Origin of the sequence: Acinetobacter sp. YH01008, from assembly GCF_013420435.1 — a bacterium.
Classification (GTDB): domain Bacteria; phylum Pseudomonadota; class Gammaproteobacteria; order Pseudomonadales; family Moraxellaceae; genus Acinetobacter; species Acinetobacter pseudolwoffii.
On record NZ_VOYD01000011.1, the window covers coordinates 1 to 57,671 of the forward strand.

Annotated in this window: 53 protein-coding genes and 3 pseudogenes (1 of these 56 running past the window's edge); 17 read left to right on the plus strand and 39 right to left on the minus strand. The window is 45.1% G+C overall.

Annotation, left to right across the window (positions count from 1 at the left end):
• The 5 genes from FTT75_RS07930 to FTT75_RS07950 form a co-directional block, all read right to left on the minus strand.
• On the minus strand, window positions 1-241 hold a 241-nt coding region (locus tag FTT75_RS07930), incomplete at its 3' end, for a GTP-binding protein (protein WP_257220114.1).
• Window positions 242-333: 92 nt separating this feature from the next.
• Window positions 334-2,469 (minus strand): elongation factor G, encoded by a 2,136-nt coding sequence (fusA, locus tag FTT75_RS07935; RefSeq protein ID WP_074384132.1) that lies wholly within the window; start codon window positions 2,467-2,469, stop codon window positions 334-336.
• A 128-nt stretch (window positions 2,470-2,597) separates the two neighbouring features.
• Window positions 2,598-3,068: a 30S ribosomal protein S7 gene (rpsG, locus tag FTT75_RS07940; protein ID WP_004279240.1), complete on the minus strand. Its 471-nt coding sequence runs from the start codon at window positions 3,066-3,068 to the stop codon at window positions 2,598-2,600.
• 178 nt (window positions 3,069-3,246) lie between these two features.
• Window positions 3,247-3,621: a 30S ribosomal protein S12 gene (gene rpsL / locus FTT75_RS07945; RefSeq protein ID WP_002050319.1), complete on the minus strand. Its 375-nt coding sequence runs from the start codon at window positions 3,619-3,621 to the stop codon at window positions 3,247-3,249.
• Window positions 3,622-3,775: 154 nt separating this feature from the next.
• Window positions 3,776-5,278 carry an EcsC family protein gene (locus FTT75_RS07950; RefSeq protein WP_100534694.1) on the minus strand — a complete coding sequence of 501 codons (1,503 nt, stop codon included), beginning with the start codon at window positions 5,276-5,278 and terminating at the stop codon, window positions 3,776-3,778.
• Between the two features lie 275 nt (window positions 5,279-5,553).
• On the opposite strand from FTT75_RS07950, the gene FTT75_RS07955 reads away from it, so the two are divergent.
• The 4 genes from FTT75_RS07955 (at window position 5,554) to FTT75_RS07970 (ending at window position 8,732) form a co-directional block, all read left to right on the plus strand.
• Window positions 5,554-6,783 (plus strand): beta-ketoacyl synthase N-terminal-like domain-containing protein, encoded by a 1,230-nt coding sequence (locus tag FTT75_RS07955; protein WP_005096011.1) that lies wholly within the window; start codon window positions 5,554-5,556, stop codon window positions 6,781-6,783.
• A gap of 23 nt (window positions 6,784-6,806) precedes the next feature.
• A complete protein-coding gene (locus FTT75_RS07960; protein ID WP_074384131.1) occupies window positions 6,807-7,259 on the plus strand; it encodes a CopD family protein in 453 nt (150 codons plus the stop codon).
• 349 nt (window positions 7,260-7,608) lie between these two features.
• A complete protein-coding gene (locus tag FTT75_RS07965) occupies window positions 7,609-8,328 on the plus strand; it encodes a hypothetical protein (protein WP_180186211.1) in 720 nt (239 codons plus the stop codon).
• A gap of 83 nt (window positions 8,329-8,411) precedes the next feature.
• Window positions 8,412-8,732: a hypothetical protein gene (locus FTT75_RS07970; RefSeq protein WP_180186212.1), complete on the plus strand. Its 321-nt coding sequence runs from the start codon at window positions 8,412-8,414 to the stop codon at window positions 8,730-8,732.
• 111 nt (window positions 8,733-8,843) lie between these two features.
• Here the strand turns inward: FTT75_RS07970 and FTT75_RS07975 are convergent, their stop codons facing one another.
• The 4 genes from FTT75_RS07975 to FTT75_RS07990 all read right to left on the minus strand — a co-directional run bounded on the left by FTT75_RS07975 (window position 8,844) and on the right by FTT75_RS07990 (window position 13,238).
• Window positions 8,844-10,283 (minus strand): amino acid permease, encoded by a 1,440-nt coding sequence (locus FTT75_RS07975; protein ID WP_180186213.1) that lies wholly within the window; start codon window positions 10,281-10,283, stop codon window positions 8,844-8,846.
• A 151-nt stretch (window positions 10,284-10,434) separates the two neighbouring features.
• Window positions 10,435-10,797, minus strand: coding sequence for a RidA family protein (locus FTT75_RS07980; RefSeq protein ID WP_005172374.1), 363 nt, complete (start codon window positions 10,795-10,797; stop codon window positions 10,435-10,437).
• A gap of 45 nt (window positions 10,798-10,842) precedes the next feature.
• Window positions 10,843-11,955 carry an alanine racemase gene (alr, locus tag FTT75_RS07985; protein WP_180186214.1) on the minus strand — a complete coding sequence of 371 codons (1,113 nt, stop codon included), beginning with the start codon at window positions 11,953-11,955 and terminating at the stop codon, window positions 10,843-10,845.
• Between the two features lie 23 nt (window positions 11,956-11,978).
• The gene (locus tag FTT75_RS07990; RefSeq protein ID WP_074384128.1) at window positions 11,979-13,238 is read right to left on the minus strand and encodes a D-amino acid dehydrogenase; all 1,260 of its coding nucleotides are present in this window, start codon (window positions 13,236-13,238) and stop codon (window positions 11,979-11,981) included.
• A 138-nt stretch (window positions 13,239-13,376) separates the two neighbouring features.
• On the opposite strand from FTT75_RS07990, the gene FTT75_RS07995 reads away from it, so the two are divergent.
• The gene (locus tag FTT75_RS07995) at window positions 13,377-13,844 is read left to right on the plus strand and encodes an Lrp/AsnC ligand binding domain-containing protein (protein WP_005095994.1); all 468 of its coding nucleotides are present in this window, start codon (window positions 13,377-13,379) and stop codon (window positions 13,842-13,844) included.
• A 110-nt stretch (window positions 13,845-13,954) separates the two neighbouring features.
• On the opposite strand, the gene lysM is transcribed toward FTT75_RS07995, so the two are convergent.
• The 6 genes from lysM to FTT75_RS08025 all read right to left on the minus strand — a co-directional run bounded on the left by lysM (window position 13,955) and on the right by FTT75_RS08025 (window position 17,715).
• A complete protein-coding gene (gene lysM / locus FTT75_RS08000) occupies window positions 13,955-14,452 on the minus strand; it encodes a peptidoglycan-binding protein LysM (RefSeq protein ID WP_005095992.1) in 498 nt (165 codons plus the stop codon).
• A 185-nt stretch (window positions 14,453-14,637) separates the two neighbouring features.
• Window positions 14,638-14,874: an acyl carrier protein gene (gene acpP, locus FTT75_RS08005; RefSeq protein ID WP_004646101.1), complete on the minus strand. Its 237-nt coding sequence runs from the start codon at window positions 14,872-14,874 to the stop codon at window positions 14,638-14,640.
• Between the two features lie 83 nt (window positions 14,875-14,957).
• Complete coding sequence (gene fabG, locus FTT75_RS08010) at window positions 14,958-15,692, minus strand: 3-oxoacyl-ACP reductase FabG (RefSeq protein WP_005095990.1); 735 nt, start codon at window positions 15,690-15,692, stop codon at window positions 14,958-14,960.
• The gene (fabD, locus tag FTT75_RS08015) at window positions 15,689-16,675 is read right to left on the minus strand and encodes an ACP S-malonyltransferase (RefSeq protein WP_180186215.1); all 987 of its coding nucleotides are present in this window, start codon (window positions 16,673-16,675) and stop codon (window positions 15,689-15,691) included. Before fabD ends, fabG begins: the two co-directional genes overlap by 4 nt.
• A 222-nt stretch (window positions 16,676-16,897) precedes the next feature.
• On the minus strand, window positions 16,898-17,080 hold the full coding sequence (rpmF, locus tag FTT75_RS08020; protein ID WP_004279227.1) for a 50S ribosomal protein L32: 183 nt from the start codon (window positions 17,078-17,080) through the stop codon (window positions 16,898-16,900).
• 77 nt (window positions 17,081-17,157) lie between these two features.
• Window positions 17,158-17,715: a DUF177 domain-containing protein gene (locus FTT75_RS08025; RefSeq protein ID WP_074384127.1), complete on the minus strand. Its 558-nt coding sequence runs from the start codon at window positions 17,713-17,715 to the stop codon at window positions 17,158-17,160.
• A gap of 97 nt (window positions 17,716-17,812) precedes the next feature.
• On the opposite strand from FTT75_RS08025, the gene FTT75_RS08030 reads away from it, so the two are divergent.
• The 6 genes from FTT75_RS08030 to rluB all read left to right on the plus strand — a co-directional run bounded on the left by FTT75_RS08030 (window position 17,813) and on the right by rluB (window position 22,356).
• Entirely contained in the window at window positions 17,813-18,475 is a 663-nt protein-coding gene (locus FTT75_RS08030) for an elongation factor P hydroxylase (protein ID WP_005095983.1), read from the plus strand.
• An 87-nt stretch (window positions 18,476-18,562) separates the two neighbouring features.
• Window positions 18,563-19,180 (plus strand): L-threonylcarbamoyladenylate synthase, encoded by a 618-nt coding sequence (locus tag FTT75_RS08035; RefSeq protein WP_005095982.1) that lies wholly within the window; start codon window positions 18,563-18,565, stop codon window positions 19,178-19,180.
• A 54-nt stretch (window positions 19,181-19,234) separates the two neighbouring features.
• Window positions 19,235-19,519 carry a hypothetical protein gene (locus FTT75_RS08040; protein WP_180186216.1) on the plus strand — a complete coding sequence of 95 codons (285 nt, stop codon included), beginning with the start codon at window positions 19,235-19,237 and terminating at the stop codon, window positions 19,517-19,519.
• A gap of 322 nt (window positions 19,520-19,841) precedes the next feature.
• The gene (locus FTT75_RS08045) at window positions 19,842-20,636 is read left to right on the plus strand and encodes a ScpA family protein (protein WP_180000227.1); all 795 of its coding nucleotides are present in this window, start codon (window positions 19,842-19,844) and stop codon (window positions 20,634-20,636) included.
• Complete coding sequence (gene scpB, locus FTT75_RS08050) at window positions 20,633-21,223, plus strand: SMC-Scp complex subunit ScpB (protein ID WP_180001052.1); 591 nt, start codon at window positions 20,633-20,635, stop codon at window positions 21,221-21,223. Before FTT75_RS08045 ends, scpB begins: the two co-directional genes overlap by 4 nt.
• A gap of 41 nt (window positions 21,224-21,264) precedes the next feature.
• Window positions 21,265-22,356, plus strand: a complete 1,092-nt coding sequence (gene rluB, locus FTT75_RS08055) for a 23S rRNA pseudouridine(2605) synthase RluB (protein ID WP_074384125.1) — start codon at window positions 21,265-21,267, stop codon at window positions 22,354-22,356.
• A 54-nt stretch (window positions 22,357-22,410) separates the two neighbouring features.
• Here rluB and FTT75_RS08060 read toward each other — a convergent pair whose 3' ends face one another.
• From FTT75_RS08060 to bfr, 7 genes are all read right to left on the minus strand, one after another.
• Window positions 22,411-24,147 (minus strand): ABC transporter ATP-binding protein, encoded by a 1,737-nt coding sequence (locus FTT75_RS08060; protein WP_180000226.1) that lies wholly within the window; start codon window positions 24,145-24,147, stop codon window positions 22,411-22,413.
• Between the two features lie 10 nt (window positions 24,148-24,157).
• Window positions 24,158-25,309, minus strand: a complete 1,152-nt coding sequence (locus FTT75_RS08065; protein ID WP_005172399.1) for an ABC transporter permease — start codon at window positions 25,307-25,309, stop codon at window positions 24,158-24,160.
• Window positions 25,310-25,316: 7 nt separating this feature from the next.
• Window positions 25,317-26,255: an ABC transporter permease gene (locus FTT75_RS08070; protein ID WP_005172401.1), complete on the minus strand. Its 939-nt coding sequence runs from the start codon at window positions 26,253-26,255 to the stop codon at window positions 25,317-25,319.
• Between the two features lie 12 nt (window positions 26,256-26,267).
• A complete protein-coding gene (locus FTT75_RS08075) occupies window positions 26,268-28,274 on the minus strand; it encodes a M3 family metallopeptidase (RefSeq protein WP_180186217.1) in 2,007 nt (668 codons plus the stop codon).
• 19 nt (window positions 28,275-28,293) lie between these two features.
• The gene (locus tag FTT75_RS08080) at window positions 28,294-30,099 is read right to left on the minus strand and encodes an ABC transporter substrate-binding protein (protein ID WP_005172406.1); all 1,806 of its coding nucleotides are present in this window, start codon (window positions 30,097-30,099) and stop codon (window positions 28,294-28,296) included.
• 22 nt (window positions 30,100-30,121) lie between these two features.
• A complete protein-coding gene (locus tag FTT75_RS08085; protein ID WP_180186218.1) occupies window positions 30,122-31,879 on the minus strand; it encodes an ABC transporter substrate-binding protein in 1,758 nt (585 codons plus the stop codon).
• 517 nt (window positions 31,880-32,396) lie between these two features.
• The gene (gene bfr / locus FTT75_RS08090) at window positions 32,397-32,861 is read right to left on the minus strand and encodes a bacterioferritin (protein WP_005095949.1); all 465 of its coding nucleotides are present in this window, start codon (window positions 32,859-32,861) and stop codon (window positions 32,397-32,399) included.
• 342 nt (window positions 32,862-33,203) lie between these two features.
• Here bfr and FTT75_RS08095 point away from each other — a divergent pair, with 342 nt between their 5' ends.
• Window positions 33,204-34,271 carry an aldehyde reductase gene (locus tag FTT75_RS08095; protein WP_100355521.1) on the plus strand — a complete coding sequence of 356 codons (1,068 nt, stop codon included), beginning with the start codon at window positions 33,204-33,206 and terminating at the stop codon, window positions 34,269-34,271.
• A gap of 121 nt (window positions 34,272-34,392) precedes the next feature.
• On the opposite strand, the gene rlmF is transcribed toward FTT75_RS08095, so the two are convergent.
• The 6 genes from rlmF to FTT75_RS08125 form a co-directional block, all read right to left on the minus strand.
• Window positions 34,393-35,367: a 23S rRNA (adenine(1618)-N(6))-methyltransferase RlmF gene (gene rlmF / locus FTT75_RS08100; RefSeq protein WP_180186219.1), complete on the minus strand. Its 975-nt coding sequence runs from the start codon at window positions 35,365-35,367 to the stop codon at window positions 34,393-34,395.
• A 226-nt stretch (window positions 35,368-35,593) separates the two neighbouring features.
• Window positions 35,594-37,633 carry an NAD-dependent DNA ligase LigA gene (gene ligA, locus FTT75_RS08105; protein WP_180076408.1) on the minus strand — a complete coding sequence of 680 codons (2,040 nt, stop codon included), beginning with the start codon at window positions 37,631-37,633 and terminating at the stop codon, window positions 35,594-35,596.
• A 108-nt stretch (window positions 37,634-37,741) separates the two neighbouring features.
• Window positions 37,742-38,734 (minus strand): cell division protein ZipA C-terminal FtsZ-binding domain-containing protein, encoded by a 993-nt coding sequence (locus tag FTT75_RS08110; RefSeq protein ID WP_180186220.1) that lies wholly within the window; start codon window positions 38,732-38,734, stop codon window positions 37,742-37,744.
• Between the two features lies 1 nt (window position 38,735).
• Entirely contained in the window at window positions 38,736-42,188 is a 3,453-nt protein-coding gene (gene smc / locus FTT75_RS08115) for a chromosome segregation protein SMC (protein ID WP_180076420.1), read from the minus strand.
• 11 nt (window positions 42,189-42,199) lie between these two features.
• A complete protein-coding gene (locus tag FTT75_RS08120) occupies window positions 42,200-42,895 on the minus strand; it encodes a GntR family transcriptional regulator (RefSeq protein WP_074384116.1) in 696 nt (231 codons plus the stop codon).
• Window positions 42,896-43,095: 200 nt separating this feature from the next.
• Window positions 43,096-43,899, minus strand: coding sequence for a sulfite exporter TauE/SafE family protein (locus tag FTT75_RS08125; RefSeq protein ID WP_180186221.1), 804 nt, complete (start codon window positions 43,897-43,899; stop codon window positions 43,096-43,098).
• A gap of 27 nt (window positions 43,900-43,926) precedes the next feature.
• On the opposite strand from FTT75_RS08125, the gene FTT75_RS08130 reads away from it, so the two are divergent.
• Window positions 43,927-44,682 (plus strand): biotin--[acetyl-CoA-carboxylase] ligase, encoded by a 756-nt coding sequence (locus tag FTT75_RS08130; RefSeq protein ID WP_180186222.1) that lies wholly within the window; start codon window positions 43,927-43,929, stop codon window positions 44,680-44,682.
• A 13-nt stretch (window positions 44,683-44,695) separates the two neighbouring features.
• On the plus strand, window positions 44,696-45,439 hold the full coding sequence (locus FTT75_RS08135) for a type III pantothenate kinase (protein WP_180186223.1): 744 nt from the start codon (window positions 44,696-44,698) through the stop codon (window positions 45,437-45,439).
• Here FTT75_RS08135 and FTT75_RS08140 read toward each other — a convergent pair.
• From FTT75_RS08140 to ffh, 3 genes and pseudogenes are all read right to left on the minus strand, one after another.
• Window positions 45,390-45,994, minus strand: a pseudogene (locus tag FTT75_RS08140) (RBBP9/YdeN family alpha/beta hydrolase). The gene FTT75_RS08135 and the pseudogene FTT75_RS08140 overlap by 50 nt on opposite strands.
• Window positions 45,995-46,131: 137 nt before the next feature.
• The gene (locus FTT75_RS08145; RefSeq protein WP_005095930.1) at window positions 46,132-46,704 is read right to left on the minus strand and encodes an alpha/beta hydrolase; all 573 of its coding nucleotides are present in this window, start codon (window positions 46,702-46,704) and stop codon (window positions 46,132-46,134) included.
• A 150-nt stretch (window positions 46,705-46,854) separates the two neighbouring features.
• Window positions 46,855-48,261, minus strand: coding sequence for a signal recognition particle protein (gene ffh, locus FTT75_RS08150; RefSeq protein ID WP_005095929.1), 1,407 nt, complete (start codon window positions 48,259-48,261; stop codon window positions 46,855-46,857).
• A gap of 138 nt (window positions 48,262-48,399) precedes the next feature.
• Between ffh and FTT75_RS08155 the strand changes: the two genes are divergently transcribed.
• Window positions 48,400-49,209 carry an inner membrane protein YpjD gene (locus tag FTT75_RS08155; RefSeq protein ID WP_180186224.1) on the plus strand — a complete coding sequence of 270 codons (810 nt, stop codon included), beginning with the start codon at window positions 48,400-48,402 and terminating at the stop codon, window positions 49,207-49,209.
• Window positions 49,210-49,269: 60 nt separating this feature from the next.
• Here the strand turns inward: FTT75_RS08155 and FTT75_RS08160 are convergent.
• Window positions 49,270-49,536, minus strand: a pseudogene (locus FTT75_RS08160) (class I SAM-dependent methyltransferase); the annotation flags it as partial.
• Here FTT75_RS08160 and FTT75_RS08165 point away from each other — a divergent pair.
• A pseudogene (locus FTT75_RS08165) lies at window positions 49,525-49,917 on the plus strand (inner membrane protein YpjD); the annotation flags it as partial. The pseudogenes FTT75_RS08160 and FTT75_RS08165 overlap by 12 nt on opposite strands.
• Window positions 49,918-50,019: 102 nt before the next feature.
• On the plus strand, window positions 50,020-50,496 hold the full coding sequence (locus FTT75_RS08170) for a hypothetical protein (RefSeq protein ID WP_180076419.1): 477 nt from the start codon (window positions 50,020-50,022) through the stop codon (window positions 50,494-50,496).
• A 55-nt stretch (window positions 50,497-50,551) separates the two neighbouring features.
• Here FTT75_RS08170 and FTT75_RS08175 read toward each other — a convergent pair whose 3' ends face one another.
• From FTT75_RS08175 to FTT75_RS08205, 7 genes are all read right to left on the minus strand, one after another.
• Entirely contained in the window at window positions 50,552-51,151 is a 600-nt protein-coding gene (locus FTT75_RS08175; RefSeq protein ID WP_180076402.1) for a DapH/DapD/GlmU-related protein, read from the minus strand.
• Window positions 51,152-51,182: 31 nt separating this feature from the next.
• Window positions 51,183-52,121, minus strand: a complete 939-nt coding sequence (paaX, locus tag FTT75_RS08180; RefSeq protein ID WP_005095916.1) for a phenylacetic acid degradation operon negative regulatory protein PaaX — start codon at window positions 52,119-52,121, stop codon at window positions 51,183-51,185.
• A gap of 63 nt (window positions 52,122-52,184) precedes the next feature.
• Entirely contained in the window at window positions 52,185-53,477 is a 1,293-nt protein-coding gene (gene paaK, locus FTT75_RS08185; RefSeq protein ID WP_100357361.1) for a phenylacetate--CoA ligase PaaK, read from the minus strand.
• A 60-nt stretch (window positions 53,478-53,537) separates the two neighbouring features.
• Complete coding sequence (pcaF, locus tag FTT75_RS08190) at window positions 53,538-54,749, minus strand: 3-oxoadipyl-CoA thiolase (RefSeq protein ID WP_180186225.1); 1,212 nt, start codon at window positions 54,747-54,749, stop codon at window positions 53,538-53,540.
• Window positions 54,750-54,760: 11 nt separating this feature from the next.
• Window positions 54,761-56,314 (minus strand): 3-hydroxyacyl-CoA dehydrogenase, encoded by a 1,554-nt coding sequence (locus FTT75_RS08195; protein WP_180186226.1) that lies wholly within the window; start codon window positions 56,312-56,314, stop codon window positions 54,761-54,763.
• Between the two features lie 3 nt (window positions 56,315-56,317).
• Window positions 56,318-57,109, minus strand: coding sequence for a 2-(1,2-epoxy-1,2-dihydrophenyl)acetyl-CoA isomerase PaaG (gene paaG / locus FTT75_RS08200; RefSeq protein ID WP_180186227.1), 792 nt, complete (start codon window positions 57,107-57,109; stop codon window positions 56,318-56,320).
• Window positions 57,109-57,671, minus strand: partial view of an enoyl-CoA hydratase-related protein gene (locus FTT75_RS08205; protein ID WP_180001076.1) — the 3' portion only. The gene runs 208 nt beyond the window's last position; only the last 563 of its 771 coding nucleotides appear in the window; its start codon lies off the right edge, out of view; it ends in the stop codon at window positions 57,109-57,111. Before FTT75_RS08205 ends, paaG begins: the two co-directional genes overlap by 1 nt.

Genomic DNA, 57,671 nt, shown 5'->3' on the forward strand with positions numbered 1-57,671 from the left:
CTACGTGAGCGTAGTGACGAGTTGGAGAATCGTATTCTACGTGTGAAGTATTAATTGTAATACCACGTGCTTTTTCTTCTGGTGCAGAGTCGATTGCAGCGTAATCACGCGCTTCGCCACCGAATTTCTTCGCACATACAGTTGCAATCGCAGCTGTTAAAGTTGTTTTACCATGGTCGACGTGACCAATTGTGCCCACGTTAACGTGTGGCTTATTACGTTCAAACTTAGCCTTAGCCATGAGATCTTCCTTTTTAAACTACTCATGCAGGATCACTGCATGAGCACTTGGGTTTAACTATGAATTAGTTTGGGCTTATAGTAATCGAAAGATTACTCGTCGTCACCTTTTTTACCGCCAGACTGGAACTTAGAAATGATGCCTTCAGCCACGTTACGTGGAGTTTCAGCATATTTAGCAAATTCCATAGAGTAAGTCGCACGACCTTGAGACATAGAACGCATATGAGTTGCGTAACCAAACATCTCAGCCAATGGAACTTCAGCACGAATGGCTTTAGTACCACCAGGAAGATCGTCCATACCTTGAACCATACCACGACGACGGTTTAAGTCACCCATGATATCGCCCATGTAGTCTTCTGGAGTTTCTACTTCAACTTTCATGATTGGTTCAAGCAAGATTGGATCTGCTTTCATGAAACCATCACGGAATGCGTAAGAACCTGCCATTTTGAACGATAATTCGTCAGAATCGACATCATGGTAAGAACCGTCGAACAATGTCGCTTTGATGCCCACTACTGGATAACCAGCAAGTACACCATTCTTCATACGTTCTTGGATACCCTTGTCAACCGCGCCGAAGAATTCTTTAGGTACTACACCACCTACAACTTCTTCAACAAATTCGTAGTCTTTACCAGCGTCTTCAGCAAGCGGTTCTAGACGTACGTATACGTGACCGAACTTACCTTTACCACCAGTTTGACGTACGAATTTACCTTCTTGTTCAACTGACTTTTTGATCGTTTCACGGTAAGAAACCATTGGTTTACCAATGTTGGCTTCAACACCGAATTCACGCTTCATACGGTCAACAATGATGTCAAGGTGAAGTTCACCCATACCAGCAATAATGGTTTGACCTGATTCTTCATCAGTACGTACGCGGAATGATGGATCTTCTTTCGCCAAACGACCTAAAGCAACTGACATTTTTTCTTGGTCAGCTTTAGTTTTAGGCTCAACTGCAAGTGCAATTACTGGCTCAGGGAATTCCATACGCTCTAGTGTAATTACGTGGTTTTCATCACATAATGTATCACCAGTCGTTGTGTCTTTAAGACCTACACATGCCGCGATGTCGCCCGCACGAATTTCTTCGATATCTTTACGGTCATTCGCATGCATCTGTACGATACGGCCAACACGCTCACGCTTCATTTTTACTGGGTTATAACACGGGCTACCCGCTTTAAGAACACCTGAGTAAACACGAACGAAAGTCAAGTTACCTACGAATTTGTCATTCATAATTTTGAATGCAAGTGCAGAGAACGGAGCTTCGTCAGACGCTTCACGAGAACCTTCAGATTCGTCTTTGTCGTCAAGGATACCCTTGATCGCTTCAACGTCAGTCGGTGCTGGCAAGAATTCAATTACAGCATCCAACATACGTTGAACACCTTTGTTTTTGAATGCCGAACCACAAAGCATCGGTTGAATTTCGTTTGCCAATGTACGCTTACGGATACCAGCAACGATTTCTTCTTTAGTTAGCTCTTCGCCTTCTAGGTACTTGTCCATGAGTTCTTCTGATGCTTCCGCAGCAGCTTCAACCATGTTAGTACGCCATTCTTCAGCAGTAGCAACTAAGTCAGCAGGGATGTCGCCATATTCGAATTGCATACCTTGAGATGCTTCATCCCAAATGATTGCTTTCATTTCGATCAGGTCAATAACACCCTGGAAGTTTTCTTCTGCGCCGATTGGAACAACGATTGGCACTGGATTACCGCCAAGACGTGTTTTAACTTGTTCAACTGCGCGGAAGAAGTTCGCGCCAGTACGGTCCATTTTGTTAACGAACGCAATACGTGGAACTTTATATTTATTTGCTTGACGCCATACCGTTTCTGACTGAGGCTGAACACCACCTACAGCACAGTAAACCATGCACGCACCGTCAAGAACACGCATAGAACGCTCAACTTCAATCGTGAAGTCAACGTGTCCCGGGGTGTCAATTACGTTAATACGGTGTTGTTCGAACTGGTTCGCCATACCTTTCCAGAAGCATGTTACAGCTGCTGAGGTAATGGTAATACCGCGTTCTTGCTCTTGTTCCATCCAGTCCGTAGTTGCCGAACCTTCGTGAGTTTCACCAAGTTTATGGCTCTCACCTGTGTAGAACAAAATACGTTCAGAAGTGGTTGTCTTACCTGCGTCAATGTGCGCAGAAATACCAATGTTACGGTAACGAGAAATTGGGGTTTGACGTGCCATGATTTCTAGCATTCCTAAATTTTGTTGTTTAAAACAGGACGCTTTAAGCTGCATAGCAACTTAAAGCGCTTTGGTGACAAAACCATGACGGTTTTAGCACTTTCCTGAATAGGGCCTGTTTTATCTGCTTAGAAACGGTAGTGAGAGAATGCTTTGTTGGCTTCAGCCATACGGTGCACATCTTCACGTTTCTTAACCGCAGCGCCTTTGCCTTCAGATGCATCAAGCAACTCGCCAGCAAGACGTAAAGCCATAGTTTTTTCAGAACGCTTAGCAGCAGCATCTACTAACCAACGCATAGCTAGGGCAGTACGACGGGATGGGCGTACTTCCATAGGTACTTGGTATGTAGCACCACCAACACGGCGTGCTTTTACTTCGACCATAGGACGAACTTTTTCAAGAGTAGTCTCGAAAAATTCAACTGGGTCTACTTTAGATTTTTCTTGAACGCGGTCTAAAGCACCGTAAACGATACTTTCAGCAATAGATTTTTTACCATCTTGCATTACGTGGTTCATGAATTTAGCGATTGTTTGGCTGCTGAACTTAGGATCCGGAAGGATTTCACGAGCAGCGACTACGCGACGTCTTGGCATTTTAAACTACCTATAAAGATGACACTTCAGGTTTATCCAGCATGAGCACAAAGTGTCATGTGCATTCGCTGGCCTTACTACACGTCGCTTGAATTTCACAAAATTAAATGCAGAAATCAGACAAGCGAGACGATAAAGGATTGCGGTTCTACGTTCTTAAAATTTAATTCTCGACGAATTATTTCTTAGGACGTTTAGTACCGTATTTAGAACGAGACTGGTTACGATCTTTAACACCAGCACAGTCTAAAGAACCACGAACGGTATGGTAACGTACACCTGGTAAGTCTTTAACACGACCACCACGGATAAGAACAACACTGTGCTCTTGCAGGTTATGGCCTTCACCACCGATGTAGCTAGAAACTTCAAAACCTGAAGTTAAGCGAACACGGCAAACTTTACGCATTGCTGAGTTAGGTTTTTTAGGTGTAGTTGTGTAAACACGTGTACAAACACCACGGCGCTGTGGACAAGCCTTCAACGCAGGAACTTTAGATTTTTCAACTAAAGTCGTACGACCCTTACGGATCAACTGATTTGTTGTTGCCATTTGGCAATTCTCCCGTTAATAAAAAGCCCCAAAAACATACTGCTTTTTGAGGGCATGCAATTGTAATTCAAGATGTAAAATTGGTCAACCTGCTCAGGTCGACCAAATATAATAACAACTATACGCTATGCTGCTATTTTCTCTCAGAATTCATTTACTTTTTCGGATTCTTCGCAGTTTTTTTTGTAACATCTTGAGCTTTAGATGTTGTTGAGGCTGTTTCAGATGCAGAATCAGGATCCTCCTGCCCCTCTAGCCCCTCATTTTCCACGGTCTCCGATTCATTTTCAGCAGTATTATCTGCTTGTATCTCTGCTTCCACGTCAGGATCAAAAGAAGTTTTGGTTAAAGCAGGCTGTTGCGATTGTTTATCTGCCACAGGTTCAACCAATTCATCACTGAGGGCATCTAGACCTTCACTGACTTTTTCATCTTTTTTCACTTCAGCTTCTTCAGAACTGAGATCATTCTTTTCTTTCTTAACCAGTTTGACCTGAGTAATTGTATCATTGCCTTCAATTGCAATATCCTGATCCAGAATTGGCTCGTCTTTTGGCGCCTCGATCGACTGAGATGAACTGTCTAATAATTTAGGTGCAGCCTGTTGCAATAAATTGACTGCTTTTTCATAGGCCGCATAGGGAGACAATTGCGAATCTTGATGCTGAATCAGATATTGTCGAGCATGTGAGAAAGCTTCTTGAGCTTTCTGATTTACATCATCAACAAAACGGTGACTATAAACTGCTCCGATTCCAGCACTTGCCAATGGTGTCAATTTCGTTAATTTTTCTAAAATAGAAATTTTTGGCAGATTGTTCACCCATTCCCATTTCGCCTCGCCTTCATGGTTGTTTAACCATTGCTTTATGGCAGTCATATCATTATCAGAACCTAGCATGGTCTGAAGCTGGGAAATATCGTGGGTTTTAATTGTATTACTCAGCGCTTTTAAGCCCAATAATAAGGTCTGCTTTTCAGCAATCAGGCCAAGGTCTAGCTGTCTAAAAATATGTTGTACGATTTCCTGATCATCTTCTTTGCTCAGGTCAAAACCATAAGAGCGACCGACCTGATAAATGGTACGTAGCGCCATTAACAAAGAAGCCGGAATATCAATCGCTGTACCAAGCACCCCAGAAGCACCGCTGATTGCACCCTGTACCGTTGCAATCCATTTGTTTTGCTCACCCAAAGCCTGTGAAATTCGTTTAGAACGATTGACATCCTGAGTCAACTCTTCCAAGTCTTTTGCTCCCGCTTCATTCAGAATGGCATCGACCGAACTGCTCTGGTTACTAAACTGGTTAAGGCGGTCATAAAAATAGTCTGATACTTTCTCCGTCAGTTCAGGAGAAACAAAATGTGCCACGTTATTGACGGTATTAAAACGGTGTCCTAGAAGTTGGCGAGATACATTTGGCAGATGTTCACGAAGCATTTGCTGTGGATTATCATATTTTTTAGCCGAAAAAACGCTTTTTGTCTTCGCCGAACCGTCAATCACCTGACCGGAATTTGACGGCTTAAGTGCTTTCGTCACCGAGTCTGGTGCAACATGATTCAATAAATCCAATCCGGTTGAACTGAACTTTTTCGCCACTCCAAAGGCATTCGAAATCAGACCATTAGATTGTTTATTATTAGCATTTACCATTTTTTACCTCAGCATTCACGTGCTTGTATTTGATATAAATACTAGGTGTAGTCAGCATTTATCTCAACTTTATTCTGTGTCATTTAGTAAAATCCCTACATGCCGACTCACAAACCCAACCGACTGTCACACGGCATAACATTTGCCATAAGATTTCAAAAGTCTTTCTGCTATCATGTTCTCCATCATGAAATAAGGCTAGAGGCCGGATTTGGCGATTTTATATAGCCCATTTTCTGCCACTGGACGTAGAGCTAAACTATAAGGATCTGTAGATGAAACGTGTTGTCATCACTGGCATGGGTATTAACTCGTGTATTGGTAATACATTAGAGGATGTAAACCATTCTTTACAAAATGGGATTTCAGGAACACGTTTTAATCCGACTTATGCTGAACTCAATTTCAAAAGCCATGTGAGTGCTGCGGCCGAACAGGATTTCGACGGTATTGACCGTAAACTCAAACGCTTTATGGGCGTATGCGCAATGTATGCCTACAATTCGGCACTTGCTGCAGTTGAACATGCCGGTTTAAAACAAGAAGATCTGGCAAATAATCCACGCTATGGTATTGCCGGTGGTTCAGGTGGTGGTTCAACTGCCTCAGTGGTTGAAATGAAAGAACTTCTAGATACCAAAGGTGCGCGTAAAATTGGCCCTTTCTTTGTACCACGCAATATGACCAACACCATTACTGCAAACGTCGGTGTCGCTTTTAAACTGCAAGGTGTAGCACATACCATTACCAGTGCATGTGCAACCTCTGCCGATGCCATTGGTTATGCTTATAACCTGATCCAACTGGGCAAACAAGATTTGATGCTGGCTGGTGGCGGTGAAGAAGATCACTGGTCACAAAGCTTATTGTTTGATGCGATGGGTGCGCTTTGCTCTAAATACAACGACACGCCTGAAACTGCATCTCGTCCGTACTCTGCTGACCGTGACGGCTTCGTGATTGCCGGTGGTGGCGGTTTTGTGGTGCTTGAGTCACTTGAGCATGCACAAGCACGTGGTGCAAACATCTTGGCTGAAGTGGTGGGCTATGCGGCCAACTCGGATGGTGCAGATATGGTTGCACCAAGTGGCGAAGGGGCTACACGCTGTATCCTGATGGCACTTGAAGAAGCCAAACAACATGGTGTTGAATCGATTGATTATGTGAATACTCATGGTACATCTACACCTGCTGGTGACGTGACCGAGCTTCAAGCGATGGCACGTGCATTTGGTGAAGATAAAGTTCCACCACTGAGCTCAACCAAGTCTATGACTGGTCACAGCCTGGGTGCTGCTGGCGTTCAGGAAGCAATTTACTCGATCCTGATGATGCAAAATGACTTTATTGCTCCAAACATTAACGTGACCGAGCTGGATGAAGGCGCAAAACCATTTGATATCGTGCTTGAAAAACGTGACGCAAAATTGAATACTGTGATGAGTAACAGTTTCGGTTTCGGCGGCGTAAATGCTTGTCTCATCTTCAAAAAATGGGAAGGCTAAGCCGCCCATTTTAGGGTGACTTGATGGATGCTCCTTCTGATGCTTTCCTTTGGGTAAAAGCATTACATATTATTGCTGTGGTGTGCTGGTTCGCTGCGTTGTTCTACTTGCCACGGCTGTATGTTTACCATGCCATGAGCGAAGATGCCGTAAGCCACGCGCGTTTTCAGGTGATGGAACGTAAGCTGTATCGTGGCATCATGTGGCCTGCCATGCTGGCCACCCTCATTACAGCGCACTTTCTGGTCGATTGGGGTGATGCAACACGTCACTATCATGAAGCTGTATGGTTTTACCTGAAAGTGGGTCTGGTGGGTTTATTGGTGATTTATCATCTGGTATGTGGCTATTACCGCAAAAAACTGATGGAAAATGCCCATTACAAGTCACACAAGTTTTGGCGTTATTTTAATGAGATGCCAACCCTGATCTTATTTGCAGTGGTGATTTTAGTCGTAGTTAAACCTACTTTCTAATTCACCCACGCAATCAAAAAAATCCCCGATCAGTCGGGGATTTTTTATGTCTGAATATTTAAATCTGCACACAGCTGTCCATTTTAAGATTCAATTCAGAAAGTTTGTGTCTTGGAAATGACTGCACTATACATAACTCTTCCTCTTTTTGAGAAAATTACCTGTATTTTGAAAACTTGATTACTTTATTTTTATTCAATTTTTAATATAATATCTTAAAAATCAAAATACTATAAAAATGAAATCAGACTCATGTACACAATAAAAAAAGAGTAATCTGGATATTTCTGAACGGATTCTTTCCTTTAGCTAACACAAAAACAAGATCATGAAAAATAAAAGGTCAATTATGCAGAACTTTCCATCCGCAGAAATTAAAACAGCCTCAACACCTGAAGCTCAAAAATTATATTCAGATGCTGTGAAAAACTTTAAAAAATTGCATGGCCCAAAGCTTAAGCTTCATCAAAAAATAAAAGCTCGCTTTCATTGGATTTTTGCTATTGGCGCGATTTATCTTGTATGGAATTCTAATAATCCACAACTAACTATTTCTGTACTTTTTCTTGGGCTGTTTACATTAAATGAAATAGAGGGTTTGTATCTATGGCTATATGCTCGAAAAACACGAAAACAATATTCCGACCAATACCTCAAGACATTTGGCAAGATCACCAAAGTTTCAAAATATGATCCCAAATTAAAGCAGCTTAATATTGAACTTAAATTTTATGATTTAAAAAATGAAACCCATAAAAAGACTTTTAATATTCGCTATCCCGATTTCTTAATTTTACAACCCATAGAAGTTAAACCTGAACAACTTGTAGGTCAATCAGTTGAAGTGTGCCTTACACCTGATTTAGCTCTTATTTTACAAATACGTGCTTATCATCCCAACCCTGACGAATTGCCAATTTTCACCCATAATTCCACAAACACCCACTGTGGCAACGGCATGAAAATTATCTACTGCACCCAAGTTATTTTTATCCAGAATCCATGTTATCGATTCATTTTATCCGCAATGAATACGCTGGAAATTTTCAGCTTGTCTTTCAAGATTTGAATCAGGATTTTAGTGTTAGCACAGCATCACCAAGTTTAGAGCAGATCGAAAATTATATTTTTGCCTCATATTCGGATTTTTTTATGAAGCATGATGCCTTACAGCCCGCTTATAGTGAATACCGACAACTTAAGTTTAGCAATGAGCCAATAAAAATCGAATTGTGGAAAAATCAGACTAAACCAATGTCAAATCAGGAAATTCAAGTCGTTGTAAAACAAAAAAAGAAACGTGTATTGGTATGGATAATCCCGTGTTTGCTCATCATCCTTTTATCATCTTTGTTTGTTTCGCCAGTAGCAAGGGTTGCATTATTTATTCTATGTATTTATACCTGTTTAATTTATTTCGAATATACATCCAATCAAAGTAAATTTTATCAGCGCTGTGTTCCTCAACTTTAATTATCTGAATGATGATTTGGCTTTTTTAGAAAATAGAGGAAGGATGATTCACAAATTATTCTGCTTACAATAAAAAAATCCCCGATCAGGCGGGGATTTTTTTGAGCTATTTCATTGTGTTTCTAATGCCGCTTTTCTCGCGGCTGCGACACGCGGCCGATACAGTACATAATAAGTTACTGCCAAAACAATCAACCATAATGGACTGATTTTTAATGCATTGAATGTATCTGGCTCCAAACTTAAAATGACCAGAGCGAAAGCCAGAAAAGTTAGTACGATATAGCTCATCCATACCCCGCCCGGCATTTTAAAGGTGGAGTTGGCATGCTGTTCAGGGCGTAATTTACGGTAGCGTAGATAACACACCATAATTAAGCTCCAAATACTAATAAACAAAATCACGCACAGCGACGTCGCTAAAGTAAAAGCTTCCAGGGTATTGGGCACAAAGTACTGCAAAGCTGCACCAGCCATAATAAAGGCACATGAGAACATTAAACCCTTGGCTGGTACAGAACGTTTCGATAGATGCGCCAAAGCGGCAGGTGCCTGTTGACCACGCGCCAATCCGAAAAGCATACGACTGGTGGAGAATACACCACTATTCATGGAAGACATGACGGATGACAAAACCACCAGATTCATGATGATCGCCGCCGCACCAATACCGGCATGCATGAATAAGCTGACAAAAGGACTTTGATCCGCAGGAATTTTAGCCCATGGAGTCACTGACATCACTACAAACAATGACAACACATAGAACAAGATAATACGCGTCGGAATCGCATTGACGGCTTTAGGTAAATTTTTCTCAGGATCTTTGGTTTCAGCTGCCATCGTACCGAGCAATTCCACACCGACAAAGGCGAATAAGGCAATCTGGAAGCCTGCCAGGAAGCCATCCGCACCTTTGGGAAACATACCACCCGACCAGACATGGCTAAAGCTTGCAGTACTGCCATCTGGTGCTTGAAACTGGTTCAACACCATAAAGCCGCCAATAAAGATCAGGCCTAAAATGGCTAAAATCTTAATCAGGGCAAACCAGAATTCAATTTCACCAAACAGTTTGACCGTCAGCAAGTTCAAACCCAGAACCAGCAATACACAGCCGACACTGATCAATGCCTGCCCGATGGGGGTAAAGGCCACACCCTCAGGCAACCAGAAACTCAGATAATTAATAATCGCTGCTAAATCGGCAATCCCGACCAGAACCCAACCAAGCCAATAAGACCAGCCAATATAATAGGCCGCGCCCGGACCAATCAGGTCGCGTGCCATATCAATAAATGATTTGTAATGTAAATTAGCCAACAATATCTCACCCAATGCGCGCATCAGGAAGAAAAACATAAAGCCAATAATCATATAAATAAATAAAATTGAAGGGCCGGCCAAAGAGATAGTTTTACCCGATCCCATAAATAAACCGGTACCAATTGCACCACCAATGGCAATTAACTGCAGATGCCGATTGGATAGCTTGCGTTGTAGCTCATGTTGCGACGGCGCTGCGTCATCTTTAGCGGATGTTGTATTCATGTTTAGTTCCTTTTTCGCATCAGACCCTTGCCCATCTGATCGGATTTCTTCCTGAAATCCTGAATGCAGATGAAGTTCCATTTAAAAAGCTAAATGACCGGAGCTGATGTCCTTACAAAATTGAGTTGGGAGATATAAAAATCAAAACAACTCAAGCCTGTGCTGCAATCACTGCAATTTCAATCAGCCAGTCAGGATTGACCAGATCTGCCTGAATGGTGGCACGTGCCGGAGTTCCCTGTCCTTGCAACCAGTGAATCCAGATCTGGTTCACGGTTTGAAAATCTTCCAGATTTTTCACAAATAGTTGTGCCGACAGCAGTCGGCTTTTGTCTGTTCCTGCCAGCTTGAGCAGCTGATCAATTTTCGTCAACACTTCCTGCGTTTGACCGCTAATATCCTGACGGGTGCTATCCGGCACCTGCCCTGATACATACACGGTCTGGTTGTGAATGGTGACAGCACTCATGACCTGATTGCTGTTAATACGCTGGATATCGGTGTGTTCCATCATCATATGTCCTCTCAATTTCTTCCGTTATTTGGTCAATATTTAGTTTTAGCTTTCAATCCAAACCGGTACACGAGCCGTAATCGCACACATCAATTCATAGCCTACGGTTCCTGAACCGGCCGCGACCTCATCAATTGATAAAATTTCACCTTGCGAAGATTTCCCCCAAAGCACCACTTCACTCCCCACAGTCGCCTGAGGGACAGCGGTCAGATCGACGGTAAGCATATCCATACTGACCCGACCAAGAACTTGAGTCTGCACTGAATCCACCAGAACTGGTGTACCTGTTGCTGAAATGCGCTGATACCCATCGGCATATCCACATGCCACTACACCAATGCGCATCGCCTGCTCCGCAACGAAGTTAGAACCATAACCCACACTTTCATCAGCCTGAATATACTGAATCGCAATGATTTCACTGCGCAGGCTCATGCCGGGCTGCAGATTCCAGTCATCAATAGTATGGTCAGGATAGTCAGGCGAACTGCCATACAGCATGATGCCACTACGCACAATGTCGGATTGAATATAGTGATGATGGCGCAGGATGGCTGCACTATTACTGACAGAAGTTTTTCCGGCTAAAGACCCAGTGATTTGCGTGAACATTGAATATTGATAATCAATGCCGTTCTGGCCAAAGCGCTGACCATCTGCATCGGAAAAATGCGTCATATGGCTAACTGAGCGTACATTGCCCAGTGCCTGGACTTGCTTAAAAATATCCGTATATTCGTGGGCCTGAAAACCCAAACGGTTCATACCGCTGTTAAGTTTTAAGTACACATCAAATTTTGCGTCTGGATTGATCTGCTGAAACTGCGTTAACCAGGTGATTTGATGCTGGCTATGTAGACTAAAACTTAAATCTAATGCAGCACAGACGTCTAAATCGTCTACAGCAAAAATTCCTTCGAGCAGTAAAATTTTGCCCTGCCAACCGAGCGCACGCAGACGCTGCGCTTCAGCCAAATCCAGCAAGGCAAAACCATCGGCTGATTGAAATACTGAATAGACTCGCTCAATACCATGACCATAGGCATTGGCTTTAACCACAGCATAGACTTCTGCATTTGGCGCTGCGGCTTTGGCGATCTTCAGGTTATGCTGCAATGCATCTAAGTGCACTACAGCTTGAATTGGGCGTGGCATAGCTTCTTCCTTGAAACAGCAATTTAGGCCGCGTGTGAATAACGTCCGAGTGAAAGTCCTTCAGTGCTGATTTCGGTTTTATGATTCAACACAATGTCACTGATTAACTTGCCCGAACCACAGGCCATGGTCCAACCCAGGGTGCCATGTCCAGTATTCAGGAACAGATTTTTAAAACGCGTTACACCAATAATCGGGGTACTGTCTGGGGTCATTGGACGTAAACCGGTCCAGAAACTCGCTTCTGCCAGATCCCCGCCTGGGAACAATTCCTGAGTGACCATTTCCAGAGTGGCACGGCGATTGTCTTTCAAATTGTGGTTAAATCCACTTAGTTCGGCCATGCCGCCAACACGGATCCGCTGGTCAAAACGCGTAATGGCAATTTTATAGGTTTCATCCAGCACCGTAGATTGTGGTGCAAAGTTGGCATCAACAATTGGAATGGTCAGTGAATAGCCTTTGACTGGATAAACCGGCAAATCCAGATTCAAAGGTTTTAAGAAATCACGCGAATAACTACCGAATGCCAATACATATTTATCAGCCGTCAGCACTTCACCATTGACCACGACACCCTTAATTTCATCGCCTTCAATCACCAAACGCTCAACATTTTGGTTAAATTTAAACTGCACGCCCAATTCTTTGGCAACATTGGCTAAGGCATTGGTAAATAAATAACAGTCGCCTGTCTCATCATTGGGTAAATGCAAGCCGCCCACCAGTTTATCTTGGGCATGTGCTAGGGCTGGCTCAACTTTGGCCAGATCAGCGCCCAACAACAATTCATGCGGTACGCCGCATTCTCGCAATACCGCAATATCACGTTGCACCATCTCTAATTGCGCTTCGTTACGAAAGACTTGCAAAGTACCTTTAGAACGGTGCTCATAGCTGATCCCGGTTTCTTTACGCAATTCACGTAAACAGTCACGGCTATATTCAGCCACACGAGTCATACGTTCTTTGTTAATCGCATAGCTGGCTGGATTACAGTTTTTCAGCATTTGTGCCATCCAGTTCAACTGCCACATACTGCCATCTAAATTAATGGCCAAAGGTGCATGATGCTGGAACATCCATTTCACTGCTTTAAATGGAATGCCTGGTGCTGCCCATGGCGTCGAATAGCCCGGAGAAATTTGTCCGGCATTGCCAAAACTGGTTTCTTCAGCCGGCCCGGTTTGACGGTCGAGCACTGTAACTTCCGCACCCTGCTGCGCCAGATAGTAGGCACTCGCCACACCGATTACACCACTGCCTAAGACCAAAACGCGCATCTTACTACCCTCAAATTTTTCTAGTTGATTTAACTAGTATATTTTTGGATCAATAGTGAATTTAACTATATTGAGACGATATATTTAGTGAAATAAACATTTTTTTCGGGCAGAATTAAAAAAAAGAGGGAAATATTGATGCGTAAATTAGACCGCATTGATCGCATGATTCTGGATATCTTGCAACGCGATGGCCGGATTGCCATTAGTGAGCTGGCAGCACGTGTGAACCTGTCAACCACACCCTGTTCAGAACGGGTAAAACGGCTGGAGCGCGAAGGCATTATCATGGGTTATTACGCGCGCTTAAATCCGGAACTGCTAGAACGCAATTTGCTGGTCTTTCTGGAGATTAAGCTTTCTGCAAAATCGGGTGATGTATTTGATCAGGTGGCGCGTAATCTGACCGAAATTCCAGAAGTACTGGAATGTCATTTGATTTCCGGTGACTTTGATTATCTGGTCAAGGCACGTCTCAAAGAGATGAGTGCCTATCGGCGTCTGTTAGGCGATTTGCTAAAAAAATTACCTGCTTCTGCTTCCTCACATAGTTATGTGGTCATGGAGGAAGTAAAAGAAAGTCTCTATCTGGATCTTGGCGGGTAATTATTTTTATCTTTCAACATTCAGCGCTCAAGCTGTTTCCAAAAAAATAATGCCCCAAATGGGGCATTATGGTGAACAAGATATTTAGATATTTATTTTCGACTTAAAAATCAGGCCGGAATACGCAATACCTGTCCCGGGAAAATATCATCAGCATCTTTGAGCAATGGGCGATTGGCCTCAAAGATCTTATTGTACTGATTGGCATCACCATAAAATTCTTTCGAGATTTTTGACAAGCTATCCCCCGATTTTACCGTATAGAATTTGCTTTCCGGTTCAGGGCTGCTGACCGTAAGCTGATCATCCACTTTGGCCACATGATCAATATTCCCCACCGCCAGAATAATTTTTTCACGATCGGCCTGACTTTGCACCTGACCTCTGACCGTGGCCAGATCCGAGGTTGAATTATAACTGATGGATAAACCAGTGATCGGAAGACCCAGACCTTTTACATGACCAAGTAATTTATTTGCGACTTCTTGGGCAGAAGGCTCTGCGGGCTGTGCTGCTGCGGCTGGAGTAGTATTTGCTGGTGCGGCCTGCGGCTCTGCGGCAGCTGTATTTTTCTTACCGATACCTTTTACAAAATCAAAAAGACCCATATGGAACTCCATTCTTGTCGTTAATGTCATATCACTCTTATTTTTATAATGAAAATAGCCAAGGCATAGTTAGTCATTGGTGACAGAAAGGTAATCGATTGTAAAATTTCCATTTAGGTGAAAAGCAGACACAAAAAAACCACCGAGAGGGTGGTCTTTATGCTCAGCAAAGCTGAAATCGGCGATTAACCCAGTTTCTTAGAAACATAGTCAATTGCAGATTGAACAGTTGTGATTTCGTTAGAATCTTCATCAGGAATCGTGATGTCGAAATCATTTTCGAAAGACATAACCAGTTCAACTAGATCTAGAGAATCTGCACCTAAGTCATCCATGAAAGACGCTTCGTTTTTAATCTCTTCGATTTTGATACCAAGTTGTTCTGCAACTGCTTGCTTAACACGTTGTTCGATATCGCTCACAGGAATTCTCCTCATTGCTTGTGGCGTTTTTAATGCCGTTAGTTTAATTGAATCTAAAAAATTTGGAAAGTTTATACTTGAGCTTAGCTCATGTATAAGCCCCCATTTACATGCATAACTGTACCAGTAATGTAACTGGCTTTGTCTGAAGCCAGGAAACTTACAGCATTTGCGATATCTTGTGGGTTACCCAAACGGTTTAACGCCACTTGCTCAGTCATTTTTTTACGAATTTCTTCGCTTAACTGTTCCGTCATTTCAGTTGCAATAAAGCCTGGTGCGACCGAGTTAACCGTAATCTGACGGCTACCCATTTCTTTGGCCAAACTACGACTGAAGGCTTCAATTCCGGCTTTGGCAGCAGAATAGTTGGCCTGCCCCGGGTTGGCAAAGTGTGCCACCACAGAGCTGATGTTGATGATGCGTCCGAAACGTGCCTTGGTCATGCCTTTCAGCACACGTTTAGACAGACGGTAAACGGCTTTCAGGTGAATATTTAAAATATCATCCCAGTCATCTTCAGACATGCGAAGCAATAAGTTGTCTTTGGTAATACCGGCATTATTAACCAACGCCAGCACTGGACCATAGTTCTGTTCGATCTCCGTCACCAGTGCATCAATCGCAGCACCATCACGTACATCTAAAACTTTGCCCGCACCATTTTCAGCAAACTGTGCAGATAATTTTTCAGCGCCCGCTTCAGAGGTCGCAGTACCCACGACAAAATAACCATCCTGAATCAACTGTTGTGCGATCGCAGCACCAATACCACGACTTGCACCTGTTACCAAGGCAACTTTCGGTTCCTGTGTCATGCAATTTTCCCTTCTGCCGTCAATACGGTGTTCAATGCATCTTCCAGACGAGATTTGCTATCCAGTGGAAGTGCTTTTTGAATATTCGGTAGGCGTTTCGCCAAGTTACTCAATACATTGCCCGGACCACATTCAACGATGTACTGAATGCCTTCATCTTGAAGGAATTGCAGGGTTTTGGTCCATTGTACTGATTCATAAAGTTGCGCTGTTAAAGCCTGACGCAATGCAGGGACATCAGCCGCAGCTTCAGCGCCTACATTTTGTAATACAGGAATGCATGGCAGCTCAATGGCGGTTTGTTCCAATGCAGGCGCAAACTGTTCTGCCGCAGGTTTCATCAGTGAACAATGCGATGGAACCGATACCGGCAATGCAATCGCCTTAGCGCTATTTTCTTTGGCCAGTGCCATCACTGCTTCAACGCGATCTTTATTGCCTGCAACCACAACCTGCCCTTGGGCATTGTAGTTTGCCGCTTCAACAGAACCTTCACCTGCTGCAGTTGCCTGTGCACACAGCTCAATCACTTTGGCATCATCCAGACCTAAAATAGCAGCCATTGCACCGACACCCTGAGGTACAGCCGTCTGCATCAGTTTACCGCGCAGGTTGACCAGTTTGACTGCATCACCCAGGCTTAGGCTACCCGCTGCCACCAGCGCGCTGTACTCACCCAGTGAATGGCCTGCCAGATATTTCGGTGCCACACCACCAGATTCCAGCCACACGCGCCACAAGGCAATACTTGCAGTCAGCAATACCGGCTGGGTAAATTCAGTTTGATTTAAGTTTTCGCCAGTTTGCGCAATCTGCCACAAATCGAAGCCGACAGCTTCAGAGGCTTCTGCAAATGTCTCACGAATAGCAGAAAACTGCTCTGCAAGTTCAGCCAGCATGCCGGCTTTTTGTGAGCCTTGACCCGGAAATACAAATGCAGTTTTCGTTGCTTGTGCTGCTTGTTCGAGTTGTGTCGCAGACATAATAAAATCCTTTCATTCAAGAGGTGTCATCTTCAGTTGTAGCAAGAAGACTGGCCAATAAAGCCACCTAAATCATTGTGGAGCGCAATTTAGCATGTAATTTTGCTGGCGGTAATTGCCAAATACAACAAAAAACCGATGCAAGCAAAAATCAAGGACAAAAAAAAGGGAGCTAAATGCTCCCATTTTTTCTACTAAGCTTGACGCTTAATACATCATCAATTATTCAGCAGATGCTTTAGCGAATAATTGACGACCACGGTAGATACCATCTTTAGATACGTGGTGACGACGGTGAGTCTCGCCAGTAGCTTGGTCTACAGTTAATGCATTCTCGGTTAAAGCGTCATGTGAACGGCGCATGTCACGGCGAGAGCGACTTTTACGGTTTTGCTGAACGGCCATGATGGCTCCTTACAAAGATCGAAAAAATGGATCAGAACAAATTCGATTGTCTTATACACAAGAGTATAACACAAAAATTAGTTAAGTTTACCCTTCAGAGCTGCCAAAACATCAAACGGATTATCTCGTTTTTCTTCGACAACTTCTTCTATGGCAGGCTGATGCTTATGTTCGCAAAACTCATGTTTAGGCGACAACGGCACCAACAATAACAGTTCATCTTCTATCAGCGCGAGCAAATCAGCGGTCGCAGGTGCATCATAGTCACCTTTGGTCGTTGCTTCACTTTCACCTAGGACGATGAAATCAGCATCCTCATCCAAGCGCTCTATCAGTGACTCATCATCCACAAGTGCCAAATGGAACGATGAAACCAGTTCAATCTCTACAGTTTCCAGACAACGCTGGCATTCCATAGGAACTTTTGTTTCAACGTGACCATCTAGCCATGCAATACGATGATAGGCATCCATTGATAGCTTACAGTCTATGTTAATCAATTGATCATCAATTGATCCAACAGCTTCACGAGCGATACGAACAAAGCGGGATAAAGGCAGTTGACCTGACCATTTAAAGCCCTGTTCAGCCCATTTAAACGGCTCAATCTGTGCCGGAAAGGTATTTGCTGACATAATTAAGGCGGCAATTCTACAAATTCATCAGTACTCTGTCAAAGATTAAGATACAATTTTGTACTTATTTCGACAGACCATTTGGGTAACTCAAGTCATGCATCTGTTGCAGCCGCAAACAGAAGTGAATGTTTCATCACTCGTTAGCACAATTCCAAGCCTTGATTCTGACAGTTCAACACAACAAGTGCAACTCTCGCCATGGACGAATTTATCGTCAGAAGCGCAGCAGGTGGACTGGCTCATCTTACACTTTAATCACTGGTTTTCCCATTTAAATGTGACTTTAGTCCGTGGCGAATTTGAACCTGAATATTTTCCTGCCGATGCCGATACTCCTGCCCGGATTCAGTTTGCACATGGATTCTTTAATAGTGCCTTGCATGAAATCAGCCATTGGACAATTGCCGGGGATAAACGCCGGGAACTTCCGGATCTTGGTTACTGGTATGCCCCGGATGGGCGTACAGCCGAACAACAAGCACTGTTTGAACAGGTAGAAATTAAACCGCAGGCAATCGAGTGGATGTTTGCCCAGGCCTTTGGGCGTAAATTTCGGGTGTCGCTGGATAACCTGACTGGTGACGGCGGTGACGGAACCCGCTTTAAAGATCATGTCTATGCACAAGTGCAGGCTTATTTTCGTGGTGAGGCAAAATTGCCACGGGATGCACAACGCTTTATTCAATGTATCTGTGCCTGTAGCAGAGGTGGCAAAAGTTTACAATCTGATGAATTTATACGTGAAATGCTTGATTAAATTACACAAATCTACCTTTTTGGTGATTGCCAGACGCTGCCTGAGCGCCACATAATAAGCCATCAGCCCAAGCTTGGAGTAGCCTCTATGCTGCATTTACGCGTACACCCCGATAACCCGCAACCGCGCTTAATCAGTCAGGCGGTAGAACGAATCCGTGCTGGCGATGTGGTGGTCTATCCCACGGATGCTGCCTATGCGATTGGTTGCCAGATTGGGAATAAAAGTGCCATGGAACGCATTGCGCAGATTCGCGGACTTGGCCCAAAACATCAATATGCAATTTTGTGCTGTGATTTATCCGATATTGCCACCTATGCCAAAGTGGACAATGCCATGTATCGCTTACTCAAAAACAATACACCAGCAGTCACCACTTTTATTTTACCGGCCACCAGTGAAGTGCCGAAACGCTTGATGCATCCCAAAAAGAAAACCATTGGCCTGCGCATTCCGAGCAATCCGGTGTGTCAGATGCTGCTCAAAGAACTGGGTGAGCCTCTCTTGACCTCTACCCTGATTTTGCCGGACCAGACCGATCCGCTGGATGATCCTTTTGAGATTGAAATGCAATTGGGCAAACGCATTGATGTGTTTATCGATAGCGGTTTAGGTACATTAAGCACCACCTCGATTATTGATTTATCTGGTGATCATCCAGAAATTATTCGTCGGGGTGTCGGTGATGTGAGTGCATTTGAATAGTCGTTAAATGAAAAATGCGAAAATTGTCCTTCAGTATTGAGAGAGTTCGAATGCATGGATCTATTTTATCTCCTGCTAAATCAGCATGAATTTTCTGCACAGGATCTGATCTACGCTGAAATGCCTTGGACTCTACAATCCAAGGCAGTCATGGTCGAAGCACATTCTTCTCCCCATCCCACTGTAAATATTGATCATACTGAGTACCAATTTTTCCTGACGTTGGCTCTATTGAGACAGTTGTTGCAGATCTATTCAAGCCAGAACGTATGCCTGGCAGAGACTTGCCAACGTATGATTGAGTTTGCACTGAGTGAATATCCTTCCTCACCGCGCTGAAGTTCTTAGCACTCAGATAGGTATTAATCATATCGCAGGATACTAAAACAGATACTAAAACATGGATATGGTCATAGCTTCCACCCGTAACACATTGACTCTTTGCCCCGCTTATCTGGCTGTTTTTTTGGGGCCTTCTTTTAAATTGCAAATAAATTCCATTATTTTTTCAAGTTTTTATGCCTTTGACTCCTTATTTAATTTATTTAGAGTTACTTTTCCAGTACAATGACGGCACTTAATTCTATGCTTTTTCTTTCGATGAGATACCGAAGATCAAGCCTTTGCATGCCTTTGAAAATTCGCGTGGCCTATAATTGTAATGACTCAAATTATCCATAACACAATGGAATCTGCTCCGCACATTCGGGTTCTGGATGAATGGCAGGATACTATTCCAGAGGATCTGTATATTCCTCCCGCCGCATTTGAAATCTTGTTAGAACATTTTGAAGGCCCACTCGACTTTTTAATTTACCTGATTCAAAAAAACGGTTTTGACCTGTTGCAAGTCGATATCGCGCCGATTGCAGCGCAATATTTATCCTATATGGATGCAATGAAATCCCTGAATATTGAGCTGACCGCAGATTATATGGTGATGGCTGCTTTATTGGCAGATCTCAAATCGCGTCTGTTATTGCCTAAACCGAAAAGCCTGTCTGCGATTGAGCAAGATCCAAAACAAGAACTGATCGACCGTTTAGAAAATTATTTAAGAATTAAACAGGCAGCAGAACGTCTGGGGCAAATGCCTATTCTGGAACGTGATACATTCCTGACCCATGTCAGTCTGGGTGACGTTCAGCAGAATAATGAAGGCTATTCGATCGATTTACTGCGTGATGCCTTGTTGTGTGTTTTTAACCGTCCTGAACCGGTGATTCATCAGGTGCAACAGGAACCGGTACTGCTCGAAGAACGGATTGCCTATATTGAAAGCTGTCTGGAATCTGGCGAAGTCTTATCTTTTGCCGATTTACTCAAACCGAGTCAGGGACGCATGGGTATGGTGGTGACCTTTATGGCAGTGCTGGAGCTGACCCGGCAACAAAAAATTCAGATTATTGCTACAGGTATTGAAGCCCCGCTCGCAGTTCAAGGAGCCAGTCAATGACACTAGAGCTAAATACGCTGTTTTCTGCAGAAGATAATCTGCATGAGGTGTTGATGCAGCTTGAGGCGATTATTTTCGCCAGCGACTCTGCGGTTTCACTGGCGCGTCTGAAAGAGGCTTTTCAGGATCGCTATAGCAAACAGGAATTACGTCAGTATTTACAACAACTTTCCATGTTAATGCATGGCCGTTCGATTGAACTGATTGAAACAGCACAAGGTTATCGTTTTCAAGTGCGTGCAAAATATCGTAATATTATTGCACAGACCTGGCCTGAGCGACCAACTCGCTTGTCGCCGGCCTTACTTGAAACACTTGCAGTGATTGCTTATCACCAGCCGGTGACCCGAGCCGATATTGAACAAATTCGTGGTGTGACGAATAACAGTCAGATTTTGCGTACGCTGTTTGACTGGAACTGGATTAAAGAATCCGGATTTCGTGAACTCCCTGGAAGACCTGCGTTGTTAATGACAACGCCACAATTTTTAAATGCGTTTGGCTTGAATTCTTTAGGCCAATTGCCTCCCCTGCAGGATGCCAAGGAAGCTTTTATGGCCCTCGATGCAAATGCACCGAAGTCATAAATAGGTGAACTGTTGATAATTATTTCTAAGGTTATGCTGTCATGAGTGAAAAATTGCAAAAGGTGCTTGCACGCGTTGGTTTGGGTTCTCGCCGTTATATGGAAGAAGTCATTGCCGCGGGTCGTGTAAGCGTCAATGGGCAAATTGCCCAAGTGGGTGAACGAATCGAACCAGGTGATGAGCTTCGCATCGATGGTCGTAAGGTTGCATTTCAGATTGAAGACGAAATTCGTCGTCGTGTGATTATCTATTATAAGCCTGAAGGCGAAATCTGCTCACGTAGCGATCCTGAAAACCGCCCGACCGTGTTTGAACAGTTGCCTGCGATTCCGGGCGATCGCTGGGTGATGGTCGGCCGTCTGGATATTAACTCGACCGGTCTGTTACTGTTCACCAATGATGGCGAACTTGCCAACCGCTTGATGCACCCATCCAATGAAATCGAACGTGAATACGCAGTTCGTGTCATGGGTGAGGTGACACCACAAATCAAAAACACCATGCTTAAAGGCGTGGTATTAGATGACGGCCCAGCGAAATTCGAATCGTTCTCTGAACTCGGCGGTGATGGTATTAACCGTTGGTTCCAGGTCGTAGTAAAAGAAGGTCGTAACCGCGAAGTACGTCGTATCTTTGAATCACAAGGTCTGAAAGTAAGCCGTCTGCTGCGTACCCGCTACGGTACTGTGATTCTGCCACGCGAACTGCGTACCGGTCGCTGGATTGAACTGGATAAAAACGATATCGACAACCTGACCAAAGCTGTGGAACTGAAACCACGTCAAGGTACAGGCCTGTTTGGTATGGCGAAACGTCGTAACGAGCGTATGCAGGATAAACCGATGGCTGCACGCCGTGGCGGTTTCTTGCGTCAGCAACGTCGTGACAGTGATGAACAACAACCACAGAATAACCCTGGCCGCGAGCGTCGTGATGACAATGCCTATGGTCGTCGTGACAGAAATGAAAACCAAAATGGTACGCAGTTCGTTCGTCGTGACAACCGTGATGGCAATACTCAATTTCCTCGCCGCGAAACTCGTCCAGATCAAGCTTTTGGTCGCCGTGAAGAGCGTGATGAAAATGCGCCACGTCGTCCATACGGTGTCAATAAAGGCTTTAAAAAGTTTTAATTGATATAAACAAAAAAAGTCAGGCAAATGCCTGACTTTTTTATGCATTATGTATCAGGCACTTTGTGGAATCCCTTGTGGAATGGCACTGAGTAAACGCTTGGTATATTCATGCTGTGGTGACTGATACAATTCATCTGAATTGGCAATTTCCACCAGTTCCCCGTGATTCATCACCATGATCTGATCTGAAATATACTTCACCACCGATAAATCATGTGAAATGAAAATATAACTGAGTCCAAATTCATCCTGCAAATCTTGCAGTAAATTCAAGACCTGCGCCTGTACTGAAACATCCAGTGCCGAGACCGATTCATCACAGATTAAAATTTCAGGTTTTAAAGTCAGGCAACGCGCGATCGCAATTCGCTGACGCTGACCACCGGAAAACTCATGCGGATAGCGATAAAAAGCCTGAACAGGCAAGCTGACCCGCTCCAACAGGTCCAAAGCCATTTGCTTGCGTTCTGTATCATCCTGACCAATTTTATGAATCTGCATTGGTTCCATCAGGATTTGCCCCACGGTAAAACGCGGATTTAAAGAGGCATAAGGATTCTGGAAAATGATCTGGATTTTACGTTGATACTGGTTAAATTCCTTTTCAGACATGGCCAAAATGTCCCGCCCCTGAAATAGCGCTTTACCGCCTGTTGCCTGTTGCAAACGCATCAATAGCAAGCCAATGGTGGTTTTGCCCGAACCGGATTCTCCGACCAGCCCCAAGGTTTTACCTTTGGCCAGCTGAAAAGAAACCCCTTTCACCGCCTGAAATTCATCTTTGCCAAACAGACCTTTGCGGCTATAAAAAGATTTTTTCAGATCACGTACATCCAGAATAATTTCTTCTCCGCCCTTGAGTCCGCGTGAGCGTTGCGGAAGTTGAGTATTCAGGTGGATATCGTCCAGCCAGGTTGAACCATCCTGTTTCATAAAATCACTGATCATCGGCAAACGTAACGGACGTTGCGACAATTGTGGACGGCAATGCAATAAAGCCCGGGTATACATATCCTGAGGTCGATCCAGTACGTCCTGAACCAAACCTTGTTCACGAATTTCACCATGTCGCATCACAATCACCTGATCGGCAATTTCCCCCACCAAAGCCAGATCATGGGTAATGAACAGCATCGACATCTGACGGCGCTGACGCAGAGATTCCAGCAAGTCCAGAATCTGCTTTTGAATGGTGACATCCAGGGCTGTGGTCGGTTCATCCGCAATCAACAGCTTGGGTTCACAGGCAATGGCCATGGCAATCATGACCCGCTGCTGCTGCCCCCCCGAAAGCTGCCCCGGATAAGCATCGATTTTAGTTTCAGGTGCAGGAATACCCACTTCTTTGAGCAATTCCAGAGTACGTTGCCGTGCCTGTTTTTTATTCATACCCAAATGGAGTTGCAGGATTTCTGCAATCTGCATGCCTACCGTAAATACCGGATTGAGCGAGGACATCGGCTCCTGAAAAATCATGGCAATATCTTTACCACACATCTGGCGCATGTCACGGGTTTTGAGCTTAAGCAGATTTTTCCCTTCAAAGATAATCCGGCTGTCTTCGGAAATACGCGCGCTTTCCGTCGGGAGCAAGCCCATGGTCGCCAGTGAAGTAACCGACTTGCCACTTCCCGACTCTCCCACCAATGCCACCGTAGTATTGGCCGGAATTTCAAAAGAAACCCCTTTCACGGTTTCGATATATTGTTTATTTTCACCTTTAAAACTGACACGCAGATTTTCCACGCGAAGTAACGCAGGTGCTGCGCTTGGATTGATTTCAGACATGGTTGCGCTCCTATTTCAGTTTCGGATCTAATGCATCACGGAGTGCATCGGTAAACATCGAGAAAGCCGTCACCAGTATCGCCATGGCAATCGAGGCTGCGGCCAATTGCCACCATTTTCCTAAAATCAGCTCGCTTTGCGCTTCATTCAGCATGCTTCCCCAAGACACTACTCCGATTGGCACGCCAAAACCAAGGAAGCTGAGAATCACTTCAGATTTGATAAAAGCCACCACCAGAATGGACATTTGTACCAAGGCAATATGACTGACATTTGGAAAAATATGTACAAACATACGCCGTAAATTACTCACCCCAATCGCCTTGGCAGCCAGTACATATTCACGCGCCGTATGTTTCATGTACTCGGCACGAACCAGACGGAATACTCCCGTCCAGCCGGTCAGACCTAAAATCAGGATGATTGATAAAATCCCTTTCTGTTGTAACACCGCAGCAATTGCCAGAACCAGCAGTAAATAAGGAATTGAAGTAAAGACATTATAAAACCAGTTAAGGAGATCATCGACCCAGCCACCAAAATAACCGGCAAGTGCACCAAGTACGGTGCCAATGATCACAGCGACCAAAGCCGCAACCAGTCCGACCAGAATCGAGGTTTCCGCACCTTTAATGGTTTTCTGTAAAACATCCTGTCCCCATTTATCCGCACCAAAGATCAGACTCTGTTTTAATTCGCTGTCCTGATCCATCAGCTGACCACCGAGCTGCTGGTTAATGACGTGCATGTCTTCTGCCAGCGGATCTGTTACACCATAATAATCGATGCTGCCCCCCATACTTTGCTCTGCAGCAATTTCAGCATTGAGTTCTGCAATCACCTCTTTTAAAGGATCGACTGGATTGACCGGTAAAACGACCGATTCTGCTTCCTGTTCTTCACCGGAAACAGCCGGCACCGGCGCTGCACTGATAAAACTTGGCGGTGCATAACTGACCGCCACTTCTTTATTCCAGTCCTTGGCAATAAAACCGCTCATGGAAAGCAAAAGTAGCAGCAGATAAAACAGCACCACCAATAAGGAGAACATGGCAATCCGGTCACGTTTCAAACGGCGCATGGCCAGTTGCCATAATCCTGTCGAAGTAGACTCAGGCACGGCTTGAGCGTGTTGCTCTTTTTTAAATATCGCACTCAGCATAATTCACCTACTTCAACTGTACGCGTGGATCGACCCATTTATAGATCAGATCGGCAATCAGGTTGAATATCATGGTCGCAGCGGCAACATAGACCGTAATCGCTTTAATCACCGGGAAATCCGAACGCTCTACGGCAATAATCACTTCACGACCAATCCCCGGAATACCGAAAAAACGCTCAATCAGGAAAGCACCGATCAGCAGTGCTGGAAGCCCCGCCATCACATCGGTAATAATCGGAATCGAGGCATTGCGTAGCACATGTACGCCCAGAATCCGGCTTTCGCCCAGACCTTTGGCCCGTGCAGTACGCACATAGTCCTGATTGACTTCATCCAGTACGAAACTGCGGTACAGACGTAAGGTCGGGGCAATACTCACCACCAGCATAATCAGTACAGGCAACAAGGCGTATTTGAAAAGATTGTCAGCGAAATTATCACTCCAGCCCTGCACCGGGAACCAGCTCAGCTCATAAGCGAGGAAATACTGAAACACAATGATATAGACCAGAATACTGATCGACATACCGATGGTACACAGCATCATGATCATGCGATCGGTCAGACTGCCGCGAACTGACGCCACACCCAAGGCTAAAATGATGGAAATAATGGTTTGCAAAATGGTCAGTGGAATCAGAATGGTCAGTGAGGGTCCCAGACGCGTACTAATAATTTGCGCCACCGACTCGCCGGTACTCCAGCTCACCCCATAATCGAAGGTTAAAATCTGCTTGATGAAAATCCACAGTTGCACATAATACGGTTGATCTACGCCAAGCTGTTGCCGGATGTTTTCAATCTGTTCTGCATTGGCCATTTTACCGGCGAGGATATAGGCAGGATCGCCCCCCACCCAGTTAAACAGCAGGAAGATCAGCAAAATCACCCCGAGCATGGTGGGGATCATTTGCCAGAGCCGTCGAATAATATATGCCAGCATCGCTTGCCTTCCTTAATTTTTTCCAGAGATTTCATTAAAGAAAGCTTTGCTGTCTGGATCACGACCCAGAAAGTCTTTCACCATCTGCTCGCCATGTTTTTGTCCGCCTTGCGCCAAGACCGTATTGCGATAATGCGCACCGACTTTTTTATCCATCAACTGATCGCCAAAGGCAGAGAGCATATCTAGCGCAATCACCTCGGACCACATATAGCTGTAATAACCTGCCTGATAGCCGCCCATCACATGCCCGAACTGTCCCGGGAACTGCTGACCGGGTACATAACCCAAGGCAGTTTTGCTTTCCATCTCTTGCCATAATTTTAATGGGTCGGTCTTGAGGGCATCTTTACTGTGTAAGGCCATATCGTACTGCGCATATAAAGTCTGACGCGCATAATGCAGACCGCGACCATAGTTTTTTACGTCTTTGAGACGCTCAGTCATGGCAGCATCGACACGTGGACAAGCCGGTTCACAATAATCGGCCACTTTTGATAAGGTTTCCAGACGGTGTGCCCACTCTTCATACATCTGTGAAGGTGCTTCCACCAAGTCACGCTCTACCGATGTACCAGACTGTTCGGAATAGCGGGTTTTCGATAAAATCCCGTGTAAGGCATGCCCCATTTCATGCACAAAGGTTTCCAGCTCGTTGCTGTTCAAACCTTTGCGGTTGAAGTTGGTGACCAGTACCGACACCGGACGACGCTGATTCAGGGTACTGCCACCATAGGCGCCCCAGACGGCCGCGTGTCCATATTTACCTTCACGCGGGTATTTATCGACATATAATCCGCCCAAGAATTCACCTGAGGCAGTGTCATGTACCGCATAATATTCCACTTCATTGTGCCAGGCCTTGACTTTCATCGGCCTGAAATCAATCCCGTACAGTTCTGATGACACAGCAAATAACCATTTTTGTGCCGCTTCGGTCGGGAAGTAATCGCGCAGTTTTTCCTGATCGACCTTATATTTGGCCTGACGCAGTTTTTCACTCCAATAGCCCTGATTCCAGCGAGTAATATCTGCTTTCTCTCGTGGAACTTTTAAGGTCTCGGCTTTGAACTGGCGTAACTCCTCTACATCTTGCTTCTCTAAAGGTGCGACTTTGCTATATACATCCTCTAGAAAAGAATTCACCGCTTCAGGGGTTTTTGCCATACGAAATTCAAGGGCTGAATGTGCATAGCTTTCTTTATCAAAAAGTTGGGCCATCTCATAACGCAGATCAATGGCTTTTTTCATAAATTGCAGGTTTTGCTCTGTCCCACGGCGGGTATAAGCCATCTGATAGCGTTTGCGTGCTTCATCACTTTCTGCCAGCTCCATGAATGGCTGGTATTCCGGATAGTCAAAGCCAAGCAGATAATTGCCTTTTTCATTTTTCTTTAACCCCGCCATATAGCTGGCTGGCAGACCTTTCATTTCTGCTGGGGTAAATTCGACTTTATGCGGATTATCACGTACATTTTTGGCGAAATCCTGAGACAGCTTGGTCGATTCTTCGATGATGTCTTTCAGGCGCTTTTGTTTTTCTGCACTGAGTTGTACCCCGGTTTTTTCAAACTGCTCCAGAATATCTTGCAAGAATTTTTGATCAATCGGATCACTGGCCTTCAGTTTCTTTAACTGGGCATACAGTTTCGGATTCTGGTACAGCGTGGTCTGGTACTTGCTGATTTTCAGCTCACAGTCATCTGCTGCCTGACGCAATGCAGGGTCTGGATCGACATTACTATACAATCCGACTGCTGCACCAAAATCCCGGGCTTTGGCATGCAATTCATCCCATTCAGCCAGATAAGGCCCTGCCTTGGCCTTATTTTTAATTTTCTGATTTTCAAATATCTGAATATCTTTTTGCATGCTGGCCAGATTGGCATCACATAAAGATGGAATCTCTGCTGCCTTAAATAATGGCAGCAGCTGCGCTTGAGTCTGTGCCGCTACCCCCTGATATCCCCCCATTATGACTAAACATAAGCTACTTAATTTTAAAGACTTCGATTTCATATTTATCTCCAGATTTTTCTTACTTTTTGCTATCAATATCGATGTACATCCACTCTGAAGACAGAATCGGATGGTTTTTATAACCAATGACCCGGGGTTGCGACAAGACATTACGATAGGTGCTATATAGCATCAGTACCGGCATATTCACTTCCAGAATCCGGGACATTTTGCGATAGATTGCATCACGTTCAGGACTGGCTGGCATGCTTTGGGTTTGCTCATACAGGCGGTCAAATTCAGGATGTTTGAAGCAGGCATTGTTGGTGACATTGACATTTTTGCCATAAAAAAGCTGCATGAAGTTGTCGGCATCCGGATAGTCAGCAATCCAGGCCGAGCTTTTAAACATGGTCTTACACTGTTTTTCCAGCTTGATCGCCTCGGCAAATGGCATGGCTTTGCTGACCATCTTGATCTGAATATTGTCCAGGGCTTTTTTCCAGAATTCTGCCTGTTGCTGACCACGACTGGTATTACCGACAATCAGTTCAATCTCTAAAGGCTTACCATCGGGTTGTCTGCGCCAGCCATCGGCCCCGACTTTGTATTGATAACGGTCAAGCAGCATATTGGCCGCCTTGACCGAATAGGGAATACTGCTTTTATAATCCGGTGAATAACCAACCACCCCGGGTGGTACCGGCATCTGTAACTTATTGGCATCGCCCTTGAGCAAGACACTGATCATATTGTCGGTAGAGTAAGCCATGGCCATGGCACGACGTAGCGCAATTTTTTCCTTGCTGAACCCACCGACCACAGGATTCTGCATATTCCAGTAATGGTAGCCAATCAGCGGATCGGTAATCCTAGATAACTGAACCCCTTTTTGTTTTAAGGAAGGTTTGAGTAGCCCATTTTCAAGCGCCTGAACCACCATATCGCCGTCGATTTCAGTCATGTCCAGTTCATTTTTATTAAAGGCCAACCAGCGTGACTGGGCTTCTTCAATGACCCGGATATCAATCGTGCCAATTTGCGGCATTTTTTTGCCTTGCAATGCATCCACAATAGGCTGGTCTTCGCTGCTACTGGCTTTAAAATTCCAGACAAAACTCCGGTAGTTCGGACTGGCTTTTAAAATAATGCGTGAACCCGGAGTCCAGCGTGACAATAAATAAGGGCCTGTACCGACTGGTTTGTCCATCGCAAAGCCTGCTTTATTACGGTACTTTTCAATAACTTCACGGGCAACTGCAGCTGCTGGGCCATGTGCCAGTAACATCGGAAAGTTTTGATCCGGTTGGGTCAGTTTCAGAATCAGGGTATAACGGTCTGGCGTTTGAATGCCTTCAAAGGGGTTTTCATAGACTTTGCCATTCTTTTTGCCTAAGGCGACCCATGCTTCCAGCCCTTTAATCCGGCCATCCAGCAACCAGCTATTTGGTGAATGCAAGTTGGGATCGATCAGACGTTTTAATGAATAGGCATAATCATAAGCCGTCAGTTCACGTTTCTGACCTTTAAAAACGGGATCATCGGCGAAGTAAATGCCTTTTTTGATTTTGATGGTATAGGTGAGACCATCTGTACTGACTTCTGGCATGGCAACCGCGGTATTAGGAATCAGCTTGGCTGGGGTTGCCAGATAGTCATAGCTAAACAGGTTTTCAAAAATCGCGCTATTAACCCGGGCTGAATAGGCATCGTGCGTTGCGGCGGGATCAAATCCGGTTTCTGCCACAGGAAAAACATCCCGAATCACCTTGTTAGGATCTGCAGGATTAACGGCCCATGCAGAAACGATCCCCGAACAGAGCAAACTTCCCAGCAGAACACTACCCGTCAGTTGCTTGAATTGCTTTGATAAATTTCCCTTCATCATACTCTTCATCTAAATAGGTTTATTTTTTGACTGGTTCAATATCGAGATATTGCCAAACGGAGTTCATGATTGGATGTGCCTTAAAGCCTTGAACCTGAGGGTGAATCAGCCAGTTACGCACCCGGGTATTGTGTAAAATCCAGGGATTATCGGCTTCGATTTGCCGGTTCATTTTTTCATAATAGGGCGTACGCTGATCTGGTGGCAGTTTCATAGCAGCCTGATACAGGGCATCATAGGCTTTTGAGGTATAGCAGCTCAGGTTGCCCTGCTGTGCATTTGGGCCATATAAGAGTTGAGCAAAATTTTCACCCTCCGGATAATCTGCAATCCAGGCACCGCCCCACAGCATATGTTTACATTGCGTGGCTTCTTTCAGGTTGTCGGCGAAATTGCTGATTTTAAATTCAATACGTAGACCAACTGCATCCAGATTTTTTTTCCATAATTCCGCTGCAATCACTGAAGAGCTGGAACTGGTCGAGTTCATTTTCAGTGTCAAAGGTGTGCCATCAGGCAAAGTCCGATAGCCATCTGCACCTTTTTTATAACCGAAACGGTCGAGCAGCTTGTTGGCCAAGAGCGGATTATAGGCAATACTATTTTTATAAGCTGGATTATGCCCATTCACGCCTTCGGGAATGGTCATTTCAGCTTTATCTGCATGTCCCTTATACAGCTGTTTAATGGCTTCATTCTGGTTATAAGACAAGGCGATTGCCCGACGCAGAGCGATTTTTTCTAGTGAATTTCCACCGACCACAGGATCGCGCATATTCATGATGGTATAAGTGATTTCTGCGTCTTTATTTGGATAATGCAAAATGCCTTTTTGCTTGTATTCGTTTTTGAGCTGTTTATTGACCAGGGCCTGTTCGGCACCGCTTGCAGTGAGCCGGTCATAATCCAGTTGACCCGATTTCAGCGCCAGCCAGCGCGATTGTTCTTCTTCAATAATACTGACCTTGACCCTCCCAATTTGCGGCATTTTTTTGCCACTCATTTCTTTTACCAGACGTTGATCCCAAGCCGTATTTTCACCCTTAAAATTCCAGCTAAATCCCCGGTAATCTGGATTGGCCTTTAATTCAATCCGGCTACGCGGCACATATTTATGCAATTGATAGGGCCCTGTCCCGACTGGATGCTGACCTGCACGCGCGCCATAATGCTCAATGACTTCTCTGGCGGTACCGCTAAAAGTGACATAGGCCATGATATAAGGGAAATTAAAGTCGGAACGCGTGAGCGTGATTTGCAAGGTATATTGATCAAGTGCCTTTAGTCCTGCAATTGGCGCATCGTAATTAAATTGACCAGAACTTTTGGCTTGCTGAATGGCAGCATCTGCACCGAGAATTTTGCCCTCAATAAACGAAAAGGTCGGCGAATGATTTTTAGGATCCATCACCCGCTTCATGGAGTAAATATAATCCTCAGCAACCAGTTCACGTTTTTTGCCCTTAAATGCCGGATCAGCACTAAAGTAAATTCCAGGCTTAATCTTGAAGGTATAGACTTTGCCCTCCTGCTCGATCTTGGGTAAGGCTTCCGCAGTGTTCGGGGTTAAAGTGGCGGGTCGTGCCAGATAGTCGTAGCGTAATAAGGGTTCAAAAATCGCTTCGGCAATACTGCCACTATAAAAATTATAGGTCTTGACCATATCAAAACCGTCATCAGGCGCTTCAAATGCAATATTTAAAACTTTATCTGACTGCGCAGGCGATTTTGCCAAGACCGCCTCCCCCGATCCGATGGTCAGTGCTAAAACGGTCATCTTTAACATTGCTGATTTCAAAGTCATACCTATTTTTATCTTAATGTTTTATTGATCTAGGAAGTTCTTAACCTAACGCCCTATATTTGTTGCAATTTATGAATCAAAGCTGAATAGAGAAATTAAATTGGACAAAGCAAATCTCATATCTTCAAAAACAACTATTTTTTCAACTTCTACCGAGAAAATTTATTTTTATGCACTTGCCCTTATTCTGCCTAACCAAATATTTTTAATGAACCTTTTATGTCATTTTTATCTTTAAAACGCCCATTCGTCTTCTCTTCACACAAAGATAAATAAGCTTTTTTTTAGAGAATTCACATGGCCTTGATCTTAGAACCCAGAAATTCATAATAACCAACTGCTCACTAAATGTCTCTTTATGCAATCATCCTATTCTTTGTGCAATGTTTATCAACCCCACATTGTCCCAACTGAAACCAGAATAGTATTGCCCTCAATTTTTATCCCATAAAAAAACCCAGCATATGCTGGGTTTTTTCTCAATCCGATTTTACATCTGTGATTGAATATAATTTTGCAAGCCAATCAGTTCAATTAAACGCAACTGTTTTTCTAACCAGTAGGTGTGATCTTCTTCGGTATCTGACATTTGCTGGCGCAGCATATCACGGGTGATATAGTCCCCTTTTTCTTCGCACAGCTTGATGCCCTGTGCCAGTTTTTCCCGCACATGGTATTCAAGTTTCAGGTCGGCTTTCAGACAGCTCACCACATCTTCACCAATCTCAACGTCATCGCGTTGCATGTTTGGTGTACCTTCCAGGAACAGGACACGACGGATAATCGCATCCGCATGCTGGGCTTCTTCCTGCATTTCATGGTCGATACGTTCAAAGATTTTGGTTAAACCCCAATCTTCATACATCCGAGAGTGAATCAAGTATTGGTCACGAGCAGCCAGTTCGCCACCGATCAACATATTTAAATAATCTACGACTTCTGGATTACCGCGCATTTGAATTACTCCCTGCCTTTATCTGGCTATTATGGAGAAACTCAAAAGATTTTGCAAAGCCTAACATTGGTTAAATATATGATTTTTATATAATTAAAATGAGAAGTACTTGCATTTACAGTTCGATCCAGACTAATTCCCATTTATAAAACAATACTTTGCACTGTCACGACTATTCACTTTAAGCAGAATCTGCCGGATAAATGCATCAGTTAAGATTTGTAAGTATTCATTAAAACCCGCAAGATTGCTTATTTTTGTATAAACATCACCGATTTGGCGTACTTCATGCTTAAATTTCGCTTATGATGCAGACAAATTTAAAATAACAACGGTTTAAATATGACACATCCACATACAACAGCACCTGTTCTGGTCACCGGTGCATCGGGTTATATTGCCAGCTGGGTTATCCAGAAATTACTCACGCAAGGCTATACTGTACATGCCACGGTACGTGACCTGAACAAAAGCAAAAGCTTTGCCCATTTAGAAAAAATTGCCGAGAACAGTCCAGGCACCCTCAAATTATTTCAGGCCAATTTACTGAGCCCAGGTTCTTTTGATGCTGCCATGCAAGGCTGTGAAATTGTGTTTCATATGGCATCGCCCTTTGTGGTCACCAATTATAAGGATGCGGTCAAAGATATTATTGAACCTGCGATTTTAGGCACTGAAAATGTCCTGAAAAGCGTCAACCACACCGAATCCGTGAAACGTGTGATTGTTACCTCGAGTATTGCCTCTACTTATGGCGATGCCATTGATATTCTGCAAACTGAAAATAACAGTTTTGATGAATCACACTGGAATAGCACCAGTTCGGAAACTCATCAGCCTTATCCTTATTCCAAAGTCATGGCAGAACGTAAGGCTTGGGAAATGGCAGAAGCACAGGATCGCTGGCAGCTGGTCTGTATCAATCCAGCGCTGGTTTTTGGTAAATCCCTCACTCCCAATACCCAGTCTGGCAGTGTCGAAGTACTGCAACAGTTTGCCAATGGCATGACTTTGCTCGGCGTTCCACCGATGTGGAATGGCGTGGTCGATGTGCAGGATGTGGCCGAAGCGCATCTTCGTGCCGCGTTTAAGCCGGAGGCGCAAGGACGTTATATCATTTGCAGTGAAAGCCTGAGCCTGCTGGAAATGGGGCAGATTTTACGAGCACATTTTGGCAATAAGTTCCCCTTCCCGCGCAATCAGTTACCAAAGGCGGCCTTTAAACTGTTTGGACCATTGGCAGGTTTTAGTCCCAAGTTTGTGGAACTGAACATGGGTTATCCGATCTACTTCAATGCGCAAAAGAGTCAGGATGAACTGAGCATTCAGTATCGTCCGGTACGAGAAAGTCTGGTCGAGCATTTCCAGCAATTACTCGATGATGGCGTAGTCAAAAAATATATTCCTTAATCGTACTAGCTCAAACCTGATCTGACAGTTACCGATTTTTTTATTGTATCTGTCAGATTAAATTTGAGCGACTACACCGACTTATGCGCCCACAAGCTCACTATTCCTGCCTAAAAACAAGCTAAGCAGAAGTCCAACGCGCATTTTCCCACGCTTGCTGTTGCTTTGCATCTAGGAAAGTCCAAGCCACAAAACGACTCTCTTTTTGCCCCTGCGTCATTTTAATGGTTTTTAAATCCACTGCACCGCACTTACGCAAGGTATTTAACAGCATAGGCAATGTGGTTTTCTTAGAAACCAGTGTACTAAACCAAAGACATTGCTCAGCAAATTGTGTGCTCTCTTGTACCATCTGGCAAACAAAGCGTTCTTCTCCACCGTCACACCACAGCTCGTTCTTTTGTCCGCCAAAGTTTAACACCACTTTAGACCGATCAACCGGTTTGCCAAGTTTGCGTAATTTTTGCGTTGCTGTGGCATTTGCTTCATCTTGCGAAGCATGAAATGGTGGGTTACACAGGGTCAAATCAAAACGATCTGAAGGTTTAATCACGCCTTTGAAAATATTGCTCGGTGTCTTTTGCAATCGAATCTGAATCCCCTTTTTGAGATTTGGATTTGCCTCCACAATAAATTGAGCACTTTTAACCGATGCAGGATGAATGTCTGAGCCAACAAATTTCCAACCATAACTACGATGACCAATAATCGGATAAATACAGTTCGCGCCCACCCCAATATCTAATACGTGAACGGCGTGTCCTATTGGAATCTGACCTTTATTGCTATCACTCAACAAGTCCGCCAAATAGTGAATATAGTCGGCTCTACCCGGAATAGGTGGACAAAGATAATCTTGAGGAATATCCCAATATTGAATACTATAAAAATGCTTGAGCAATGCTTTATTGAGCATTTTCACAGCTTGAGGATCAGAAAAGTTGACTGAAAGATCGTTATATTGATTCGGGCTGACAAAAGGCGCAAGTTCCGGACAACTCTTGATTAACTGAGGAAAATCGTAACGACTGCGATGCAGATTTCGTGCATGTAATTGCGATTTTTGTTGCAGAAAAGATTTCTTTGCTTGAGCCATGTGTATGTCAATCATCAACGGGAGAACAGAATCAATAAGGCAGGATCTATACCTGCGAATGAATCGATATTGTACGTGAATTCAACTCACATTGCCGAACCCGTCCTTGTATTTGTCTATCCTCCCCCCTCTCATTCACCTATAGTTTTGAACTAGCAATAAAAAAGACACCTCAAGACTCATCATCCTTAGTGTCTTTTTTATTTAAGTCATTGTTTAGAACTGATTAGTCTTCGATTTGCCCATGCTCTTTCATCAGGGCAATGAACTGTTCCTCATTGATGACCGTTACACCCAGCTTTTCTGCCTTGTCCAGTTTAGAACCGGCTTTTTCACCGGCTACCACGCATTTGGTTTTACTGGATACACTGCCGCTGACTCGCGCACCCAGTGCCTGAAGTAATTGAGTCGCTTCATCGCGCCCCATACTGCTTAAGGTTCCGGTCACGACCCAACTTTCGCCATTGAGTGGCTGACGGGTCGGTGCAACTGGCGCATCCCAGTGAATGCCCGCGGCCAGTAAACGATCCAGAACTTCCAGATTATGCGGCGCCTGAAAGAAATCAATAATCCATTCTGCGGTAATATCCCCCACATCTGGCGTTTTTTTGAGTGCTTCGATATCCGCGATACGTAATGCATCCAAGGTCTGGAAATTATTGGCCAGCATGCGCGCTGTAGTTTCACCCACGCCACGAATACCGAGTGCATAAATAAAAGCGGCCAGTGTGGTTTTCTTACTGTTCTCAATAGAATCTATTAAATTCTGAACAGATTTTTCACCCATTTTTTCAATCTGTAGCAGCTGCTCACGATGTTCATGCAGGTGATAAATATCCGAGACATCTTTCAGCAGATTTAGATGCAGCAAAGATTCTGCCCAGCGATCCCCCAGACCCTCAATATCCATGGCTTTACGTGAAACAAAGTGACGAATCGCCTCAATACGCTGCGCTGCACAATACAGCCCACCCGAACAACGCGCCAAGGCTTCACCTTCCGGCATCACCACCGGTGAATCACAGACTGGACATTGCTCAGGTAAATGCACTTCAACGGCATCCACCGGGCGGAATTCCGGCCAGACTTTTTCGACTTTAGGAATCACATCACCACTACGATAGACACTGACCGTATCGCCAATCCGTACATCCAGACGGTGAATTTCACCAATATTATGCAGGGTCACATTGGATACCGTGACACCGCCGACCGCCACCGGATTCAAACGTGCCACCGGTGTCAGAGTTCCGGTACGACCCACCTGCCAGTTAATATTTTCAACGGTGGTCAAGGCGGCAACTGCCGGAAATTTATAGGCGGTGGCCCAACGCGGCTCCCGGCTCAGAAAACCGAGTTGCTGCTGCTGTTTCAGGTCATTGACTTTAATCACCATGCCATCGATTTCTACACTGAGACTGGCACGTTCCTCAATGATCTGTTCATAGACTTTTTGCACGTCCTGGATACTGTCACAGATAAAGTGACGCTCGCCAACCGCAAAACCGAACTGATGTAACCATTCCAGACTGGCAGACATTGTGCCTTGCCCATGATGCGGTACGCATTGTGCAATTCCATAAGCATAAAAAGCCAGTGGCCGTAATGCGGCAATATTCGGATCCAGCTGACGCAAACTGCCTGCCGCCGCATTACGTGGATTGGCAAAGGTCTTTTCACCTTTGGCTGCATTGGCGGCATTCAGTTTTTCAAAGCCGGATTTCGGCATCAACACTTCGCCGCGTACTTCTAACAAATCGGGAATGATGCCATTCACTGATGATAAAAGTTTCGGCAGATTGCGAATGGTTCTGACATTCTGGGTAATATCTTCACCGGTTTCCCCGTCGCCGCGAGTCACACCACGGGTCAATACGCCATGCTCATACCACAGGGAAATAGCCAGACCGTCAAATTTCAGTTCTACATCATATTCAATTTTTTGATTCGGCAAACGCTCTTCAATACGGCGAGCAAAAGCAAAAAGATCGTCCTGATTAAAGACATTGCCCAAGGACAGCATCGGAACGGCGTGAGTAATGCTCACAAATTTTGCAAGTGCCTGCCCGCCGACTTTATCGGTTGGGCTATCCGGCTGGATCAGATCGGGATATTGTTGTTCTAAAGCTTTAAGCTGATGAAAGAGCTGATCATATTCACTGTCTTCAATGCTCGGTTGATCCATCACATAATAAGCATGATTATGCTTGGCAAGCAGTTGAATCAGTTGACGCATTTGCGCAATGACAGTGGCATCTTGGGTCATAATTTCACCATAAAAAAGGGCGGAAAATCCGCCCTGTAGAATATTCAGCTTTTGGCTATTATAAAAATTGCAGTCCACAGATTCAACTTGGAGATTAAACAAAACCGCTTAAACTTCTGTAGGTTGACCCGCGCGATAATCAATCGCCTGATGGCGCCAGAATTCACGTAATTGTGGTGTAAATTCCTGCTGGTTCTGATCGTAGACCAGACCATCCACTTCACGGGCAATCAGACGTGAAATACTGTCCATGGTATCAAAGGCATTTTGTACATCGCTATGCGGCAAAGCCAGGAAGAAGGCCAGACCTTTGACTTCCTGAGTCGAGAGAGTTTCCAGATCAAAACCTTCCATGCCGGTATCCGTCATTTGCAGTACCGAAAACAGCAGTTTTGAATCATCTTCACTATAACGGTGGAAACAGGCCAGTTCGCCATAACGCAGACCATATTTCAACAAGACTTTCAGGGTTTTATCACCTGAAAGTACCCGGCCTTGCGGATAGATATACAGAGAAATAATCGTTTCAGCATTGGATAAGGCACTTTCTTCATCCACTATTTTCTGTTCATGCAGATGAGCATCCAGAATACTGCTTTCATCATTAAATTCAGAAATTTCCGCTTTTTCAATACTGCTGTTCAGACTAAATTCGGTAGCTGTATCTTTATCTTCCGTCTGGTTATTTTCCGCTTCTACTTCGGCCGGCTTTTGCTCCACTGATGTTTCGGCTGCTTCTGTGCTTGCAGAACTTGCCACGACTTCAGCTTCGGTCACTGGACTCGGCTCGACCGCTGCAGCTGTCTCAAGCACTGCTGGCTCAGCCAGATTCGGTTCAGGCTTGCGAAATGCTGAGGGCTTTTCAGGGGCCGGTTCTTCTACACGCAGGCTTGGCTCTACACGCTGTGCCGGATCTGCGTTCTGCTTTGCCAGTTGCGATCGTACATGCCGAGGAATGACAGGGGTCTGGCTATCCGGATCGATATGCAGGTTGGCATCCAGTGACGGTACAGCCTCTACAGGTTTTTTGAACAGCATTCTGATGCCGAACAGCATGATGACAATTGCTATCACAATCCCGATAATGGTGGTGATTTCCATATTATACCTCCGCAGCTAAGCCGTATTCTTTTGCCTGTTCCAAATTTACTGTCACTAATTTTGAGGTTCCCGGTTCAGGCATGGTTACACCTAAAAGATCAGTCGCCATCATCATTGCAAGTTTGTTATGGGTAATATAAATAAATTGCACGTGTTCAGAAAGCTCTTTGACTAAATTACAAAAACGTCCCACATTGGCATCATCTAGTGGTGCATCGACTTCATCGAGTACACAAAAAGGTGCCGGATTTAAGCGAAAAATCGCGAATACCAGTGCCAATGCAGTTAAAGCCTTCTCCCCACCGGAGAGTAATGCCAAGGAGCTATTACGTTTACCCGGTGGTCGGGCCATCAGTTTTACACCCGATTGCCATCCATCTTCAAGACTTAAACTCGCCTCGCCCCCTTCAAATACTTTCGGGAACAGGTTTTGCAGTTCGGCATTGACTTGATCAAAAGTGTGCATAAACAGTTTGCGGGTTTCCTGATCAATACTTTTCATCGCAGCTTGTAGCTGTTCCACAGTATTTTCCAGATCCTGCATCTGGTGGCTCAGTTCCTCATAGCGTTTCGAGACTTCTTCATATTCTTCAGAAGCCGCCAGATTCACTGCACCGAGCTTATCGAACTGCACCTGAGCTTTTTCCAGTTTCGCCTGATGGGTTTTGACATCAATAGTTAAACCGCTGATGACTTCATGATTCAGTTCTTTTAATTGTTCTGAATAATGCTGCAAATCAGATTTGGCTGCCTGCCAGGCCAGACGTTTGGCTTCCAGTGCTGTACGCAGTTTTTCATCCTGCTGCTGGAAACTGTGACGCTGTTCAGTCAGCTGCTGCTGTTTGCTCTGCACCTGATTTAATTCGATCTGCCAGTCGGTCCAGGTTTTTTGCAGCTTTTCAGTGATCTGCGCCTGTTCATTAAACTGGCTCTGTAAAGCAGGCAATTCCAGCTGTACCGGATCGACAAATTTCTTGGCCTGCTCGATTTGTAGATTAATTTGTTGATACTGTTCTATTAAAAATACCTGATCTTTTTCCAGCAATTCAATCTGCTGCTGACTCTGTACGCTTTGACGGCGCAGCAGTTCCAGTTCCTGCTGCGCTTGCTGGCTAAGCTGCTGCGAGTCATCTAACTGAGTGCTCAATGCTTCCAGCTGGAATTGCAGGGTTTTATAATTTGGTAGCGCTTGTTCCAGCTTAATATTCAGAGCATGCAGATCAATTTCCAGATCGTCTTTCTGCATGGCATCTTCTTCTAGCTGCTCATCGAGTTGTTGCAGCTGATGCTGTAATTGCTGCTTATGTAATGCGAAAGCCTGAGCACTACTTTGAACTTTGGCAATATTGACATCGAGTTGTTGCAGTTGCTTTTGTGTGTGCTTGTACTGCTCACTGATCGTTTGAATCTGGGTTTTTAACTCCTTCATCCGAAGATTCAGTTCAGGCAGTTGCTCTTCAGCCTGACTAAGTTGGGTATTCAGTGCTGATAACTGAAGCTCGATTTCCTCCAGACGGATACGATGACTCAATGCGCCCTGAGCGGCTTGGCTCGATTCATCATAATCCAGCGCAATCACCCAATCAGGCCCAACCTGATAGCCATCCAGACTGAGTAGGGTCTGACCTTGCAAAAGCCCAGTTTGAAGTTTCAAGGCTTGCGCTAATGAATCTACAACTGCAACCTGCTGCCACAGTGAATACTGTGGAGATTCAATCCAGTCGGCCAGACACACCGTATTGGCAATCTGAATTTCATCTTGCACAGTATATGGCTTTAACTGACGCGCCCGATCTTCAAGAAAGTTTTCACCCTCTGCCAGAATCTGGGCAGACAGCCATTTTGCCAGAAACTTTTCGATCAACTTTGCATGGTCTTTGCCTGCATCGTTGAGCTTAAGTACATGCATTAGCTGTAGTGCATCGGCCTTGGCATGTGGATTGGCTTTGGTCAGCAATTGACTGAGGTTGTTCTGTTCTGAATGCAGCACCTGAATTTCAGATTTTAACTGCATCAAGCACTGCTGCTGTTCTGCCTGCTCGGTCTGAACTTGAGCCAATTGATCTTGCAATACAGTGCGTTGCGCTTCACATGTGAATAGCTGCTGTTCGATCTCAGTCTTGTCTTGTTGATATTGCTCTAGCTCATCTTGTTGCGCTTGATGCTGAATCTGTATGCTCTGTTGCTGTACGGTCTGTTTTTGCTGTTCAATCCGCTCAATATTCTTGGCCAGTTGTTCACTTTGAGCCAGCATTTGTAATTTACGCTGCTGCTGCTGTTCGACCTGAGTTTTGATTTGGGCAAATTGTGCCGCGACTGTTGTATGTTGTGATTTGAGATCAGCCAGATTTTGGCTCTGCGCCTGATTCTGGCCATCTTGCTGCTGCAATTGTGTTTGCTGATCTTCAGCTTGCTGCTGCAAGGTATCGAGTTGCAGTTCAATCAATTGCAAACGCTCTTTGGTCTGGGCTTTTTGCTGTTCCAGCTTGACCAGACTGGTGGAATTTTGCTCGAGCAAAGACTGTTTTTGCTGCAAGGTCATTTCCAGTTCGGCCAGTTTTTTCTCGGCCTGTTGCCATTCACTTTGCAAAGGTGTCGATTGCTGAATCAGACGCTGAAACAGTTCACTGGTACGACCTAAATCATGTTCAACCGTAGTCAGCTCGGAACGCACCAGCTTAAAATTATCTCCGAGAGTATTCATCTCCACGGTATATTCTTCTTGCAAGCGCTGGCTTTGTTCACATTGAAAAGACAGGATTTCAATCTTGATGCTGCGGATCTGTGTTTCCAGTTGCTTATATTGAATCGCGCTTTCAGCCTGACGTTTCAGAGTTTTTAGCTGAGATTTCAGCTCAGAGGCAATATCTTCCAGACGCGACAGGTTTTGCGTGGTGTGATCCAGATGCAGCATGGTTTCACGGCGCCGTGCCTGATAACGTGAAACGCCGGCAGCTTCTTCAATATAGACCCGCATTTCGTCCGGCTTGGCATCCACCAGACGGTTGATCATACCCTGCTCAATAATCGCATAGGAGCGTGGCCCAAGCCCAGTCCCCAGGAAAATATCGGTAATATCACGACGCCGGCATTTGCTGCCATTCAGGAAATATTCAGACTTGCCATCGCGGTTGACCTGGCGGCGTACTGCCAGTTCATTATAGGCATTATAAGCACCGCCCAGCTTGCCATAGGTATTGTCAAAGCGCAGTTCCACACTGGCCATGCCCACCGGTTTACGCTTGGCAGTTCCGGTAAAAATCACGTCCTGCATGCTGCCACCACGTAGCTGGCGCGCACTGGACTCACCCATGACCCAGCGTATGGCATCAATGACGTTGGATTTACCACACCCGTTCGGTCCCACCACCGCAGTACGATTATCTTTAAAATGTAAAGTGGTACTGTCGGCAAAAGATTTAAAGCCTGAAAGTTTTAAACTGCTTAAACGCATAGTGTCCTGATTTAACGTCGTGAGCGTCTGGCCCACGCGAGTTCAATTTGTTTCATCCGTGTCAGAGATTCCAACACAAGGTTGCGCAAGTGTCGACAAAAATCTTCCATAAATAAAGCGGCCTGATGGGTTTTTCGTATCAAAATTGCTTCAGTGACCAGTTTAAACAGGTCGAAAGATTCCTGTAACTCACGTCTGGAAATATTCAGGGTCAGAAAATAGCTGCGCCGCAAGCAAGGTAACAGTTCCTGATAGTAGCGCATCAGATAGGGATTTCCGACCATCTCATGCTGCTGGGCCATGCCCTGAAAGATCAGATCATAAAACTTTTCTGTATGTCCTTGGCGAGTTTCTGCATCTAATTGTTCTAATAATAGCTGAATGCGCTCGGCTTCATGACTTCGCCAGGTTTCCGCCATCCGGTGCACCATCTGTCCGAGTAATAATGAAGTGATGTCAAATAAGGCACGAACCTGCAAGGCCGACATTTCCGAGACAATGGCACCACGACGCGGATAGATTTCAATCAGTTGGGTACGTTCCAGCAACAGCAGTGCTTCACGGACCGAGCCGCGACTGACGTCCAGCTCGGCAGCAATCCTGAGTTCCTGTATGCGTTCGCCTTCGACCAGCTCACCGCGAATAATCTGTTCACTGATATGCTTGGCAATCTGCTCAGACAAACTGTGCGCTTCTTCTAATGCCATACCATTCCTGTCTTTATTTTTATGGATACTGGTTTAGCCCTTCACTCGGACTATTGCACTATTAGACAGATTTTTAGCAAGGAATACTTTGACATTGTCAGACAATCTTGTGTCTGTACAGCCAACTCAAGCTGAGAAAAAAGGAGAATAGTCACCTATTCTCCTTATGCAATCCATCAGCTCAGCCGAAAAATATTAAATCAGGCCATAAAACCCTGATAGATAAAGTACAGACCGACGGTGGTCAACAGTGCGGCAAAACATTTTTTCAGCATTGCCGGTGAAAGCAGATGTGCTACTTTTGCACCGAGTTTGGCAGTAAAAAAGCTCATCATGCTGATGCCAATAAAGGCATAAATATGGATATAACCAATCGTATTTGGCACCTCGACCTGCGCCTTCTGACCAAACCAGATAAAACCAAGTGCGCCTGCCACGGCAATCGGCAAGCCACAAGCCGCAGAGGTCGCGACTGCTTTTTGCATCACAATACCGCAGCGATTCAGGAAAGGTACGGTCAGACTACCGCCGCCAATGCCAAAGATCGCGGATGCCACACCAATACCGCCACCCGCCGCAAGCTGTAGCGGGGTTGATGGCAGCTTTTTGTTTGGATCAACCTGGACATTGGCACCTTTAAACATTCTAAATGCGACCCAGACTGCAAAAAAACCAATCAGCAACTGCAAACCCTGACCCGACAAATAGTCAGCAATCCCTGCGCCCAGAAAGGAACCGATAATCAGGCCGGGTGCCAGATTACGAAATACCGGCCACAACACGGCGCCTCTTTTATGGTGTGCAGTCACCGAGCTGATCGAGGTGACAATAATTGTGGCCAGCGAGGTACCTACTGCCATATGCATCAGCACACCCGGATCGTACTGGAGTTGAGTAAAAACAATGTACAGGATCGGTACAATGATCAAACCACCGCCCACCCCGAACAGGCCTGCGGTGAATCCGGCAATTGCACCAATCAATAAATATATGATTAACTCCATAACGACATTTACCACGTTTAGATTCAAATGGATGTAGAAACTCGTGAACTGCAACAACGATTAATCGATGCAGGCCAGCTTCCGGAAGTATTGCTTATCAAGCCGATTACCACATCGACCAATGACGATGTACGGGAATTGGCAACAAAAGGGATACAGCAAGTTCTGGTCTGTAGCCATGTACAGACCCAAGGCCGTGGACAGCGCCAACGCCAGTGGATTTCACCTGAGGGGAATATCTATTTAAGCACATTGCTGCATACACAAAAACCCATCGATGGCCGTTTGGCTCTGGAAATTGCGTTAAATATCCTGCAAATGCCCAGTCTACAAGGGCTGGACTTGCAAGTAAAATGGCCGAATGACCTGTATAGCGTCAAAGGCAAATGGGGCGGCATTCTGGTAGAACCGATTTCACCTACGCAAGTGGTGGTCGGGGTCGGGATCAACCTCAGTCCAATGTCTGCTGAGGTTCCCGAGCAGCAAGTGACCTCATTGAATGAGTTGGGCCTGCATCCGGGTTCACGCATTCAGCTGATTGCAGAACTGTATCTGGCGATTCAGCAAGCCGGACAATGGTTTAGTTATGGCAGCCAGAATCTGTCTGGTCGTTTCAATCGACATGCCGCTTTTATCAAAGAGAGGGTTGAATTTACCGATCTGCAAGGGCAATATTCAGGAAAATTTCTGGGTATTCAGGATGATGGCGCCGTTAAAATCGCAACTGAAACAGGTGTCCACATCTTTTACCAAGGTCAATTACGGCTCAAAAATAATCCTTGAACAGGCATAATCCATGAAGAAACTATGGCTAGATATTGGCAATACCCGACTCAAATACTGGATTACCGAACAAGATCAGATCATTGAACATGCAGCGGAATTACATTTACAATCCCCTGCCGATTTGTTACTTGGCCTGATCCAGCACTTTAAAACGCTGGATCTGGATCAGGTCGGATTGTCTTCGGTTCAGGACAAAACCAATAATGAGCGCATTCTTAGTATACTAGATAGTCTGCATATTCCAGTGATTTTTGCTCAGGTGCAGGCCCAATATGCTGGCCTGATTTGTGGCTATGATGAACCCGCACAACTGGGGATTGACCGCTGGCTACAGGTACTTGCTGTCGCGACCCAGCCTCATGAGAATTATTGTGTGATTAGTTGTGGTACAGCGCTGACCATTGACCTGATTCAAGGACAACAACATTTAGGCGGTTTTATTCTGCCAAATTTATATTTGCAACGTGATGCACTAATTCAGAATACCAAAGGCATTAAAATTCCGGATGCCGCATTTTCTGAGCTCAATCCCGGACGCAATACCATCGATGCAGTACATCATGGCATTCTGCTCGGTCTGCTCAGCACCATTGAAAAAGTGCTGCATGATTTTCCGGCACAGCTGGTACTAACCGGTGGAGATGCTCCAGTGTTTGCCCAGCATCTTGAGCCGTATCAGCCGAGGATTGAACCTGATCTTCTGCTTAAAGGTTTGCAGCATTTTGCGGCTCATTTGCCAGACACAGTTTCATGATTTCGAGCAATTGAGGAAATTCGGTAAATCCATCACATTTGTTAAAATGTCCGGCTTTTTTAATCTCAAAAATTTGAGCATTTAAGCTGTGGGCCAAGCGCAAGGAAACCGGTGCAGGTACAAAAGGATCTTACTGGAGATCAGCATGACCGCGCGTTTATAGCTATACGGCAGGTTGTTCAGATCCAGTCGTGTCGCCTGCAGCATTTTATTCAGTTCCGACCAGGCCACCAGCGGTGTATCGAAAGCTGAAACCAGAATGACCCCGCCGGTCTTGCGGTGCTGCTGGAGATAATGTTGCTGTAAAAAACTTAAAACACTGAGTCCACTCAGGCCATGGGCAACTAAAAACGTATGCTCATCCAGATGTGGAATATGCAGTTTCAGATTCTGCTGCCATTCTTCTAGATCAGGCTGAAAAGGATTGGCCAGCATAATCCGTTTTGAATCAACACCGACATTTTTGAGTTGGCGACTCAGCCACGGATACCAATGGTCATTTGAGGTGGCCTGATAATCAGGCACGATATAGACTTTGTTGATTATATTTTTCATCGTGTTTTACTTATTATAATTGAGCACAAAGTGCTTTGACAAAAACTACTATTAAACAGTCTGAAGATGAAATTCAAGTAACTTTTTGCATCCCATCTCAGACTCAATTTACAAATTGAACGAATCCAACAACCTGCTTAAGATTCAGCTTTAATCAGATAAGGCTCAATCACTTTCCAGAGTTCTGGCAGATCGGTACAGCCTTCTGAATCGATAAAATGTCCCTGATGCTTGGCACTCACCACAATCGCATCCAGACTGTCTGCCTGTTCCAGGCTAAATTCAGGCTCCACCCGATCATCGCCTTCAGAATAAATCACCACACGTTCTGCCACCTGCTGTTTAAGCAGATCAAAATCGATCTCAGCGGCATCAATAAACGGATTGACTTCATCTAAACGACCCAAGCGGCCATTAAATCCTGCGATCAATACCAATTGCTGAATCTTTTGCTGTTTTAATTCTCTGGATAAGTAATGCAATACAGCCACAGTTCCCAGGCTATGCCCGATAAAAATACTGTCTTCATCAATCCCCTCAATCTGCTCACGCATTTGCTGGTCCCACACCTCCAGCTTGGGTGTGGTCGATGGGTCAAGTCGCAGTACTTTTAAGCTGACATTTTCCTGTTGGGCTTTTTCCTGAATCCATGGAAACCAGTTTTCTTCAGGGCTTGCAGTATAACCATGGACGATGATCACTTGAGCCATTTTAAATTTCTCTTTGTTTTGTGCTGATGTTCCTGAGTCTGCCTGATTGGATTTTTATTTTGGGTAAGTAAATGTTGTTTTGTTTAAACCGGTTTTCTGATTGATACATAATAAAAAAGGCGCATTTCGCGCCTTTTTTAAATCAGAATCTTATTTCTTGTCATTGCCGCCGAACAGTGGACCCATGCCACCGCCGCCGCCAAACTGTTTCTGCAAACCACCGAGTGATTTCATCATTTTTGCCATACCTGACGGATTGGCAAATTTCTTCATCATCTTGGCCATTTGCGCATGTTGTTTAATCAACTTGTTGACTTCCGCCACTTCCATACCACAACCTGCTGCGATACGTTTTTTACGGCTTGGGTTCATCAAGTCTGGATTACGGCGCTCTTTGATGGTCATCGACTGGATAATCGCTTCCATTTTCTTGACCTGCTTTTCAGGATTGGCCTGGGCCAACGCATCTTGCAGACCGGCATTGCTCATGCCAGGAAGTTTGTCCAGGAAGCCCATCATGCCGCCCATCTTGTTCATCTGCTCAAACTGCATCAGCATATCTTCAAAGTTGAAGCTGCCGCCTTTTTGCAGTTTTTTCGCCATTTTTTCGGCTTTTTCTTTGTCGACCTTACGCTCAAGTTCTTCGACCAAAGAAAGGACGTCACCCATACCCAAAATACGCTGCGCGATACGTTCAGGATGGAATGGCTCCAAGGCATCAAGCTTTTCGCCCATACCCAAGAATTTGATTGGCTTACCGGTAATGGCACGTACAGACAATGCTGCACCACCGCGTGCATCACCATCGGTTTTGGTCAGGATCACACCGGTTAAAGGCAAGGCATCATTAAAGGCTTTGGCCGTATTCGCCGCATCCTGACCGGTCATGGCATCGACCACGAACAGGGTTTCAGTCGGGTTAATCGCCGCATGCAGCTCTTTAATTTCGTCCATCATGTCATTATCGACATGTAAACGACCGGCAGTATCGACAATTAACACATCGGCAAACTGGATTTTTGCCTGTTCAATCGCACGATTTACAATCGTAATCGGTTTTTCGTCTGCGCTAGATTCCAGGAAAATCGCACCGACTTCGCCTGCAACCGTTTGTAGTTGCTTGATCGCTGCGGGACGATAGACGTCGGCAGAAACCATTGCCACTTTTTTCTTTTGACGTTCTTGTAAAAAGCGTGCCAATTTTGCTGCAGTGGTGGTTTTACCTGCACCTTGCAGACCTGCCAGCAGGACAACGACCGGTGGTTTTGCGGCAAGGTCAAGGCTTTCATTGGCCGCGCCCATCATTTTGGTCAATTCGTCATGAACGATTTTGACAAAAGCCTGCCCAGGAGATAACTGAGTCATCACTTCCTGGCCCAATGCTTCTTCCTTAACTTTCGCGATGAATTCACGAGTTACAGGTAACGCAACATCGGCCTCAAGAAGCGCCATACGCACTTCACGTAACGTATCTTTAATATTGTCTTCGGTTAGCTGCCCTGAGCCAGTAACATTTCTTAAACTCTGCGTGAGTCGTTCTGTTAAGGTATCAAACATTGCAAAATCCGCTTAAAATAGCCATGAGCAAAAAATTGTTTCTTAAAATAGAAAATTTATGCATAGAATGCTATAGGATACTGTAGTTCGCAGCGAATTTATATAAATGAATATTCATCACCCTTAAAAAGGTTTGACATGGTTAGCCTCCCCTTGGTTTATACGATCTTAGCATTAGTCGCTTATACCGCTTCCTTCTGGTATCTGTTCATTCATTTAATGTCTAAACGTGCTCCTAATCAATGGTTTGTTTCGCTAACTGCCCTGCTTGGACTGGGCTTACATGCGCTGGTTTTATATGGCGATATGCACACCCCGCTTGGCATCAATTATGATGTCTTTTCCCTGTTTTCCTTTACCTCTGGTCTAATGCTGTTACTCAGCATTATTTACAGTACTTATCGTCCAATTATCGCCTTGAATCTGATTGGTATTCCGGTGGCTGCCACGGGTCTAATTCTCGGCTTTGTCTTTACCCAGCCGGCTAAAATCATTAGCCAAAATTCTCTGGGCCTGGACATTCATATTATTTTGTCTTTGTCTGCCTATGCCGTATTGCTGATGGCCACCATTCAGGCTGTGATTTTGCGTTTGCAGGATCGTGAACTCAAGAAAAAGCAAAAACGTCGGGTTTGGGTCAGCCTGTTACCGTCTTATCAGGACATGGAATCACTGCTGTTCGATATGCTGATGACCGGTTTCGTCTTATTGACGCTTGCTTTAGGCTTTGGCTTTTTTACCATTGATAATTTCTTTGCCCAGCATCTGGCACATAAAACAGCCTTTAGTATTATTTCCTGGCTGGTTTACGGTTCACTGTTAATCGGGCACTGGAAGTTTGGCTGGCGTGGCCAGAAAGCCGTGCGCTTTACCCTACTCGGTTTTGGTTTGCTGGCACTGGGTTTTATTGGTTCTAAATTCGTGCTGGAAATGATCTTGGGGCGATAATTCTGAGCCTTGAAATATTCAATTCATTGTTCAATGAAAAGGCTTTAGCTTGAGTATTCTTTAAAGGATTATACGCCCCGCACGCACTGATAATGGCCAGCGAATGACTCTAGGCAATTCTGGATCTTCCCATTCTGGCAATAAAGCATCTGCCAGTACATCCAATGGATTATGTCCAAGTGCTTTAGTGGCAGCTTTCACGGCTGACCAGGTACTCATATAACCAATTAACTGATAAAAGTTCCATTCAACCTGTAATACCGGTGGCTGAATCGCAATTTCCTGAAAGGGAAATGGTAGATTTTTATATCCTTCATCTACATGGCGACCATTCAGGCCGTGATCTTGCGACTTCAGGATCGCGAGCTGAAAAAGAAGCAAAAACGCCGGGTTTGGGTCAGTTTGTTGCCTTCTTATCAAGACATGGAATCACTCCTGTTTGATATGCTGATGACCGGTTTTGTTTTACTTACCCTCGCTTTGAGCTTTGGCTTTTTCACCATCGATAATTTCTTCGCCCAACATCTGGCACATAAAACTGCGTTCAGTATTATTTCCTGGCTGGTTTATGGTTCACTATTAATCGGACACTGGAAGTTTGGCTGGCGTGGCCAGAAAGCCGTGCGCTTTACACTTTTAGGTTTTGGTCTGCTGGCACTGGGTTTTATTGGTTCTAAATTCGTGCTGGAAATGATTTTGGTACGTTGACATACGCTAACCTAAAGCCCACACTACGTTTGAGTGCCGTCATCAAAATGTCATATTCAAAAATTATGGTTAAAGTGCATTAAAAATACACCAAGGATCATGATGATAAAATTACTTTCAAGTTTAGCACTACTTTGTTTATCAAGCGCAAGTTTCGCAGATTATCACTGTCACGGTAGCATTAAAGATCGCACGATTGATGATAATGTCAGTATCAGCCAAAACTGTCAGATTGATAATGCCACCATTAAAGGCAATGTCATGCTGTATCAGGGTGCTCAAGCAGTAATTTCAAATACTGCGATTGATGGCAATCTGGAATCGAAAGGACGTTTTAGCTCGGTTCTGGCACAACATAACCGGATTGACGGCAATATCCAGCTAGAAGGCGGTCAGACGATTCAGCTCACTGCCAATCAGGTAGAGGGTGATATCCAGCTGAAAAAGAATACCCAAAAAATTACTGTAAATGACAATGTGGTGGACGGTAATCTGCAATGCGAATCCAATCTGATTCAACCGATCGGTGGCAATAACCGGGTCAATGGTGACAAAGAAGGTCAATGTCGCCGTTTATAATTTTTATAAATGAAATAAAAAACTTGGCTGATACAATCATCAGCCAAGTGCTAAATTAATGATTCTTTTTAATTTGATATTCCGCATCAAAGGCCTGATAGTTCAGGCGATCTGCTGAATCTTCAGACAACGGTTCAACTTCCTGCATCGAGGACAAGCAGCGCTCTGTCAGCTGAATATATTCCTGCGTCCCTTTGCTTTTCCAGGAAATTTCTTTGGCATCCAGAGGACGAATGACCCGCGCCGGACTACCGAGCACCAGTGAATTTTCCGGAATTTGAGCTTTGGCTTTAACCGTGCTATTAGCACCGATAATGGTATTTTCACCAATTTCGGCTTCATCCAGAATCACGCTGTTCATGCCGACCAGTACATTTTTGCGAATGATACAACCATGTAAAATCGCGCCATGTCCGATATGGCCATATTCTTCGACTAGCGTGACGCTACCGGGAAAGCCATGAATGGTACAGGAATCCTGAACATTGGCATTTTTCTGGATATGAATCCCGCCAAAGTCGGCTCTTAAAGTAGCAAAAGGCCCGATATATACACCTTCTTCAATCACCACATCCCCGATCAGAACGGCTTGCGGATGCACATAAGCACGAGGGCTGACCACAGGAATCACACCATCGATAGCATAACACGGCATTATTTTATTCCTTTAAAAATGCAGAATTAGATTAGCTGACGGCTTCCAATCGCAAACCGCCAAAGCGTTTATAAAATTGTGGATGTACCGGCGGCATCGAACCTTCCGAAGTTCGGGCGATCTCCATAAAGAACTCATCACCTGCCGCAACCACGGTTTGATATAAATTACTGCTCAGATTACGGGCATTCAGGGAAAGCCAGTTGGATGGCAATAATTCAAACGGCAGATTCGGATCCTTTAATAAAATCCGGCGGAATTGATGAATCAGCAAAATACGCAGCTGAAATGCCTGTAGCGGATCCTGTTCATCTTCCTGTTCCACCAGATGAAAGAATTCCCGGAAATCTGCAATGAATTTTTCATAACGCTGATGCAGTTCCTGCACCGGCCAGTTGGTGGCCACCATGCGTTTTACAGTTGGATAGGATTCCTGCCAGAGCTGCAAGGTTTCAGCCTTAAACACCACCACCTGATCGGTCATTTTCAGGTTCAGCAGCAGGTTTTGCAGTTTCTGGTGATCACAGCCCGGATAGGCCATGACATTGGTGGCGATATTGGCAAAACCCAGCCATTCCAGTTCTTTTTTCAGAACCAATTTATTTTCCAGTTCCACCGAACTGAGCAGCACCAGATCCCATTTTTGATCCCATTCGGTATGCTGAAAACTATAAATTTTTTGATCCGCCATAATGAAGCGCTGGCGGCTACTTTCGGTCACGCGATAATAACTGGTGCGACCAATTTTTTCAGACATCAGCCAGCCATTTTGGACCAGACGGAATACGGCAGTCCGTACCGATCGTTCATTAAATCCGAAGACATCCATAAGCTGAATCAGACTGGCCAGACTGATAATGCCACCCCGGTGAAAAATACAGTCACCGAAGATGGTCATGATTAATGAGGTTCCGCTGAGTGCTTCAGTTTGAATAAAGTCATCAATTATTTGTTTTAATTTCGGATTCATTGCGTTTAACTTTACCTTATAGAAACTGGATGATAGACCATTTGGCTATCATCCAATAGTACTTCATGCAGACTTGCGGATATCAAAAACGCGCTGTGCCTTACCTTCAGAGCGTGGCAGACTCCCTTCAGGCAACACTTCGACACTTACCGTGATTCCGACCATGGTTTTAATCTGGCCCTTAAGCTGAGTTGCCAGCTGGTGCGCCATAATGTCACTGCTATCTTTACGCATTTCGGTACGGATATGCAATGTATCCAGATGTCCCTGTTTGCAAATCTGGATTTGGTAGTTCGGAATCAGTTGCTGGATCTGTAAAATCTGCTCTTCAATCTGCGACGGAAACACATTCACTCCACGGATAATCATCATGTCATCACTGCGGCCAACAATCTTGTCCATACGGCGCATGGTACGTGCCGTGCCAGGCAATAAACGGGTCAGATCACGGGTACGGTAACGGATCACCGGCATACCTTCTTTGGTAATGGTGGTGAAGACCAGCTCGCCCAATTCACCATCCGGCAGGACTTCACCGGTTTCAGGATGAATGATTTCAGGATAAAAATGATCTTCCCAAATGGTTGGGCCATCTTTGGATTCCAGACACTCCATGGCGACGCCCGGGCCCATCACTTCTGACAGGCCATAAATATCCAAGGCATCAATGCCGAGACGCTCTTCAATTTCCTTGCGCATTTCATTGGTCCATGGCTCTGCACCAAAGACGCCGGTTTTAATCGAGCAGTTTTTGGCTGTACCAAATTTCTTTTCCAGCGCTTCAATAATATTCAGACAATAAGATGGCGTAACCATTAATGCCGTCGGCTTAAAATCATGAATCAGTTGCGCCTGTTTATCGGTTTGTCCGCCAGACATTGGGATCACAGTTGCACCCAAGCGTTCAACGCCATAATGCGCACCTAGACCACCCGTAAACAGGCCATAACCATAAGACACCTGAATGATATCTTTACTGCTCAAGCCGGCTGCGCGTAATGAACGTGCCACCACGTCTGACCAGACATTAATATCATTCTGGGTATAACCGACCACGGTCGGCTGACCGGTGGTGCCAGAAGAGGCGTGCACACGTACAATCTGTTCCTGTGGTACAGCGAACATGCCAAACGGATAGTTATCGCGTAAATCCTGTTTGGTGGTAAACGGGAATTTGGCCAGGTCTTCCAGAAAATTAAAATCATCCGGATGCACACCCGCATCATCAAATTTCTTTTTATAAACAGGGCTATTCTGATAGGCATGCTGCAGGGTCTTTTTCATCCGCTGTAGCTGGACACTGCGTAACTCATCAACCGATACTTTTTCAATTTTTTCCATTGCATTGTTATTCATATTCTTACTCCTGACGCAGTCTTCCTGACCACGGTTTAATTCATTGATTGAATGATGTGTTTAATCCATATTTTCTAAAACCAGTGCAACACCTTGACCAACACCGACACACATAGTGCAGAGTGCATATTTTCCATTACGACGTTTCAGTTCTTTCATGGCCGTGATCACCAGACGGGTGCCACTCATACCTAAAGGATGGCCTAAGGCAATAGCACCACCATTCGGGTTGATTCTGGAATCATCGTCTTGCAAGCCGAGTTCACGAATCACAGCCAGTGACTGCGCGGCAAAAGCTTCATTCAGTTCAATCACATCCATCTGTTCCAGACTTAGGCCAGTCTGCTTCAAGACTTTCTGCACGGCTGGCACCGGGCCAATACCCATATATTTAGCTTCCACACCGGCGCTGGCCATCCCGATCACTTTGGCTTTCGGGCTCAAACCATACTGCTCGGCAAACTGCTGATTGCCCAGCAAGACGCAAGCTGCACCGTCATTAACACCCGAAGCATTGCCGGCAGTGACTGAACCGCCTTCTTTACGAAATGGGGTTTTTAAGGCTGCCAGATTATCCAATGTCGTCTCGGCACGCGGGTGCTCATCTTGGGAAATGGTGAGGGTGGTTTTCTTCGGACCTTTGACCTCTACCGGCAGAATTTCTTCGGCAAAAATACCCTTCTGCTGCGCTACTGCAGTTTTCTGCTGGCTGTGATAGGCAAACAGATCCTGGTCTGCACGGCTGATCTGATATTTTTCAGCGACGTTTTCGGCCGTTTCCGGCATGCTGTCGACGCCAAACTGCGCTTTAAATTTTGGGTTGATAAAACGCCAGCCAATGGTGGTGTCATAAATTTCAGGGGTACGGCTAAAGGCAGTCGTAGGTTTGGATTGTACATAAGGCGCACGGCTCATGGATTCTACACCGCCAGCCAAAACAAATTGGGCTTCACCCGATTTGATGGCACGTGCTGCAAGTCCAATCGCATCCAGACCTGAGGCACATAAACGGTTTACGGTAAGTGCTGGAACAGATTCAGGCAGCCCTGCGAGTAAAGCAGCCATACGCGCCACGTTGCGGTTATCCTCACCGGCCTGATTGGCACACCCCAAGATCACTTCATCCAGTTCTGTCCATGGCAAGGCAGGGTGCTGATCTTTCAAATATTGAATCGGTAGCGCTGCCAGATCATCAGCACGAATGCTGCTCAGTCCACCGGCATAGCGTCCGATCGGGGTGCGAATTCCATCAAAAATATAAACCTGTTCCATGATTCTTCCTTTTAGCCAGCAACACGTAATGGTTGCTGCTGAGTTTTCTGTGCATGTCCCTGCACCGCTTTCTTTGCTAAATATATACTAGTTCTATAGCGGTCTTCACCATAAATACGATACATATTTTCTAAAATTTGTAAAATTGTGTAATATCCAATTTTATCTGCCCATTCGAATGGACCACAAGGATAATTAACGCCATATTTCATAGCAGAATCAATATCTTGTTCTGATGCAATATCATGCAATACTGCTTCACAGGCTTCATTCACCAACATGGCAATACTACGTATAACATAAAGACCGGGATGATCCTTAGACCAAATAGGTATCATATCCATACCTATGAGGAATAGCTCCACTGCCTGGCGCTGTTCAGTACTACATGCTGGTGATGCAACGACTGGAATTGCCTGGGCATTTGTCCAATCTGCATGCCAGTCCATCAACACCACAGGCTCATGCGGATAGGTAAGTTCAACCGACTCACCGAGCGATAATCGCAGGGAAAGATCACCAATCAGGATTTCATTCTGTTCTGCCGCCTGAAAAATGAGATCCACATGAGAGGCCTGTTTTAAACGTTCAATCAAGGCTAAGGAATGTCGCCATTCACCTTTTACCGTGACTTTGAGCTTATTCAGCGACTTGGCATAACACACTGGCAATTCATATACAGGCACAGGCTTGGACTGCGTGTAATCATAAAAACCCTGACCGGACTTGCGGCCATAACAGCCGGCATCGACCAGCTCTTTTTGAATCAAGGATGGGCGGTAGCGTGGCTCATAGAAAAATTCCTGATAGACACTTTGCGTGACCGAGAAATTCACATCCTGACCAATCAGGTCGGTGAGTTCACATGGACCCATGGCAAAACGGCCACATTCGCGCATGATGTAATCGAGCTGTTCCGGTGTAGTGGCATTTTCCTGCAAGGCACGAAAGGCTTCGGCATAATACGGTCGTGCGACACGATTGACGATAAAACCGGGCGTCGATTTGGCCCGTACCGGAACCTTGTTCCAGTCCTTCATCAGATCAAATACTGCATCGGCAAGGACTGCTGAAGTTTTCAGCCCGCGGATAATCTCGACCAGTTTCATCACCGGCGCCGGATTAAAGAAATGCAGCCCAATCACCCGTTCCGGATGCGGAATCGCCGAGGCAATTGCGGTAATGGAAATCGAGGAAGTATTGGACGCAAAAATCGTCTGTTCCGGACAAATGGCAGCCAGCTGTTGAAACAGGTTTTGCTTCACTTCTTTCTTTTCGACAATGGCTTCAATAATTAAGCCCGCATCGGCAAGCTGCTGAATGTCCTCTGCCACGATCAGATTGGCGAAGGTACTTTCCAGCAATTGCTGGGTCATTTTGCCATTTTGTACCCGCTTGCTGAGCTGCGCCTCTAAAGCAGTCAAGGCACCCTGAACTTTGCTGCGATCGAGATCAAACACATAGGTCGGATGCCCGTGCATGGCGGCCAGTTGCGCAATGCCAATCCCCATGGTTCCCGCACCGACCACAGCAACTTTGACGTGTTCCAAATTGATCTGTTGCATGATTTAGCATCCTTTATATTCAGGGGTACGCTTCTGCATAAAGGCTTGTACACCTTCTTTATAGTCACTTGAACGTCCAGCCAGACGTTGCAGGTCACGTTCCAGAATGAGCTGCTCATCCAGATTATTGTCGGCTGCGGCATGGATGGCTTTTTTGATCAGGGACAGACCATAGGTCGGCTGCTGTGCCAGATGCTCTGCCAGTTTTTTCGCTTCTGCTTGCAGTTGTTCATCTTCAACCACTTGCCAGATCATGCCCAGTTGTACTGCGCGCTCAGCCGGAATTTTATCGCCGAGCATCGCTAAGCCCATCGCTTGGGCACGCCCGACCAGACGCGGCAGGAACCAGGTACCGCCTGAATCTGGTACTAAACCTAGACGACAAAAGGCCTGAATAAAGGAAGCCGATTTTGCAGCAATTACAATGTCACAGGCCAGTGCAATATTGGCACCGGCCCCTGCCGCCACACCATTCACCGCACAAATCACCGGTTTTGGCATTTCAGTAATCAGTTTGATTAAAGGGTTATAGTATTTTTCAATTGACAGGCCTAAGTCCGGTGCATCAGCATTCGGATCGACCACACGATCATTCAAATCCTGGCCGGCACAGAAACCACGGCCTTCAGCTGAAATCACCACGGCACGAATCTGGCTGTCTTTGGCCCAGGCCTTGATAACCCTGGAGACTTCCTGATGCATGGTTTCATTAAAGCTGTTGAGCTGTTTCGGACGGTTAAAGGTCAGGTAGCCCACTGCATTTTTTTCTTCGACAATAATTGTTTGATATTCCATTACACACCTCTAAATTCTGGTTTTCTTTTTTGTAAAAATGCATTGATGCCTTCTTGGCGATCTTGGGTCGCCGCCAGCCAGACAAAATGCTGACGTTCCAATTTCAGTCCCTGACTTAATGTCACTTCATGAATCGACTTTAAAGATTGCTTGATGGCGCGAATGGCCAGCGGTGCCTGCTTGGCAATTTTTTCTGCCAGTTCCAGTGCGTATTGCACGGTCAATCCTGTCGGACAAATCTGGCTGCTCATGCCATGTTGCAATGCGGCTTGTGCTGAAATCATTTCACCGGTCATGGCCCAGCGCATCGTCAATTGCTGACCGACTAAACGTGCCAGACGCTGTGTGCCACCGGCGCCCGGCAACATGCCTAAACCAATTTCAGGCAAGGCAAATTGGGCATTTTCTCCGGTCAGCACCATGTCACCATGCAAGGCCAACTCGAAACCTGCACCAAGAGCATAACCATTCACGGCCATGATTAAAGGTTTGGAAAATTCATCAATTTTTTTCCACAGCAGTGGCCGCTGATCCTGCTGGATGCTGACCACATCTAACTGCG

Bases quoted from the DNA above. Each gene is read 5' to 3' on its own strand.
- fusA (WP_074384132.1), bottom strand. From the start codon at position 2,469: ATGGCACGTCAAACCCCAATTTCTCGTTACCGTAACATTGGTATTTCT.
- rpsG (WP_004279240.1), bottom strand. From the start codon at position 3,068: ATGCCAAGACGTCGCGTAGTCGCTGCTCGTGAAATCCTTCCGGATCCT.
- rpsL (WP_002050319.1), bottom strand. From the start codon at position 3,621: ATGGCAACAACAAATCAGTTGATCCGTAAGGGTCGTACGACTTTAGTT.
- FTT75_RS07950 (WP_100534694.1), bottom strand. From the start codon at position 5,278: ATGGTAAATGCTAATAATAAACAATCTAATGGTCTGATTTCGAATGCC.
- FTT75_RS07955 (WP_005096011.1), top strand. From the start codon at position 5,554: ATGAAACGTGTTGTCATCACTGGCATGGGTATTAACTCGTGTATTGGT.
- FTT75_RS07960 (WP_074384131.1), top strand. From the start codon at position 6,807: ATGGATGCTCCTTCTGATGCTTTCCTTTGGGTAAAAGCATTACATATT.
- FTT75_RS07965 (WP_180186211.1), top strand. From the start codon at position 7,609: ATGCAGAACTTTCCATCCGCAGAAATTAAAACAGCCTCAACACCTGAA.
- FTT75_RS07970 (WP_180186212.1), top strand. From the start codon at position 8,412: ATGAAGCATGATGCCTTACAGCCCGCTTATAGTGAATACCGACAACTT.
- FTT75_RS07975 (WP_180186213.1), bottom strand. From the start codon at position 10,283: ATGAATACAACATCCGCTAAAGATGACGCAGCGCCGTCGCAACATGAG.
- FTT75_RS07980 (WP_005172374.1), bottom strand. From the start codon at position 10,797: ATGATGGAACACACCGATATCCAGCGTATTAACAGCAATCAGGTCATG.
- alr (WP_180186214.1), bottom strand. From the start codon at position 11,955: ATGCCACGCCCAATTCAAGCTGTAGTGCACTTAGATGCATTGCAGCAT.
- FTT75_RS07990 (WP_074384128.1), bottom strand. From the start codon at position 13,238: ATGCGCGTTTTGGTCTTAGGCAGTGGTGTAATCGGTGTGGCGAGTGCC.
- FTT75_RS07995 (WP_005095994.1), top strand. From the start codon at position 13,377: ATGCGTAAATTAGACCGCATTGATCGCATGATTCTGGATATCTTGCAA.
- lysM (WP_005095992.1), bottom strand. From the start codon at position 14,452: ATGGGTCTTTTTGATTTTGTAAAAGGTATCGGTAAGAAAAATACAGCT.
- fabG (WP_005095990.1), bottom strand. From the start codon at position 15,692: ATGACACAGGAACCGAAAGTTGCCTTGGTAACAGGTGCAAGTCGTGGT.
- fabD (WP_180186215.1), bottom strand. From the start codon at position 16,675: ATGTCTGCGACACAACTCGAACAAGCAGCACAAGCAACGAAAACTGCA.
- rpmF (WP_004279227.1), bottom strand. From the start codon at position 17,080: ATGGCCGTTCAGCAAAACCGTAAAAGTCGCTCTCGCCGTGACATGCGC.
- FTT75_RS08025 (WP_074384127.1), bottom strand. From the start codon at position 17,715: ATGTCAGCAAATACCTTTCCGGCACAGATTGAGCCGTTTAAATGGGCT.
- FTT75_RS08030 (WP_005095983.1), top strand. From the start codon at position 17,813: ATGCATCTGTTGCAGCCGCAAACAGAAGTGAATGTTTCATCACTCGTT.
- FTT75_RS08035 (WP_005095982.1), top strand. From the start codon at position 18,563: ATGCTGCATTTACGCGTACACCCCGATAACCCGCAACCGCGCTTAATC.
- FTT75_RS08040 (WP_180186216.1), top strand. From the start codon at position 19,235: ATGGATCTATTTTATCTCCTGCTAAATCAGCATGAATTTTCTGCACAG.
- FTT75_RS08045 (WP_180000227.1), top strand. From the start codon at position 19,842: ATGACTCAAATTATCCATAACACAATGGAATCTGCTCCGCACATTCGG.
- scpB (WP_180001052.1), top strand. From the start codon at position 20,633: ATGACACTAGAGCTAAATACGCTGTTTTCTGCAGAAGATAATCTGCAT.
- rluB (WP_074384125.1), top strand. From the start codon at position 21,265: ATGAGTGAAAAATTGCAAAAGGTGCTTGCACGCGTTGGTTTGGGTTCT.
- FTT75_RS08060 (WP_180000226.1), bottom strand. From the start codon at position 24,147: ATGTCTGAAATCAATCCAAGCGCAGCACCTGCGTTACTTCGCGTGGAA.
- FTT75_RS08065 (WP_005172399.1), bottom strand. From the start codon at position 25,309: ATGCTGAGTGCGATATTTAAAAAAGAGCAACACGCTCAAGCCGTGCCT.
- FTT75_RS08070 (WP_005172401.1), bottom strand. From the start codon at position 26,255: ATGCTGGCATATATTATTCGACGGCTCTGGCAAATGATCCCCACCATG.
- FTT75_RS08075 (WP_180186217.1), bottom strand. From the start codon at position 28,274: ATGAAATCGAAGTCTTTAAAATTAAGTAGCTTATGTTTAGTCATAATG.
- FTT75_RS08080 (WP_005172406.1), bottom strand. From the start codon at position 30,099: ATGAAGGGAAATTTATCAAAGCAATTCAAGCAACTGACGGGTAGTGTT.
- FTT75_RS08085 (WP_180186218.1), bottom strand. From the start codon at position 31,879: ATGACCGTTTTAGCACTGACCATCGGATCGGGGGAGGCGGTCTTGGCA.
- bfr (WP_005095949.1), bottom strand. From the start codon at position 32,861: ATGCGCGGTAATCCAGAAGTCGTAGATTATTTAAATATGTTGATCGGT.
- FTT75_RS08095 (WP_100355521.1), top strand. From the start codon at position 33,204: ATGACACATCCACATACAACAGCACCTGTTCTGGTCACCGGTGCATCG.
- rlmF (WP_180186219.1), bottom strand. From the start codon at position 35,367: ATGGCTCAAGCAAAGAAATCTTTTCTGCAACAAAAATCGCAATTACAT.
- ligA (WP_180076408.1), bottom strand. From the start codon at position 37,633: ATGACCCAAGATGCCACTGTCATTGCGCAAATGCGTCAACTGATTCAA.
- FTT75_RS08110 (WP_180186220.1), bottom strand. From the start codon at position 38,734: ATGGAAATCACCACCATTATCGGGATTGTGATAGCAATTGTCATCATG.
- smc (WP_180076420.1), bottom strand. From the start codon at position 42,188: ATGCGTTTAAGCAGTTTAAAACTTTCAGGCTTTAAATCTTTTGCCGAC.
- FTT75_RS08120 (WP_074384116.1), bottom strand. From the start codon at position 42,895: ATGGCATTAGAAGAAGCGCACAGTTTGTCTGAGCAGATTGCCAAGCAT.
- FTT75_RS08125 (WP_180186221.1), bottom strand. From the start codon at position 43,899: ATGGAGTTAATCATATATTTATTGATTGGTGCAATTGCCGGATTCACC.
- FTT75_RS08130 (WP_180186222.1), top strand. From the start codon at position 43,927: ATGGATGTAGAAACTCGTGAACTGCAACAACGATTAATCGATGCAGGC.
- FTT75_RS08135 (WP_180186223.1), top strand. From the start codon at position 44,696: ATGAAGAAACTATGGCTAGATATTGGCAATACCCGACTCAAATACTGG.
- FTT75_RS08145 (WP_005095930.1), bottom strand. From the start codon at position 46,704: ATGGCTCAAGTGATCATCGTCCATGGTTATACTGCAAGCCCTGAAGAA.
- ffh (WP_005095929.1), bottom strand. From the start codon at position 48,261: ATGTTTGATACCTTAACAGAACGACTCACGCAGAGTTTAAGAAATGTT.
- FTT75_RS08155 (WP_180186224.1), top strand. From the start codon at position 48,400: ATGGTTAGCCTCCCCTTGGTTTATACGATCTTAGCATTAGTCGCTTAT.
- FTT75_RS08170 (WP_180076419.1), top strand. From the start codon at position 50,020: ATGATAAAATTACTTTCAAGTTTAGCACTACTTTGTTTATCAAGCGCA.
- FTT75_RS08175 (WP_180076402.1), bottom strand. From the start codon at position 51,151: ATGCCGTGTTATGCTATCGATGGTGTGATTCCTGTGGTCAGCCCTCGT.
- paaX (WP_005095916.1), bottom strand. From the start codon at position 52,121: ATGAATCCGAAATTAAAACAAATAATTGATGACTTTATTCAAACTGAA.
- paaK (WP_100357361.1), bottom strand. From the start codon at position 53,477: ATGAATAACAATGCAATGGAAAAAATTGAAAAAGTATCGGTTGATGAG.
- pcaF (WP_180186225.1), bottom strand. From the start codon at position 54,749: ATGGAACAGGTTTATATTTTTGATGGAATTCGCACCCCGATCGGACGC.
- FTT75_RS08195 (WP_180186226.1), bottom strand. From the start codon at position 56,314: ATGCAACAGATCAATTTGGAACACGTCAAAGTTGCTGTGGTCGGTGCG.
- paaG (WP_180186227.1), bottom strand. From the start codon at position 57,109: ATGGAATATCAAACAATTATTGTCGAAGAAAAAAATGCAGTGGGCTAC.